Source organism: Kitasatospora sp. NPDC056181, assembly GCF_042266225.1.
Lineage (GTDB): Bacteria > Actinomycetota > Actinomycetes > Streptomycetales > Streptomycetaceae > Kitasatospora.
The window spans coordinates 1-56661 of the sequence record NZ_JBHJUK010000019.1; the positions used below are offsets into that span (position 1 = coordinate 1).

54 protein-coding genes and 1 tRNA gene (1 of these 55 only partly in view) are annotated in these 56661 nt (G+C 69.6%); 7 read left to right on the forward strand and 48 right to left on the reverse strand.

From position 1 onward, the window contains the following. From ACFC1F_RS10585 to ACFC1F_RS10725, 29 genes are all read right to left on the reverse strand, one after another. Nucleotides 1–1112 (reverse strand): acyl-CoA carboxylase subunit beta (locus ACFC1F_RS10585; RefSeq protein ID WP_376157090.1); only part of this gene is annotated, 1112 nt, incomplete at its 3' end. Between the two features lie 34 nt (nucleotides 1113–1146). Then, nucleotides 1147–2106 carry an ACP S-malonyltransferase gene (gene fabD / locus ACFC1F_RS10590; protein WP_376157092.1) on the reverse strand — a complete coding sequence of 320 codons (960 nt, stop codon included), beginning with the start codon at nucleotides 2104–2106 and terminating at the stop codon, nucleotides 1147–1149. A 22-nt stretch (nucleotides 2107–2128) separates the two neighbouring features. Then, nucleotides 2129–3721 (reverse strand): MFS transporter, encoded by a 1593-nt coding sequence (locus ACFC1F_RS10595; RefSeq protein ID WP_376157093.1) that lies wholly within the window; start codon nucleotides 3719–3721, stop codon nucleotides 2129–2131. A 61-nt stretch (nucleotides 3722–3782) separates the two neighbouring features. Further along, nucleotides 3783–4826 (reverse strand): beta-ketoacyl synthase N-terminal-like domain-containing protein, encoded by a 1044-nt coding sequence (locus ACFC1F_RS10600; protein WP_376157095.1) that lies wholly within the window; start codon nucleotides 4824–4826, stop codon nucleotides 3783–3785. After that, complete coding sequence (locus ACFC1F_RS10605; protein WP_376157096.1) at nucleotides 4823–6028, reverse strand: beta-ketoacyl-[acyl-carrier-protein] synthase family protein; 1206 nt, start codon at nucleotides 6026–6028, stop codon at nucleotides 4823–4825. The genes ACFC1F_RS10600 and ACFC1F_RS10605 overlap by 4 nt, the downstream gene beginning before the upstream one ends. A 2-nt stretch (nucleotides 6029–6030) precedes the next feature. Further along, entirely contained in the window at nucleotides 6031–6507 is a 477-nt protein-coding gene (locus tag ACFC1F_RS10610; protein ID WP_209416913.1) for a 3-hydroxyacyl-ACP dehydratase FabZ family protein, read from the reverse strand. After that, nucleotides 6500–6931: a 3-hydroxyacyl-ACP dehydratase FabZ family protein gene (locus ACFC1F_RS10615; protein WP_376157099.1), complete on the reverse strand. Its 432-nt coding sequence runs from the start codon at nucleotides 6929–6931 to the stop codon at nucleotides 6500–6502. The genes ACFC1F_RS10610 and ACFC1F_RS10615 overlap by 8 nt, the downstream gene beginning before the upstream one ends. Further along, complete coding sequence (fabG, locus tag ACFC1F_RS10620) at nucleotides 6928–7668, reverse strand: 3-oxoacyl-[acyl-carrier-protein] reductase (protein WP_376157100.1); 741 nt, start codon at nucleotides 7666–7668, stop codon at nucleotides 6928–6930. The genes ACFC1F_RS10615 and fabG overlap by 4 nt, the downstream gene beginning before the upstream one ends. 43 nt (nucleotides 7669–7711) lie before the next feature. Continuing rightward, nucleotides 7712–7846: a hypothetical protein gene (locus ACFC1F_RS10625; protein ID WP_256463611.1), complete on the reverse strand. Its 135-nt coding sequence runs from the start codon at nucleotides 7844–7846 to the stop codon at nucleotides 7712–7714. Nucleotides 7847–7873: 27 nt separating this feature from the next. Beyond that, the gene (locus ACFC1F_RS10630; protein ID WP_209416916.1) at nucleotides 7874–8512 is read right to left on the reverse strand and encodes a 2-hydroxychromene-2-carboxylate isomerase; all 639 of its coding nucleotides are present in this window, start codon (nucleotides 8510–8512) and stop codon (nucleotides 7874–7876) included. Next, on the reverse strand, nucleotides 8509–10356 hold the full coding sequence (locus tag ACFC1F_RS10635) for an alpha/beta fold hydrolase (RefSeq protein WP_376157102.1): 1848 nt from the start codon (nucleotides 10354–10356) through the stop codon (nucleotides 8509–8511). Before ACFC1F_RS10635 ends, ACFC1F_RS10630 begins: the two co-directional genes overlap by 4 nt. Then, nucleotides 10353–11207 (reverse strand): beta-ketoacyl synthase N-terminal-like domain-containing protein, encoded by an 855-nt coding sequence (locus ACFC1F_RS10640; protein ID WP_376157104.1) that lies wholly within the window; start codon nucleotides 11205–11207, stop codon nucleotides 10353–10355. Before ACFC1F_RS10640 ends, ACFC1F_RS10635 begins: the two co-directional genes overlap by 4 nt. Then, entirely contained in the window at nucleotides 11200–12330 is a 1131-nt protein-coding gene (locus ACFC1F_RS10645) for a beta-ketoacyl synthase N-terminal-like domain-containing protein (RefSeq protein WP_376157106.1), read from the reverse strand. Before ACFC1F_RS10645 ends, ACFC1F_RS10640 begins: the two co-directional genes overlap by 8 nt. Next, nucleotides 12317–13441, reverse strand: a complete 1125-nt coding sequence (locus ACFC1F_RS10650) for a beta-ketoacyl synthase N-terminal-like domain-containing protein (RefSeq protein WP_376157108.1) — start codon at nucleotides 13439–13441, stop codon at nucleotides 12317–12319. Before ACFC1F_RS10650 ends, ACFC1F_RS10645 begins: the two co-directional genes overlap by 14 nt. Beyond that, nucleotides 13438–14643 carry a beta-ketoacyl synthase gene (locus ACFC1F_RS10655; RefSeq protein ID WP_209416921.1) on the reverse strand — a complete coding sequence of 402 codons (1206 nt, stop codon included), beginning with the start codon at nucleotides 14641–14643 and terminating at the stop codon, nucleotides 13438–13440. The genes ACFC1F_RS10650 and ACFC1F_RS10655 overlap by 4 nt, the downstream gene beginning before the upstream one ends. A 3-nt stretch (nucleotides 14644–14646) precedes the next feature. Next, the gene (locus ACFC1F_RS10660) at nucleotides 14647–14907 is read right to left on the reverse strand and encodes an acyl carrier protein (protein ID WP_209416922.1); all 261 of its coding nucleotides are present in this window, start codon (nucleotides 14905–14907) and stop codon (nucleotides 14647–14649) included. 206 nt (nucleotides 14908–15113) lie between these two features. Continuing rightward, complete coding sequence (locus ACFC1F_RS10665) at nucleotides 15114–16067, reverse strand: hypothetical protein (protein WP_376157110.1); 954 nt, start codon at nucleotides 16065–16067, stop codon at nucleotides 15114–15116. Beyond that, complete coding sequence (locus tag ACFC1F_RS10670) at nucleotides 16064–16582, reverse strand: 3-hydroxyacyl-ACP dehydratase FabZ family protein (protein WP_376157112.1); 519 nt, start codon at nucleotides 16580–16582, stop codon at nucleotides 16064–16066. Before ACFC1F_RS10670 ends, ACFC1F_RS10665 begins: the two co-directional genes overlap by 4 nt. Then, on the reverse strand, nucleotides 16579–16971 hold the full coding sequence (locus tag ACFC1F_RS10675) for a hypothetical protein (protein WP_376157114.1): 393 nt from the start codon (nucleotides 16969–16971) through the stop codon (nucleotides 16579–16581). The genes ACFC1F_RS10670 and ACFC1F_RS10675 overlap by 4 nt, the downstream gene beginning before the upstream one ends. Then, on the reverse strand, nucleotides 16971–17393 hold the full coding sequence (locus tag ACFC1F_RS10680) for a hypothetical protein (protein ID WP_209416925.1): 423 nt from the start codon (nucleotides 17391–17393) through the stop codon (nucleotides 16971–16973). Before ACFC1F_RS10680 ends, ACFC1F_RS10675 begins: the two co-directional genes overlap by 1 nt. Then, nucleotides 17384–17719 carry a DsrE family protein gene (locus ACFC1F_RS10685; protein WP_209416926.1) on the reverse strand — a complete coding sequence of 112 codons (336 nt, stop codon included), beginning with the start codon at nucleotides 17717–17719 and terminating at the stop codon, nucleotides 17384–17386. The genes ACFC1F_RS10680 and ACFC1F_RS10685 overlap by 10 nt, the downstream gene beginning before the upstream one ends. Nucleotides 17720–17725: 6 nt before the next feature. Then, complete coding sequence (locus ACFC1F_RS10690; RefSeq protein ID WP_376157115.1) at nucleotides 17726–18118, reverse strand: 3-hydroxyacyl-ACP dehydratase FabZ family protein; 393 nt, start codon at nucleotides 18116–18118, stop codon at nucleotides 17726–17728. Beyond that, complete coding sequence (locus tag ACFC1F_RS10695; RefSeq protein WP_209416928.1) at nucleotides 18115–18366, reverse strand: acyl carrier protein; 252 nt, start codon at nucleotides 18364–18366, stop codon at nucleotides 18115–18117. The genes ACFC1F_RS10690 and ACFC1F_RS10695 overlap by 4 nt, the downstream gene beginning before the upstream one ends. Before the next feature lie 113 nt (nucleotides 18367–18479). Next, complete coding sequence (locus ACFC1F_RS10700) at nucleotides 18480–19313, reverse strand: recombinase family protein (protein WP_209416929.1); 834 nt, start codon at nucleotides 19311–19313, stop codon at nucleotides 18480–18482. 96 nt (nucleotides 19314–19409) lie between these two features. Next, nucleotides 19410–20387 carry a beta-ketoacyl synthase N-terminal-like domain-containing protein gene (locus ACFC1F_RS10705; protein ID WP_376157118.1) on the reverse strand — a complete coding sequence of 326 codons (978 nt, stop codon included), beginning with the start codon at nucleotides 20385–20387 and terminating at the stop codon, nucleotides 19410–19412. Then, a complete protein-coding gene (locus tag ACFC1F_RS10710; protein ID WP_376157120.1) occupies nucleotides 20384–21544 on the reverse strand; it encodes a beta-ketoacyl synthase N-terminal-like domain-containing protein in 1161 nt (386 codons plus the stop codon). The genes ACFC1F_RS10705 and ACFC1F_RS10710 overlap by 4 nt, the downstream gene beginning before the upstream one ends. A 530-nt stretch (nucleotides 21545–22074) precedes the next feature. Beyond that, nucleotides 22075–22824, reverse strand: a complete 750-nt coding sequence (locus ACFC1F_RS10715) for a LuxR C-terminal-related transcriptional regulator (RefSeq protein ID WP_376157121.1) — start codon at nucleotides 22822–22824, stop codon at nucleotides 22075–22077. Between the two features lie 1390 nt (nucleotides 22825–24214). After that, complete coding sequence (locus ACFC1F_RS10720; protein WP_376157122.1) at nucleotides 24215–25930, reverse strand: UvrD-helicase domain-containing protein; 1716 nt, start codon at nucleotides 25928–25930, stop codon at nucleotides 24215–24217. Continuing rightward, complete coding sequence (locus ACFC1F_RS10725) at nucleotides 25920–27752, reverse strand: ATP-dependent endonuclease (protein ID WP_376157124.1); 1833 nt, start codon at nucleotides 27750–27752, stop codon at nucleotides 25920–25922. Before ACFC1F_RS10725 ends, ACFC1F_RS10720 begins: the two co-directional genes overlap by 11 nt. Nucleotides 27753–28114: 362 nt before the next feature. Between ACFC1F_RS10725 and ACFC1F_RS10730 the strand changes: the two genes are divergently transcribed. Further along, nucleotides 28115–28528, forward strand: coding sequence for a hypothetical protein (locus ACFC1F_RS10730; protein WP_376157126.1), 414 nt, complete (start codon nucleotides 28115–28117; stop codon nucleotides 28526–28528). Between the two features lie 82 nt (nucleotides 28529–28610). Next, a complete protein-coding gene (locus ACFC1F_RS10735; protein WP_376157128.1) occupies nucleotides 28611–29558 on the forward strand; it encodes a hypothetical protein in 948 nt (315 codons plus the stop codon). 138 nt (nucleotides 29559–29696) lie between these two features. Here ACFC1F_RS10735 and ACFC1F_RS10740 read toward each other — a convergent pair whose 3' ends face one another. From ACFC1F_RS10740 to ACFC1F_RS10790, 11 genes are all read right to left on the reverse strand, one after another. Continuing rightward, entirely contained in the window at nucleotides 29697–32774 is a 3078-nt protein-coding gene (locus tag ACFC1F_RS10740) for a type I restriction endonuclease subunit R (protein ID WP_376157130.1), read from the reverse strand. A 3-nt stretch (nucleotides 32775–32777) separates the two neighbouring features. Then, on the reverse strand, nucleotides 32778–33926 hold the full coding sequence (locus ACFC1F_RS10745; RefSeq protein WP_376157132.1) for a hypothetical protein: 1149 nt from the start codon (nucleotides 33924–33926) through the stop codon (nucleotides 32778–32780). A 52-nt stretch (nucleotides 33927–33978) separates the two neighbouring features. Then, complete coding sequence (locus tag ACFC1F_RS10750) at nucleotides 33979–35544, reverse strand: N-6 DNA methylase (protein WP_376157133.1); 1566 nt, start codon at nucleotides 35542–35544, stop codon at nucleotides 33979–33981. A gap of 295 nt (nucleotides 35545–35839) precedes the next feature. Next, on the reverse strand, nucleotides 35840–36406 hold the full coding sequence (locus ACFC1F_RS10755) for an ATP-binding protein (protein ID WP_376157135.1): 567 nt from the start codon (nucleotides 36404–36406) through the stop codon (nucleotides 35840–35842). Between the two features lie 150 nt (nucleotides 36407–36556). After that, nucleotides 36557–37291, reverse strand: a complete 735-nt coding sequence (locus ACFC1F_RS10760) for a methyltransferase domain-containing protein (RefSeq protein ID WP_376157136.1) — start codon at nucleotides 37289–37291, stop codon at nucleotides 36557–36559. Nucleotides 37292–37326: 35 nt separating this feature from the next. After that, complete coding sequence (locus ACFC1F_RS10765) at nucleotides 37327–38013, reverse strand: class I SAM-dependent methyltransferase (protein WP_376157138.1); 687 nt, start codon at nucleotides 38011–38013, stop codon at nucleotides 37327–37329. A 41-nt stretch (nucleotides 38014–38054) separates the two neighbouring features. Beyond that, on the reverse strand, nucleotides 38055–39422 hold the full coding sequence (locus tag ACFC1F_RS10770) for a hypothetical protein (protein ID WP_376157140.1): 1368 nt from the start codon (nucleotides 39420–39422) through the stop codon (nucleotides 38055–38057). Between the two features lie 2 nt (nucleotides 39423–39424). Next, the gene (locus tag ACFC1F_RS10775; protein WP_376157142.1) at nucleotides 39425–40189 is read right to left on the reverse strand and encodes a hypothetical protein; all 765 of its coding nucleotides are present in this window, start codon (nucleotides 40187–40189) and stop codon (nucleotides 39425–39427) included. Between the two features lie 43 nt (nucleotides 40190–40232). After that, complete coding sequence (locus ACFC1F_RS10780) at nucleotides 40233–40817, reverse strand: hypothetical protein (RefSeq protein ID WP_376157144.1); 585 nt, start codon at nucleotides 40815–40817, stop codon at nucleotides 40233–40235. A 138-nt stretch (nucleotides 40818–40955) separates the two neighbouring features. Then, nucleotides 40956–41255: a hypothetical protein gene (locus ACFC1F_RS10785; protein WP_376157146.1), complete on the reverse strand. Its 300-nt coding sequence runs from the start codon at nucleotides 41253–41255 to the stop codon at nucleotides 40956–40958. A gap of 78 nt (nucleotides 41256–41333) precedes the next feature. Continuing rightward, the gene (locus ACFC1F_RS10790; RefSeq protein ID WP_033346890.1) at nucleotides 41334–41843 is read right to left on the reverse strand and encodes a nucleoside-diphosphate kinase; all 510 of its coding nucleotides are present in this window, start codon (nucleotides 41841–41843) and stop codon (nucleotides 41334–41336) included. 425 nt (nucleotides 41844–42268) lie between these two features. On the opposite strand from ACFC1F_RS10790, the gene ACFC1F_RS10795 reads away from it, so the two are divergent. Together ACFC1F_RS10795 and ACFC1F_RS10800 are read left to right on the forward strand one after the other, a co-directional pair. Beyond that, nucleotides 42269–42934 (forward strand): NUDIX hydrolase, encoded by a 666-nt coding sequence (locus tag ACFC1F_RS10795; RefSeq protein ID WP_376157148.1) that lies wholly within the window; start codon nucleotides 42269–42271, stop codon nucleotides 42932–42934. Next, the gene (locus tag ACFC1F_RS10800) at nucleotides 42931–43344 is read left to right on the forward strand and encodes an NUDIX hydrolase (protein WP_376157150.1); all 414 of its coding nucleotides are present in this window, start codon (nucleotides 42931–42933) and stop codon (nucleotides 43342–43344) included. The genes ACFC1F_RS10795 and ACFC1F_RS10800 overlap by 4 nt, the downstream gene beginning before the upstream one ends. A 169-nt stretch (nucleotides 43345–43513) precedes the next feature. On the opposite strand, the gene ACFC1F_RS10805 is transcribed toward ACFC1F_RS10800, so the two are convergent. The 6 genes from ACFC1F_RS10805 to ACFC1F_RS10830 form a co-directional block, all read right to left on the reverse strand. Then, nucleotides 43514–44266, reverse strand: coding sequence for a hypothetical protein (locus tag ACFC1F_RS10805; RefSeq protein WP_376157152.1), 753 nt, complete (start codon nucleotides 44264–44266; stop codon nucleotides 43514–43516). Between the two features lie 280 nt (nucleotides 44267–44546). Then, nucleotides 44547–46295, reverse strand: coding sequence for a relaxase/mobilization nuclease domain-containing protein (locus ACFC1F_RS10810; RefSeq protein WP_376157153.1), 1749 nt, complete (start codon nucleotides 46293–46295; stop codon nucleotides 44547–44549). Continuing rightward, a complete protein-coding gene (locus ACFC1F_RS10815; protein ID WP_376157155.1) occupies nucleotides 46285–47175 on the reverse strand; it encodes a hypothetical protein in 891 nt (296 codons plus the stop codon). The genes ACFC1F_RS10810 and ACFC1F_RS10815 overlap by 11 nt, the downstream gene beginning before the upstream one ends. A gap of 250 nt (nucleotides 47176–47425) precedes the next feature. Then, entirely contained in the window at nucleotides 47426–48220 is a 795-nt protein-coding gene (locus ACFC1F_RS10820) for a DUF2637 domain-containing protein (RefSeq protein WP_376157157.1), read from the reverse strand. A 467-nt stretch (nucleotides 48221–48687) separates the two neighbouring features. Then, on the reverse strand, nucleotides 48688–49995 hold the full coding sequence (locus ACFC1F_RS10825) for a DUF3631 domain-containing protein (protein WP_376157159.1): 1308 nt from the start codon (nucleotides 49993–49995) through the stop codon (nucleotides 48688–48690). A gap of 303 nt (nucleotides 49996–50298) precedes the next feature. Then, nucleotides 50299–50526, reverse strand: a complete 228-nt coding sequence (locus ACFC1F_RS10830; protein ID WP_376086973.1) for a hypothetical protein — start codon at nucleotides 50524–50526, stop codon at nucleotides 50299–50301. Between the two features lie 126 nt (nucleotides 50527–50652). Between ACFC1F_RS10830 and ACFC1F_RS10835 the strand changes: the two genes are divergently transcribed. The 3 genes from ACFC1F_RS10835 to ACFC1F_RS10845 all read left to right on the forward strand — a co-directional run bounded on the left by ACFC1F_RS10835 (nucleotide 50653) and on the right by ACFC1F_RS10845 (nucleotide 54676). Continuing rightward, entirely contained in the window at nucleotides 50653–51321 is a 669-nt protein-coding gene (locus tag ACFC1F_RS10835; protein ID WP_376157161.1) for a helix-turn-helix domain-containing protein, read from the forward strand. Further along, nucleotides 51318–52913, forward strand: coding sequence for a tyrosine-type recombinase/integrase (locus tag ACFC1F_RS10840; RefSeq protein WP_376157163.1), 1596 nt, complete (start codon nucleotides 51318–51320; stop codon nucleotides 52911–52913). Before ACFC1F_RS10835 ends, ACFC1F_RS10840 begins: the two co-directional genes overlap by 4 nt. Nucleotides 52914–53065: 152 nt before the next feature. Next, a complete protein-coding gene (locus tag ACFC1F_RS10845; protein WP_376157164.1) occupies nucleotides 53066–54676 on the forward strand; it encodes a restriction endonuclease in 1611 nt (536 codons plus the stop codon). Nucleotides 54677–55103: 427 nt separating this feature from the next. On the opposite strand, the gene ACFC1F_RS10850 is transcribed toward ACFC1F_RS10845, so the two are convergent. After that, nucleotides 55104–55177, reverse strand: a tRNA-Thr gene (locus ACFC1F_RS10850). Between the two features lie 120 nt (nucleotides 55178–55297). After that, a protein-coding gene (locus ACFC1F_RS10855; RefSeq protein ID WP_376157165.1) for an alpha/beta hydrolase crosses the window boundary here: on the reverse strand, nucleotides 55298–56661 show its 3' portion. It continues 286 nt past the right edge of the window; only the last 1364 of its 1650 coding nucleotides appear in the window; its start codon lies off the right edge, out of view; the stop codon is at nucleotides 55298–55300.

Genomic DNA, 56661 nt, shown 5'->3' on the forward strand with positions numbered 1-56661 from the left:
ACGTCGAGCATGGTGACCAGCGGGATGTTGAAGGCGTCGCACATCTGGACGAAGCGGGCGGCCTTCTCGCTGGCGTTGATGTCCAGGACGCCGGCCAGCGACTGGGGCTGGTTGGCGATGATGCCGGTGACGTGGCCGTCGATGCGGGCCAGCACGCACAGCACGTTGGTGGCCCAGCGCTCGTGGACCTCCAGGTACTCGCCGTGGTCGACGATCTCCTCGATGACCTTGCGCATGTCGTAGGGCCGGTTGCCGTCGGCGGGCACCAGGTCGAGGAGGGAGTCGTTGCGGCGCTCGACCGGGTCGTCGTTGACGGCGGTGGGCGGCATCTCGCGGTTGTTCTGGGGCAGCAGCGACAGGAGGTAGCGGACCTCCTCGATGCAGGACTGCTCGTCGTCGTAGGCGAAGTGCGAGACGCCGGAGACGCCGGAGTGGACGTCGGCGCCGCCCAGGCCGTTCTGGCTGATCTTCTCGCCGGTCACGGCCTGGACGACGTCGGGGCCGGTGATGAACATCTGCGAGGTCTCGCGGACCATGAAGATGAAGTCGGTCAGCGCCGGGCTGTAGGCCGCGCCGCCGGCACAGGGGCCGAGCATCACGGAGATCTGCGGGATGACGCCGGAGGCACGGGTGTTGCGCTGGAAGATGCCGCCGTAGCCGGCCAGCGCGGTGACGCCCTCCTGGATCCGGGCACCGGCACCGTCGTTGAGGGACACCAGCGGGGCACCGGCCGCGATGGCCATGTCCATGATCTTGTGGATCTTCTGCGCGTGGGCCTCGCCCAGCGCACCGCCGAAGATCCGGAAGTCGTGCGCGTAGGTGAACACCGTCCGCCCGTGCACCGTGCCCCAGCCGGTGACGACACCGTCGGTGTGCGGCTTCCTCGCCTCCAGGCCGAAACCGGTCGCCCGGTGCCGGCGCAGCGGCTCCACCTCACGGAACGAACCCTCGTCCAGCAACAGGTCGATCCGCTCACGGGCGGTCAGCTTGCCCTTGGCGTGCTGCGCCTCGGTGGCCTTCTCGCTGGGGCCGCGGCGGACCTCCTCCCTCAGGGCGTGCAGTTCCTCGACCGGCAGACGCCGCCGGCTGCCGCCGGACTCTTCCTCGTTCATCGCGTGATCCCCCCGTTGGAAACAGCTGAGCGGTTCAGGCCCGGACGGTGTCCGGTGCGATCTCCTCGATCGCCCGGGCGAGCCGGCCCTCGTCGTTCGTGGTGAATGCGGGCAGCTGCGGCTCGATCCGACGGCTGAGGGTGCTCAACACCCGGCCGGGCCCGACCTCCAGGAACCGCTGGGCCCCCTCCTCGGCCATCCGCCGCACGGCGGCGACCCAGCGGACCCGGCCGGCGAGCTGCCCGCGCAGAGCGGCCACCGCCTCCTCGGCACTGGTCACCCGCCCGGCCGTGCCCCCGGAGACGACCGGCAGCACCGGGTCCCGAAACTCCACCGCGGCCAACTCCCGCGCGAACTCGGCCTCGATGCCCGCCATCAGGCTGCAGTGGAAGGGCGCACCCACCTCCAGGGTGACCGCGCGGATCGCTCCCGCCTCCTTGGCCACCCCGGAGAGCACCGCCACCGCCTCACGCTGCCCGGACACGACGACCTGCCCCGGCGCGTTGTCGTTGGCCACCTCGACGATCTGGCCGGTCTCCTGGCGGACCTGCGCGCAGAGCGCCTCGACCTCGGCGATCTCCAGGCCCAGCACCGCGGCCATGGCGCCCGGCACCCGCTCGTTGACCGCCGCCATGAGCTCGCCCCGGCGCCGTACCAGCCGCAGCGCGTCGGTCCACTCCAGCACGCCCGCGCAGACCAGCGCGGTGTACTCGCCGAGGCTGTGGCCGGCCACCACCGCGGGACGCACGCCGTGCCCCCGCAGCACCTCCAGGGTCGCCAGACTGGTCAGGAAGACCGCCGGCTGGGTGATCGAGGTGTCCTGCAGCGCGTCGGCGGAGCCCGTCAGGCACAGTTCGGACAGCGGCAGCGAGAGGATCTCGTCGGCCGGGCGGTAGTAGCGCTCCAGCAGGTCGGGCCGGCGCTCCAGCAGGTGGGCTCCCATGCCCGGGCTCTGCGAGCCCTGTCCGGGGAAGAGGAATGCGGTCTGGTCCATGGCGGCGGTGTCTCCCTCGTACTCAGACGGTCGGGCGGTCGTGGACGGACAGCACGGGAGCGGTCTGCTCGGCCGGTGCGGTAGGGCTCGCGGGCGAGCGGGGATCGCGCACCAGCAGCAGGACGAACAGGGCCGCCGCGAGGGTCAGCCCCGCCGCGTACCAGGCGCCGTGCTGCAGGCCGTGGGTGACGGCGGCCCGCTGGAGCGCCTCGGCCTTCTCCGCGGTCAGCGTGCCCGCCTCCTTGAGCCGCGCCGCCTTGTCCCGGACCGCGTCGGTCTGGCTGCTCATCATCGCGCCCATGACCGCGATGCCCACCGCGTTGCCGACCTGGCGGAACATGGTGCCGGCGCTGGCGCCCACCCCGATCTGCTCCGGAGGCGCCGCGGCCACGGTCAGCTCGGAGGAGATGGGCATGACGACGCCCATGGTGAAACCGGTGATCAGCATCCCGGGCAGCAGCAGCGTCCAGGAGTCGGCACCGCCCTCGGGGTCCACCAACGTGAACAGCGCGATACCGATCGCCATCAGGACGAACGCACCCGCCAGCGCCTTGCGGACGCCCAGCTTCGCGGCCACCCGGCCGCCGAGCGGCGCGCCGAGCATCAGCACCAGGGTCAGCGGCAGCAGCCGGACACCGGTCGCCAGCGCGGACAGGCCGAGCCCGTTCTGCAGATAGATCGACAGGTAGAAGAGCACCGAGAACATGCCCGCGCCCATCAGGAATCCGGCCAGCACGCTGCCGCCGAAGTTCTGCCGCCGGAACCACGACAGGTCCATGATCGGATCCGTGGCCCGCGACTCCGCGAACAGGAAGAGCGCGAACAGCGCGATCGAGCCGCCCAGCAGGCCGAGCACCCGCCACGAGCTCCAGCCCCAGGCCGCGCCGTTGATCAACCCGAGGTTCAGGCAGAAGAGCGCCGCGCTGACGATCACCAGGCCGGGCAGGTCCAGCGATTCGCCGGACCTGCCGACGGCCCGGGGCGCCGGATCCCTCAGGCCCACCAGCGCCGCCACGATGACCACGGCGCCGATCGGCAGGTTGACCAGGAAGATCCACTCCCAGCCGATCCACTCCACCAGCAGACCGCCGACCAGCGGGCCGAGAGCGGTGGCGAGCCCTCCGACCGCGCCCCAGAGCATGATCCCGAGGGCGCGCTTGCGGCCCTCGAAGCAGGAGTAGACGATCGCCAGCGTCAGCGGCAGCACCACCGCACCGCCCAGGCCCTGGACCACCCGGCCCAGGTGCAGCGTGGTGATGTGGGCCCAGCCCAGGATGCTCAGCCGCCCGGAGAGTGCGCAGATCAGCGACCCGAGCAGGAAGACGATCGTGCCGAGGGTGTAGACCCGGCGCTGCCCGTAGAGGTCGCCGAGCCGCCCGGCGGTGACGATGAACACCGCGAGGGCCAGCATGTAGGCGTTGGCCACCCACTCCAGGCCGCGGAACGAGGCCTGGAGGTCGGTGCCGATCGTGGGCAGCGCCACGGTGACGACGGTGATGTCGAGCAGCGTGATGAACAGTCCCAGCAGGGCGGCCAGCAGCGTCAGGCCGGGTTTCCCGGCCCGGCGCCCGAGCAGCTCGGCCGCCTCGGCGGGCGGCGGCGTGGCGGACGACATAGGGGGCTCTCTTCCGGGTGTTGGGGAGATCTGACGGAGCGACACGGCGCTCGGTGGCGGTTCAGGAAACGGCCGGCGCCACCCGCAGCAGCACGAGCCGGCGCTGCGGCCCGAGCGCGGCGAACACGGCGTCGCCGGGTTCGCGCCGGGCCAGGTGACGGGCCAGTGCGAGCACGCTGGTGGCGCTGGCCTGCGGCGCGCCGCGGGTCACGGTGACCTCGGTCGCGCCGCTTCGGTGCGCGGCCCAGTCCCGGGCGCTCCGCTCGACGGACCAGCCGCCCGGCTCCTCCTCGCCCGCGGGCCCGCAGAGGTGGATCCGGGCCGGCGGCTCGGCGCCGAGCCGCTCCAGAGCCGACCCGAGCGCCCGCTCGGCCGGCTCCGGCGCCTCCGGAAGCAGCAGGCTGGTACCGGCGGTCAGCCAGCCCCGTACCTCGGCCCCGCGCCGCCGGGCCAGCTCCGGGCTTTCGAGGTGCAGGACGCAGGCGCCACCGGCATCGAGCAGCGCGCCGCCCACCTGGTGGGCGGCGGTCTGCGGCAGACCCTCGACCGCGCCGGCCAGCACCGAGTCCGCACGTCCGGCGCGCAGCGCCCAGCCGGCCACCAGCAGTGCCTCGTACCCGGCGGCGAGCAGGTCGACCAGGGTGATGTTGAAGGCCTTGAGGCCATGGGCGATCGACACCTGACTCGCCGGCACGTTGATCGAGAAGTTCGGGCACTCCACGGCGCTGATCCCGCTGATCCCGTCCTTGAGCAGGGCCCGGTCGATCCGGTCGACGACCTCGCTCACCGCGAAGTTGGTCCCCAGCACCACCCCGGTCCGCTCGGGGCCGCAGACCGCCTGCGCCCCGGCGTCGTCGAGCGCCAGCCGGACCGCGGCGAGTGCCAGCCGGGTGACCGGGGGCAGGAACTTCCAGCCCCGGCGGCCCAGGTACGTGGCCGGGTCGAAGTTGTCCAGCGGCCTGATCCGTGGGGCGGCGCCCACCGCCTCGGCCGCGTCGGCGCCCAGCGGATCGTGCTCCGCCGCCAGCTGCGCCGTCCCGATGGCCGCCCGGCTCACCGGACCGATCCCGGTGATCGCGGCCAGCGGCCTGCCGTTCCTGGTCATCGCGCCACCTCCGCGGCGGTCGTCGCGGGTCCGGCCGGTTCGCCGATCACCACCGTGATGTTGTTGCCACCGAACGCGTAGGCGTTGACCAGGGCGGCGCGCCCGGTCACCGGCTCGGCGGCGCCGCGGACCAGCCGCAGCGCGTTGCCGTCCTCGGGCCGGACCAGGGTGCCCACCGGCGGCACCAGACCGTGCCGGACCACCAGGGCGGCGGTGAGGCAGGAGAACGCCCCGGCCGCCCCGCCGCTGTGGCCCAGCGCGGACTTGATCGCCGCCACCGGAACCCGGGGGGTCCGGTCGCCCAGCAGCTGCGAGCTGCTCCCGCTCTCGGTGCTGTCGTTGGCGGGGGTTCCGGTGCCGTGGCTGATCACCGCGCCCAGCTCGGCCACGGCCACACCTCCGCGCTCCAACGCCTCCCGGGCCGCCCGGAGGGCCTGCGTCCCGGACGGGTCCGGCGCCGTCACGTGGTGCGCGTCGCAGCTCCAGCCGGCCCCGAGCACCGACGCGTACGCCTGCTTGCCGCGCGCCGCGGCATGCCCGGCGGACTCCAGGACCAGGAAGGCGGCGCCCTCCCCGTACACGGTGCCGGACCGCTCGGCGTCGAACGGGCGGCAGTGCACCGGATCGACCGCGCCGAGCCGCAGGAACGCTCCCATGGCCGGGCGGCAGACGGCCTCGGTACCGCCGACCAGCACCACCTCGGCCTCCCCGTCGCGGATCATCTCCGCCCCGAGGGAGACCGCGTAGGCACCCGCCGCGCAGGCCGTGGAGACGGTCAGCCCCGGCCCGTGCAGACCGAGTTCGCCGGCCAGCAGATCGGCGCTGCGGTAGCCGAACCACTGCAGCCCGGAGAGCTCGCGGCGTCCGTCGCGCTCGGCCTCCAGCAGGTCGCTGTCCCCGTTCCCGGTGCCGACGCAGACGCCGGCGGCCTCGCGGATCCACGCCGCGTCGGCGGTGTCCAGGCCGGCGTCGGCCAGCGCCGACCGGGCCGCCGCCAGCGCGAACCCGCTCGCCCGGCCGGCCTCCCCGTCGTCCGGCGCACCCGGCACCAGGTAGGTGGGCCGCTCGTGCACGGCGGTGCCCGGATAGTCCAGCGGGCGGATCGGCACTTCGCCGTTCAGCAGCCCGTGCCAGTAGCTCTCCAGGTCGTTGCCCAGTGGGGACACCAGGCCGAGACCGGTGATGACCGCATCGGATCCCATGGTCACGACTCCCAGCTCACGTGCTCGGCCGGGCGCATCACGGCGATCGCGTGACCCACGGTGGCCACCAGCCGGTCGCCGACCCAGGACTCCCCGCCGAGGATGACGTTGTCGCCCACGTACTGGTCCACCCGCACCTCGTGGCGCAGCGTGTCGCCCGGGAGCACCGGATGATGGAGCGTCACGTCCCGCGTAGCGGCCAGGATCAGGGCGCCTTCGCGCTCGCGCCCCTGGGCCCGGATCCGCTCCATCCACAGGATCGCGCCGCCCTGGCCCCAGGACTCCATCAGCAGCGAGGGCGGGTAGGCGAAGGCGCGCTCGCCGAGGCCCGGCGCCATCCCGGCGTAGCAGGGCTCGCTGCCGCTGACGGTCTTGGTGGTGACGATCCGGTCGTACGGCTCCATCTCCAGCACCCGGTCCACCAGCAGGATCGGGTGGGCGTGCGGGATCAGCCCTCGGACCTGCGCGTACTCACGCATCCGGCCCCCCTTCGGCAGCGGTGTCGACCAGCCGGAACTCGATGGTCATCTGTGCGGCCCGGGCCTGGCCGGTGGTGCAGACGGCCTTGGCGACCAGCCGGTCGGGCCGGTCGCCCGGCGTGCACTCGCAGTCGACTTCCAGCGGATCGCCGGGGCGCAGTGCGGTGGTGAAGCGCACCGACCTGAGCACGGCCGGCTCGGCGGCCGTGCCGGGGCCGTGGGTCCGCCGGACCAGCCGCGCCACCGCCTCGTAGACCGTCTCGATCAGGAAGACGCCCGGATAAACCGTCAGGTCCGGGTAGTGGCCGACGAGGTAGGGGTCGTCGGCGCGGACCGTGCGGCCGGCCCGGACCTGGGAGTCCGATCGCACGGACACCCAGTCGACCGGGTCGATCGGCACCGCCCTGGTCCGGGCCGTGGTCACAGCGCGACCCCGCCGTCGATCTGGATGACCTCGCCGGTGATGTACGCCGCGCGGTCCGACACCAGGAAGGAGACCAGGTCGGCCACCTCGGCGGCGCCGCCGTAGCGCTTCATCGGGATCTGCTTGAGCGCCGCCGCGCGCAGCTTCTCCGGCAGCGCCTCGGTCATGTCGGTCTCGATGAAGCCGGGCGCGACCACGTTGACCCGGATGCCGTAGGAGGCGACCTCCTTGGCGAGCGAGATGCTCATCGCCTGGATGCCGGCCTTGGACGCCGAGTAGTTGCTCTGGGTGGCGTGCCCGTAGACGCCGGCGATCGACGAGAGGTTGACGATCACGCCGGCCTTGCGCTTCATCAGGCCGAAGGTGACGGCGTGGCAGAAGTTGAAGGTGCCGTTGAGGTTGGTCTCGATGACGCTGTTCCAGTCGGCGACCGGCATCAGCACCATCGGGTTGTCGCGGACGATACCGGCCGAGTTCACCAGCACGTGCACGTCGCCGAGGGCCTCGGTGGCCCGGGCCACGAACTCCTTGACGGCACCGTGGTCCGCCACGTCGCAGGGCGCGTGGTAGACCTGTGCGCCCTGCTCGCGCACCAGCTTCTCGGTCTCGGCCGCGGCCTGCGCACCGCTGCGGTAGCAGTAGGCGATGTCGTAGCCGTCCGCCGCGAGCTGGACGGCCACGGCACGGCCGATGCCGCGGGACCCGCCGGTCACGATGGCCAAACGCCGTTCGGTCATTGCATTTCTCCTTGCCTGTCGGGGTTCGGCCGCTTCGCGGTGCTCAACCGCAGCCGCCGGCGGTGTCGTGGTCCAGCGCGCCCAGGCGCTCGATCAACTCCTGCGGGACGTCCGCCAGCCGGTCCTCGCCCCACTCGGCGTCGACCAGGGGGAGGTCCTGGGTATCGGACGGGTTCATCACGCCTCTCCTCTCCTGCCCCGGCCCTCAGGCCTTGGCGGCCGCCGCGGCCAGCGCCTGTTCGAGCACCGGCAGGAAGTCGTCCAGCCGGTCCAGGCCCCAGAAGCGGTGCCGGCCGACCTTGAAGTACGGCACGCCGAAGACGTCGTCCTCGTAGATGTCCATGAGCCCGCGCACCAGCTGCTCGCGGATGTGGGGTTCGTCCGGGGCGCCGACCAGCGCGTCGGCGTCGAGCCCGGCCGCCCCGCAGGTCGCCCGCAGCACCTCGGGGTCGCAGATGTCCTCGCCGCGCTCCCAGCGGGCCGCCATCACCGCGGCGTAGTACTCCCGGTGGACGCCGAGCTCGCGGGCCTTGAGCCAGGCGAGGTGCGGCAGGTCCCACCACTCGTCGCCCTTGTCGATCGGCCACTTCATCGGATAGCCGAACTTCGCGGCCAGCCGCTTCGTGTCGTTGAGGATGTAGAGGTGCTTGGCCTTGCTCATGGCCACGTAGTGGAAGGTGCCGCCCTGCGCCTCCAGCGCGGCCGCGCTCTGCGCGTCCGGCTCGGAGAACGGGATGTACTCGATCAGCTCCTGGGCGTTCGGCAGCCGCTCCTCCAGCTGCCGCACGGCCATCCAGCTGAACGGGCTGCGCAGCGAGAAGTACAGCCGCGGCGGCTTCCTCATGCCGCACCGCCCAGCAGCGCGGCCTGCACGTCCTGGTCGAGGACGGCGACGGTGCCGGCCTGCTCTCCGCGGCTGATCGCGTAGCCGTGCATGATGGTGCCGGTCGCCGCGCGCTCCAGCCGGTCGCCGCGCTGGACGTAGCAGTCCATCCGGGCGGTGTACATGGCGTCCCGCAGGATCTCCTCGACCCGGAAGACCGTGTGCACGGTCTCCTCCATGAAGATGTCGGACAGCAGTTGCACCCGGGCGCGGGAGACCACCGGGATCCACCCCCGCTCCTCCAGCAGCCGGCCGATCGCCAGGTCCTTGGAGTACAGGTAGCGGTCGACCACCTCCTCCAGGGTGCGGACGTAGGCGGAGTGCTGGAGCCGGTCGGAGAAGTGGCAGTAGTAGTACGGGGCCCGCCACGACCAGAGCAGCGCGCCCGAGCCCTCCGGTGTCAGGACCTCGGCAACGGTGCGGCCCTCGGGGATCTCCAGCGCGCCCGCCTCGGCGTGGGTGAGCGCGGCGACGTCGGGGACCACGTACGGCTCCAGGAAGGGCGGGACGGGCTCGGTGCCCGAACCGTCCTTGACGGTCACCAGGGCCACCCGGACCTTGCCCTTGAGCGCGGTGACGGTGCCGCCGCTGCGCTCCACCGTGAGCGAGACGTTGAACGGCGCGCCCTGGCCCGGCTTGGGCCGGCCCGAGACGACGGTGGCGTACACCTGCTCGTCGGCCTCCAACGCCACCGGCAGCTGGACCGAGGAGTCGACGATCTCCAGGCCCAGCCCGTAGCGGTGGTAGAGGTCCCGGGCACCGACGCCGCGATCCCGGAAGTACTGCAGGATCGCCTCCTCCACCAGGTACATGAAGTGCTTGAAGCCGATCCAGGTACGGATGTTGGCGCCCTCGTAGCGCGGCATCCCCACGTAGCTCGTGGGCTGGCCGTCGAGCAGCTCGGTCACGGTCGTCTCTCCTTGGGAGTGGTCGGGTTGCCGGGCGGTGACCCGGTGCAGGAAGTCGGCCGTGTCCCGGCTCATCCGGTCGGCCTGCGCGACGTGGCAGAAGTGGCCGTACTCGGGGTCCAGCCGCACCGTCGCCGCGGGCATCGCCCGGCCGAGGGCCGCCGCGCGCATCGGGGTGAGACCCTCGTCGCGGTAGCCGGCCAGGACCAGCGTCGGCACCGTGATCCGGGCCAGGTCCAACTGCCCGGAGTCGGTGAACTCCCTGAAGAACACCGGGAATCCGGACGGTACGGCGCGCTCCAGCAGCTTCTGCTCCATCAGGTTCCGGATCTCCGGGTCCATCCGGCTCGCCTTGTCACCGAGCGAGAGCCGCAGCCCGTCCGTCAGCACCCGCCGGAACGCCGCCTTCGAGCGCAGCCGCAACTGCTCGGAGAGGACGTAGTCGGCGGGGCGGTAGAACGGCGTGGCCAGCACCACGGCCGACAGCTGCGGGTCCTCGTCCAGGGTGGCGAGGTGCTGCAGGATGGCGTTGGCACCGAAGGAGTGGCCCAGCAGGAGCCGCGGCCGCTCCGGGACGAGCGCCAGCGCGCGGCGCAGCCACTGCGCCGGGCTGCCCTCGGCCCGCCAGGTGTAGCGGTTTCCCCCGTGCCAGGGCAGCTGGAGGGCGTACGGGGTCCAGCCCGGCAGCCGCTCGACGAGCGGACGCCAGTTGCGCCAGGAGTCCTCGATGCCGTGGGCCGCGACCAGGGCCGGGCCCTCACCGGGTCCGCGCCACACTTCGAGGCCGTCCTCGGCGGCCACCCTGGTCCAGCCGTCCCGGGTGGGGGTGGTCCCGGCCGGGGGGCGGGGGAAGTCCCCTCCGGCCGGGAGCTGGGAGCCGGTCCTCCTGCCGGTCACGCTGCGGCTCCTTCGGCTGCGGCGCGGGTGAGTCGGACGCTCGCCCAGCCGTCCTCGGGGTCGCCGCAGCCGACGTGTGCGGATTCGCCCGCCGCGAGACCGGCCGCCGTGACGGCGAGTCGGACCACGCCGGCGGCCCCGTAGAGCTCACCCGGCCGGATGTCGGCGGGGACGGCGTGGTCGGCCCGGCGGACCGGACCGAGGTGCAGGCCGGTGGTCCACGGCCAGGCGCCGGGACGGCCGAGCAGAAGACAACCGGCGCCGGCGAGCAGTTCGCCGGGCGGGTCCGGGCGCAGTTCGGCCAGCCGTCGGGCCACCGGATCGGCGGGCTCGACGCCCACCACCACCGCCCGCTCGGCACGGCCCGAGCGCAGCAGCAGCTGGGCCAGCCGGACCGCGTCGAGGCTGGCGGTCGCCCCGCTGCACACCATCAGGTTGGGCCCGGTGAACCCGTAGCGGATGGCGATGCTGCTGGCGATCACGTTGCTGGAGGCGTTGGGCGCGTCCAGCGGGCTCACGGCGGACACCGACCGCTCCCGCACGTCGGTGAGCACCTCGCACACGGTCTCGACGTTGCCGAGGTTGGAGGCGACCACGACCGCCGTGCCGGCCGCGCCGGGCAGCGGCTCGGCGAGCCGGCCCGGGGGCAGCCCGAGCGCCCGGTGCACCGCGCACAGCGCCATCCGGGTGCTCGGGTCCTTGCCCAACAGGCCCTTGCGGCCCAGTACTTCGAGGGCACGGTCGGGCGGGCAGGCCGGCTCGGCCGGCGATCCCGGCAGCTCCTCCGCACTCAGGCCGGGTACGTGCACGGCCCAGCCGGCCACGTTGATCAGGTCGGCGTGCTCAGTCATCGACGGCCTCCACGATCGCCACCGCGTTCACTCCGCCGAAGCCGAACGCGTTCACCTGGGCCACCCTCGGACGGGCCGGACGCGGTTGTCCGTAGACCAGGTCGAGCTTCTCCGCCGCCGCGATCGGCGCACGCAGTCCGACCACCGGGGGCACCTCGCCCCGGCGCATCGCGGCCAGCGCGACCAGCAGGCTCATCAGCGCGGCCCCGCCGGAGGTGTGTCCGATGGCACCCTTGATCGCCGTGACCGGCGGTCCACCGGTGCCGAAGACCTCCAGCAGCGCGGCCGCCTCGGTGGGGTCGTTGAGCGCGGTCGCCGTGCCGTGCGCGAGGACCAGGTCGACGCCCTCCGGGGTGACTCCGGCCCGACTGTGCGCGTCGCGCATGGTGGCGACGATGCCCGCCCGGTCGGGGGCGGTCTCGTGGTAGGCGTCACAGCCCACTCCGACCCCGCGCAGCACCCCTTGGGCGGCCGGCTGGTCGGGGCGCGAGCCCGCCCGCTCCAGGACGACCGCGGCGGCGCCCTCACCGAGCAGCACCCCGCCCCGGAACTCGTCGAACGGGCGGACCATGTCGGCCGTCGACGTGCCGACCCGGCCGATCATGGCGAGCATCGACTCGGTCATGGTGTCGCACCCGGCCGCCACCACCGCGTCGGCCTCGCCCAGTTCGAGCAGGTCGGCCGCGAGCGCCAGCGCGTAGCCGGAGGCCGCACAGGCGTTGGTCAGCGTGTGGATCTCAGTGGCCTGCGGCAGCACCGAGCGCACCGCGGTGCCGAAGTGAAGTTCGGCGAGCCGGAGCTCGGCTCCGTCGGCGTACCACTGCTCGACCCCGTGCAGCTCGCGCAGTCCGGTGCCGACCACCACCGCCACCCGGCGCCCGGCCGGGTCGATCCGGGCCTGGCGCAATGCGTCCAGCACGCACCGGGCGAGCCAACGGCCCGCCAGCCGCGGCGCGGCGGAGTGCGCCGCGCCCCGGTCCTCGATGCCGTAGGCGTTGCGGACGCCCAGCTTCTGCGGGTCGCCGACCCGCAGCGGGGCGACCCCGCTGCGGCCGGCGAGCAGTGCCCGGTAGGTCTCGTCGAGATCGCCGAGGCAGCTCAGCATCGAACTACCCGTGATCACCACCGACACGGCTCCACCCCCTGACCAGCGCGGCACCGACGGCGCCGTCCGCGGAACGGGTCGTGATGAGCGAGATCTCGCCGTCCCGGGCGGGATCCGCCCGGTGCCGGGCCAGCAGCGCGGCGAGCTGGAAGGCACCGGAGGCGCTGAACGCCTCGCCGGTCGCCTCCTTGACCCGCAGCCGCGGCGTCCCGGCCCCGAGGACGGCGTCGATCGCCGCTTCCTCCAGCTCGTCCAGAGAGGTCATGCCGTTGGCGGCGGTGGCCACCGTGACCACCCCGGCCGCCGGGATGCCGGCCGCCTCCAGCGCCCGCCGGATGCAGCGGGCCAGGCCCGCGCCGACGGCGCCCGGCTCGGCCGGGTCGAAGACGCCGACCTCGACCGCGAGCACCTCGGCGTCCATCCGGCGGTCGGCCGCGCGCACCGCGTCCGCGCTCTCCACCACGAAGACGGCGGCGCCCTCGCCGGGCGGCAGGTCACCGCCCCGGGCGGCCTGGCCGTACTGGACGGCCCAGGCCGACTGCGGGCTGAACTCCTCGACGGCGCCGGTGAGCAGGGCGTCGACGTAGCCGCAGCCGATCAGGTTCCGGCTGTAGCGCAGCACGTTCAGCATGGCCATCGGACCGCCCGCGATGGTGGCGTTGACCCCCTGCAGGCCGTACCGGATGGCGGCCTGCCCGGCCGCGCAGTTCATCACGGCGTTGGGGAAGAGCAGCGGGTTCACCAGGTAGGGCCGGTCCTGGGTGAAGGTGTCCCGGCTGTAGTCGCTGGTGGACTTGGCGCTGCCGGCCGTGGTGCCCAGGGTGATGCCGACCCGGGCGCGGTTGTCGTCGTCGACCGCGAGGTCGCTGTCGGCCAGCGCCTCCTTGCAGGCCACCATGGACAGCGCGGTGCTGCGGTCGAAGAAGGAGGTGCCCTTGCGACCGAGGTGCGCGCGCGGGTCGAAGTCGACCAGTGCGTGCGCCCGCGGGTGCGGCAGCGGATCCTCGAACATGCCGCTCACATCGGCGGGTTCGGGACGCTGGGCGTCGAGAGCGGCCGCCAGTGCGCGCGGCCCGATGCCGGCGCCGGACAGCACGCCGAAGCCGGTGATGGCGAGCGCCGTGCTCACTCGTGCCTCCCCAGGATGACGATGGCGTTGTTGCCACCGAAGGCGAACCCGTTGACCTGGGCGATCCGCACATCGGCCGCCCGTGCCACGTTGGGCACCGGGTCGATGTGCGGCATCTGCGGGTCCGGGGTGTGGAAGTTGATGGTGGGCGGCAGGAACGAGCCGGTGATGCCGAGCACCGACGCGATGGCGCCCAGACCGCTGGCCGCGCCCATGGTGTGGCCCAGCATCGACTTGGTGGAGCTGATCGGCGGCGGGTTGTCGCCGAAGACGTCGACCACCGCCCCGGCCTCGACCAGGTCGTTGGCCGGCGTTCCGGTCCCGTGGGCGCAGATGTAGTCCACGTCCGAGGCCTTGATCCGGGCGTTGCGGTGGGCCAGCCGCATGCACTCGGCGATGCTGGCCCGGTGCGGTGCCACCATGTGGTTGGCGTCGCAGTTCAGCCCGTACCCGAGGACCTCGGCATGGATCCGGGCGCCGCGGGCGAGCGCGGAGTCCAGACTCTCCAGGAACATCGCGGCACCGCCCTCGCCGGTGATGATCCCGGACCGGTCCTTGTCGAACGGCGAGCACGCCTTCTCGGTGAGCGCGCCGAGCCGGTAGAAGCCGGCGTGCGACCAGCGTCCGACCGAGTCCGCACCGCCGGCGATCATGTAGTCCGCCTCGCCGGTGCGGATCAGGTCGTAGGCGTAGCCGAGCGCGTAGTTGCTGGCGGAGCAGGCGGTGGAGAGCGTCACCGCGTCGCCGCTCAGCCGCAGTTCGCGGTTGACGGCCTGGGAGAGCCGGGCGCTGGAGACCTGGCGGACCAGGCCCGGGTCGAGGGCCCCGAACCCGACCTCCAGGGCGTCGCCGGTGAGCCGCTCGAGGACCTGGGACTCACCGCCGGTGGTCCCCATGCTCGATCCGGCCCTGGAGGCCGCGAGTTCGTCCTCGTCGATCCCGGCGTCCGCGACCGCGAGCCGGGCCGCGGACGCCGCGAACAGGCTGGTACGGCCCCACTCTTCGACGGACAGTCGCCGGACCATGCGCTCAGGCCGGAAGTCGTGCACCTCTCCGGCCATGAAGTACGGAAAACCACTGGAATCGAAGCAGGCGATCGGGGAGACCCCGTTCACGCCCGTCCGCAGCGCCTCGCCGTAGGCGGACGCGCCGATACCTATGCTCGACACAGGCCCCAGGCCGGTGATGACCACCCGTCGCATGGGTCAGGCCAGCCAGCCGGCGTGCTGCGCCAGCACGTTGTAGACCTCGGTGAGGTTGATCATCTTGGGCAGCTCCGACTGCGGGATCTCGACCTTGTACTTCTTCTCGAGCCGGGCGAGGATCTCGATGGCGCGCAGCGAGTCCGCCTCGTGCTCCTCGATGAAGTGGCTCGTCTCGGTGATCTCCTCGGGCTCGAGCTCCAGCACCTCGGCCACGATGTCGCGGATTTCCTCGATCAGATCTTCCCTGACGACAACAGTCATTTCCATCAACCTCTCAGGAATTACCCTGGAAGGGGCCGATCCCCCGTTCCGTGCTTCTCACAGTAGGCGAGTCCCCAGACCCCCGGCGAGCCGCTATGGGAGTTCACAGAAATAGCCGGAATCACCGATCAACAAACCCCCATGAAACAGCGAATGGCCCTGCCGGAATATGGCAGGGCCAGGAACTCGCAAGAGGTGTCGAAGGATCAGCGCCGGCTGCGCACCGCCGCCCCGGGCCGGTTGACCGCCACCAGGGAGTCCACCACGGCGATCCGGCGGTCCGCCGCCCAGATCTCCCCGGAGAGGAACGCCGTCCCGGAGACCAGCTGTTCGAGGCGCACGACGTGGCGCAGGACCATGCCCGGATGCACCGCCCCGGAGAACCGGCAGCCGCGGATCGCGGCGAGCATCAGCACCCCTTCGGGCAGGCCGGCCCCGGCACTGGCCAGCCAGAGCAGGGCGGCCGTCTGGCCGAAGGACTCGAACACCAGGGTGCGCGGATAGGCGTACCGGTCCCCGCCCAGCCCCTCGGGCAGGCCCTGGTAGCAGGGCTCGCTGCCGGAGACCGCCTTGACCGCGCAGATCTCCCGCCCGGGCACGACCGACACCACCTGGTCCACCAGCAGCATCGGGTGCCGGACCGGGAGCAGGTCGCGGATCGCGGCGTGGTCCAGCACCGGCCCGGCGGCTGCCGGCTCCGGCCACGGCGGCGCCGGTCCCGGGCTCGCCGCGGCCGGCGCGTCCTCGCCCAGCAGGACCTTGAGCCGAGCCACCGGGGTGCCGTCCCGGCGGGTGCACTCGGCCTGCACCTCCCACCCGCGCCCGTCCGGCCGGGGTTCGACGGCCGCGTCCACGTGGATCTCGTCCCCGCCGAGCATCGGCGCCAGCAGCCGGGCCGAGCGCACCTCCAGCAGCTGCGGCGGATCGTCCAGACCGAGCGCCTCCACCAGGGCCTGCCGCACGCCCTCCAGCAGGAAGACCGCGGGCAGCATCGGCAGGTCGGGGAAGTGCCCCGCCATGTACGGGTCGGCGGTGGTCACCACCTTGACGGAGTGCACCCGCGTGCCCGGCCCCCCGGTGCCCGAGCGCAACTCGACCCGGTCCACGGCCCGCAGCGGGGTGGCGAAGGCGAACGGACCCGCCCGCCCGGTGCCGCTCACACCGTCGTCCCGTCCGGCAGCAGCGCCGAGGCAGGACGCAGCGCGGTCATCACCGAGCCGACCTCCAGCACCGGTTCGCCGTCCACCAGGGTCCGGCCCTCGAAGAACCACACCCCGTCCAGCGCCCGGCTGATCCGCACCTCGTGCCGCAGCACGTCCCCGGGCAGCGCCGCACCGCGGACCACCACGTCGGACATCCCGCCGAAGACGGCGACCTGGCCGGCCACCTGCTCCGCGGGCTGGTCCCAGGCCGCGAGCAGCGCCGCGGACTGGCACCAGGACTCGATCAGCAGCGGCACCGGATAGCCGAGCTGCTCCTGGATGGCGTCGTCCGCCACCCCCTGGTACCAGGGCTCGTTGCAGGTCACCGCCTTGACGGTGACGATGCTCCGGCCCGCGGCCAGCTCCAGCACCCGGTCCACCAGAAGGATCGGGAAGCGGTGCGGAATCAGCGACTTGATGACCGGCACCCCGGCCGGGGCCGCCGGCAGGACCGGCGCGGACACCGCGGTCACACGAACCACACCCCGTCGTACTCGTCCCACGAGGCCGCCAGCCGGTTGGTGTCCAGGCAGGCCACCCCCGGCACCAGGTCCTCGGGCGTGAACCCCAGCCGGCGCAGGTCGGGCTCGTCGACCATGACCGGCACCCCTTCGGCCACCAGCGCCCGGACCGACCTGCGGTAGTCGGGCAGGGTGTCCATCCGGACCGCCCCCAGCTCCAGCACCGGCTGGTACTCCGTCTCGTCCACGGCCAGCGTGACCGCCGCACCGCGCAGCGCCAGCGCGACCGCGCCCAGCTGCTCCCGGAAGTCCAGGATCCCGTACAGGGCGTCGAAGAACTGCACCTCGACGGCACCGCGGTAGGCCCGGTCGATGACCCCGAGCACCCGGTAGTCCGACATCAGGCACCTCCGATGAAGACGGTCTTGTCGGCGCTCTCGATCGTGGAGACGAAGCGCATCGGCGAGCGGAACCGGACCTCGGCGATGTGGTCGGTGGCGCCCCGCTCGGCGCTGCACGCGGTGCAGGCGATCCACGCGAAGCGCGAGCCGTGCGCCGCCAGCATGCGGCGTACGACGGTCACGCTGGACGGGTAGTACCCCTGCGGGTCGCGGGTGTTGACCAGCTTGGTCTCGCCCTGCGACTGCTGGGTGAGCATGTTGGCGTAACCGCAGGCCCAGAGCCGGACGGTCCTGCCCTCGTCGAGGACGGCCTGGGCCAGCCGCAGCGCGGAGGTGATCACGTCGTTGGAGTGCGGCGCCGCGGTGACCACCAGCAGCAGGTCCCAGCGTCGCTGCACGATCCCGCCGGCCATCAGTGCCACACCGTCCTGCAGCCGTCGGCCATCAGCAGCCGCGCCACCGCGTCCATGCCGACCACCTCGACGTGCGGGGCCAGCGAACGGGCCGGGAGCGATCGCTGTGCGGCCGAGAAGTCGTCCGCCCAGACCGGTACCGCCAGTTCCGCCAGCCGGTCGACCGCCGGCACGGCGCCCGGCACGGCGGCGAACACGCCGTCCTGCACGAGGAAGACCGAGACCTCGCGGCCCGCGTCGGCCAGCGCCACGGCGTCGTCCAGGAACCGGCCGGCGTTCGGGCCCGCCCAGTTGCCCTGGCTCTCGATCAGTAGATAGCGCGGGTTCTCCCGCATGGCTCGTCAGCCCCTCTCTCGGTCGGCAGGCTTCGCGTACCGCAACCGCATGGTCGCCGTCTTGCCCCGCCCGGTCCGGCAGCCGGCCCGCACGGCCCAGCCCCCGTCCACGGCGGTGACCGTGCACTCGACGGTCAGGGTGTCGCCCGGCAGGACCGGTGCGGCGAACCGCACCGAGCCGACCTCGGCCAGCCGCGGCGCAGCCAGTCCCCGCTCCGCCGCGTGGCGCAGCACGGCCCGGTGGACGGCGTCCACCAGGAAGACCCCGGGCAGCAGCGGGAACCGCGGGTAGTGTCCGGCGAAGACCGGGTGGTCCGGATCGACGCACTGCCGGGTCTCGACCACGAACTCCTCGATCCGGACCGGCTCCTCCTCGGCCAGCAGCGGGGACGGGCTCATCCGCCCAGCTTCCGGGTCAGCAGCTCGCGCACGTCGGTGAGGCGGCGGATCGTCACGATCTCCGACTCGTCGATCTTCACCTGGTACCTGCGCTCCAGCGTCACCGCCAGTTCCAGCGCCACCAGCGAGTCCACGTTCAGGTCCTCGATGAAGAGTGCGTCGTCGGTGAGCGATTCCGGCTCGACATCGAGCGCGTCGGCCACCAGCTCACGCAGTTCTTCGCCGTCCACCATGTTCTGCACAGCCATCAGATATCTCCTCCGTCCCGGCGGCTTTCGTCGTGAACGCTATTCGTCCGCCGAAATACCGCAGGCTTTCCATGGGTGTTCGCAGAATTCCGGTCGCGCCGTCCGGTGCGGGATCACAGCACGACGCTGCCCCGGACCACCGGAATTCCGGGACCGAGCTCCGCCTTGATGTGCAGCGTGCGGTCGTGGTCGGCGAAGGTGAGGCCCAGCCCGAAGGACCGCAGGACCTCGGCCCGGCAGTCGCCCCCGGCCTCCCGGAGCTGCCGCAGCTTCACCGCGGTGGAGCGCAGCACCCGCTCGTGCCTCACCACCGAGCCGTCGAGGCTCAGCAGCCGGCTCGGCGAGCAGTTCTTCAGCACCCAGGAGTGCAGCGGTTCGAGCACCGTCTGCTCGCGCAGGTAGACGTTCCTCGGGTGGTCGATCTGGCTGGCGCTGGCGTACTCGGCCGGGAACCGGCACCGGTAGTAGGGCTCGCCGTTGTTCCAGGTGCCCTGCATCAGCCGCTGACAACGTCCGCAGCGAACCAGCCCCCGCAGCGCGTAAGGCCGTTGGGCATGCTCGTGGGACCTCGCCGGCGCGCTGCGCCGGGTCGCGAACCTGCTCTCCACCCGGTCGAAGATCTCGGCCGGCACGATCGGCCGGTGCCCCAGCGGACTGCCGGCGGAGCACCGGCCGCTGTAGCGGGTGTTCACCAGGATCGCCCGCACCGCGCTCTTGGACCAGGCCGCGGCACCGTCCGCGCCGCGCCCGCCCTCCGCGCCGGGATTCGGGATCCCGTCGGCCGTGAGCCGCTCGGCGATCAGCTGGAGTCCGCTCCCCTCGGCGTACTCGCCGAAGATCCGGCGCACCACGGCCGCCGTCCGCTCGTCGGGCGCGAGCGTGCGTTCGCGCCGCCCGGCCACCACGCGCTCGACGGCCAGATAGCCGTAGGGAGCGCGTCCTCTCATCCGGGCACCGGCCGTCGGGCGCGCACGGTGCCGTTGTTCCGCAGCATGGACCTGCATGGTGTTTCCCCCGTTGTGTTGCGGTGTGTCGAGAAGCGCTCAGTCGGCGCCCCGGGCCACCACGGCGCTGAGGTGGCCGTCGGCGGAGACCGCCACGGTGAGGCCCGGTTCGGGCCGGCCGAGCAGGGCCGCCAGTCGCAGCAGGCCCGAAGTGGTGCCGAAGCGCGCGTCGGCCCCCGTCGAAGGCACCGGTTCGGCCCTGGTGCCGGCGCTCTCCAGTGCGTGCCGGACCGCCTCGTCCAGCAGCCGGGTTCCGGGCGGGCCGCAGAACGCGTAGCCGATCCGCCCGGCGCCACCCGCCCGGGCGGCCAGCGCCGCCACCTGTGCGGCGGCGGCGCGGGCCGCGGCGGGATCGGGCCGTCCGTCCGCACCGGTCGGGACGAATCTGGACAGCCCGCCGAGGAGCTCCGGGCGCCCGGCCGCCGCACCGTGCCCCACCACGTCCAGGACCAGGGCGGCCGCGCCGTCGTACGGCGGGCCCCCGGCCGCCGGCGCGGCCTCGGTGGCCCCCGCGAGAACCCGGTCGGCCCGGCCCCGGCGCAGTGCGTCGGCGCCGAACACCACCGCCTCCAGGCCCGCGACGACCGGGTTGGTCAGGGTCACCGAGAAGGCCCGGCAGCCGAGCGAGATCGCCGCCTGACTGGCCGGCATGTTGACCGAGAAGCCCGGCAGTTCGGCCGGGCTCAGACCGGCCGCCCCGTCCCGGCGGACCTCTTCGTCCAGCCGCGCGTGCAGCGCGCCGATGGCGTGGTGGGTGCCCACCGAGATGCCGAACCGATCGGCGCGCCGGCCCTCGGCGGCCGGGTCGCCGTGGGTCCGGCCGAGGGCGGCGTTGGCCGCCGCGAGCAGGTAGCGGGTGGCCGGGCTGAGGTACTTCCAGCCGCGCCGCCCCAGGCGCGCGACCGGGTCGAACCAGTCCTGCGCGGGTGCCTCCGGCGCGGCGTCCGGCCGGGCGAGGTCGGCCGGCCCCCGGACGCCCGGCACCAGCAGTCCCTGACCACTGACGACGATGCTCACCGGGCCGCCTCCAGGACCAGCGCGGCGTTGTTGCCGCCGAAGCCGGTGGCGCTGACCAGCACCCGCGGGTGCACCAGCGGCAACACCGCTCCCACCGGCAGTTGCAGCGGGCAGTCCGGATCCGGCACCGAGACGTGCGCGTTCGGCGGGACGGTGCGATGACGGAGCATCAGAACCGCGGCCACACAGGCGAACAGGCCGGCCGCCCCGGCCGTGTGCCCGAGCACCGCCTTGATGCCGAACACCGGCGTGGTCGCCGCCGCGGCACCGAGCGCCCGCGCGATCGCCGCGGTCTCCACCGCGTCGTTCACAGCGATCCCGGCCCGGTGCGGCACCACCGCCCCGACCGGCCCGCCCGCACCGTCGAGGGCGTCAGCGATCGCCCGGCCCAGCTGGGCACCGCCGGGCTCCGGCGCGGTCGGGTGGTGGCCGTCGCAGCTCACCCCCGCGCGGCCCAGCACGGCATGGACCGGCGCACCGCGCCGGCGCGCGTGCGCGGCGGACTCCAGCACCACGGCGGCCGATCCTTCGCCGGTCACCATGCCCTGCCGGGCCGCGTCGAACGGGCGGCAGAGCTCCGGGTCGACCAGGCCGAACCGGTCCAGAGCGGCGAGCGCGACCCGCGAGTAGCTGTCCGTGCCGCAGGCGACGACCACCTCCGCCGCGCCGCTCCCGATCAGCTCCCAGGCCCGGATCACCGCGTAGAGGCCGGCCGAACAGGCGGTGCTCAGCGTCTGGTTGGGACCCCAGAGCCGATGCCGGGCGGCCACCGCGGCGGACACCCGGTAGGCGCCCCCGGGCGGCGCTGCGCCCGGCTCCGCGTTCTCCACCAAGTCGATGTCGCCCAGCGTGGTTCCCACGGTGAGCCCCAGCTCGGTCAGCTCGCCGGGGCGCAGTCCGGCATCCGCCAGGGCCTGCCCGACGGCGTCGACGGCCGCCTGCCCGGCCCGGCCGGGAGACCGGTCCGAAGCACGCTCGCGGCCCGCGGCCGACGGGTCCAGCAGATAGACCGGGGGGCGCTCCCCCGGCCCGTAGTCCCTGGGTGCCTGATCGGGCCGGCGGTCGGCGGCCAGGAGCCCGGCCCACAGCGCCCCGACCGAGCCGCCCAGGCTGCTCACCGCCCCGAGGCCGGTGACCACGACGTCGCCGTCAGCCATCCCCTTGGGAGTTTTCCACTCCATCGAATCCCCCGTTCACGGGGCGCCGCTCGCGTGATTCCGCCCCGGTGAAAACACCACGGAATTTCGCCGTGGGCCCCGTCAGGAGCAGGATCGACGCTAGGCCAGGCGGGCGGCCCACGACCATGGCGGAGTCCGGAAGTTGACACCGGACGGCCCCGGTTCCGGGTTTCGGCGTGGTTTTTGACAGCTTGCGGACTCGGGCGGCCCGCACCCCGTCGCCCGGGAGCCGGTCCCGGCGCGCTCGGGCGGAGCCCGGCAGGGCGGCGGCGCGCGCACCGCTCCCGGTCCGCCGAAGGCTTCCCCGGTTCCCCCGCAGGTATGCCTGGGATCGGATGGGATCGGATGGGGATGGCCTGCCCCGTCGCCCGGGCAAGGACTCCACACCGACCCGGCCGCTCTGCTGTACGGCGGGCGGGGACATCCGGATCAGCCGCAGCTCCACCGCTCCGGGCAACGGCAGGTGCCCGGGCCGCCGGCCCGGGCACCGTCAGTCAGTGCACCGTCGGTCAGGGCACCCTTCGGGTGACCACGCCGGTCGGCTGCAGTCCGAACTCGGCCGCGATGATGCCGGCCTGGAAGCGGGAGTTGGCGCCAAGCGCTCCCATCAGGTCCGCCACGTGCCTGCGGTAGGTACGGGTCGAGACGCACAGCTCCCGCGCGGCCGCCTCGTCGGTGTACCCCTCGCTGAGGCAGCGCAGCACCTCCTTGGCGAAGCCGTTGCGGAACCGCTCGCTCACCAGCGGTGTGGCCCGCCGCCAGGCGCCGGCGAACAGCGCGTTCAGCGTCCGCACCACGGCCGGGGAGCGGACCAGGGTCGCCTCCGTTCCCGCTCCGTCACCCGGCGACGACTGCATCAGCGCCACCTCCCCGTCGACCAGGACCGCCCCGTGCACGGGAGCATCGGTGACCCGGAAGTCGAACGCCGAACACGCGTCCTTGTACTCGCCGAACCGCTTCAGCTCGGCGACCTCCCGCGAGCAGAGGACCTGCAGCCGGACCCCGTCGGCCAGGCCGCCGCAGTCACGGACCGCCGATTCGATCAGCTCGATGGACTCGGGATCGGACGGCAGCAGAATGCCGATCAACTGTTTCGCCGCGGCCAGGCACTCCCGCAGCGCGCGACCCGCGCCGCCGAGATCCGCGGCCGGCACCAACTGTGAGCGGTTTTCGGCGGCACACTGCAACTGCCGCTGAGAAACGGCATATTCGAGCAATGCCTGCATTTCGGCGAAGACCTGCGACATTTCATCTGCCACTTCGAGGTCCTCTACGCGTGAAACACCTTTACGAGTTGACATGAGCAAAATTCCCCCACCGGCCCTGCAGACTCGCCATGAGCGGATCAAATCCCTTTACAGGGAAGGGGCTTGAGCAGCGCCGGAGTACACAATCCCCCACCAATGAGCTTCGCAGACACCGGGATTCGCCGTCAACCTCCACCGTTCCCCCATGATCATTTCAGTAAATGGCCCTCCGCCCCACCGGGACCGCCCCACCGAAGCCGCTCGACCCGCCCGCATACCGATTCCAGCCAGGCAGGCGCCCGACCTGGATTTGAGCGGAGGTCCGCAATCGGGGGCCGGCTCCGACCGGAAGAGAGGAGCCGATGCCGGTCTCCCGCATCAGCTCCGCGGCCTGGCGGCGGTGGATGAGCAGCGAGACCCGCGCACTCCGCGCGCCGACGTCATCGGCGTGCCCGGCGCGGAGGTTCTCCAGCCCCTGCAGGGCGGACTCGGAACGCAGAGCAGCCACACCTCGGCACCGGCTCGGGCCACAGCCGTGAGATCGCCCGCCGCCACCCGGGCCACCCCGGCCGGGTCCGCTGCGCTCGACCGTCCGCCCCGACCGGAAGGTCGGGAAACCTGTACGAGATATTCCACATTTCCCCCGTTTTTGCCGTGCACCCTGGATGCCGACCGGCATCGGGACAGGCGGACCGGGGGCGAATCCCATGAGAATGCCCTGAAATCCCCGGAACTGCCGACCCATTCCACCGGGGACCGCTCCTTCCGCCCCGACTGGCCCCGGCCGGCCCCCGACACCCAATCTGTTCCGAATTCAACCGACCTGAAGAACCATGAACACCCGGGGCTCCGATGATGCTCGCCAGTCACGCAGACCTCTTGAGCAGCCCGTCGAAACGCTACCCCGCGCCCCGTTCGAGCGTCAACGCGCTTCCAGCCGGAGAGTTCTCCTTGGAATTTGAACATCCGTTTACTAAAGAATTAAACGACCACGAGCCCGAAATCCCGCCCACTGTTTGTGGCAACCACCTGCACGGCCCCGGCTCCGCGTCGCGGCGCGGAGCGCCAGAGCTCCGGAGCACCACCCGCCACCCCGCCCCGGACACGCAAAAGCCCCAGGTCACGGCGAGTGAGTCCTGGGGCTTCTACAGAGCCGCCTGCGGGATTCGAACCCGCGACCTACGCATTACGAGCCGGAGGGCGATCATGCTGGCTGCTGCCACCGTCGATCACCTGATGACGAACCCGCAGGTCAGCGCGTTTCACGGTGATCCACGATCCCGCCCGAACCGGCACGTGCTGCCCCGTCCGCTCACGCACCGCTCACGCAGAGGCGCCCGCGCTCGAGGGCGCGCACCTGTGCCTTCATCGCGATCGGTGGCGGGTCGGCAGCCCTCGCCGGTCAGGGTGTACGGGTGCCGCAGAGGGCCTGGCCGTCCTGGGGTCGCACGAAGAGGACGAGTGAGCGCGCCCTGGTAATAGCAACACGGAGGAGGCGGCGTTGCGCCAGGATCCGTTCCGCATCCCAGGTGGGGTCGAGCAGTCGGCCCGCATATGGGCCTTCGTAGATGACGACTCCGTCGAACTCCTTGCCTTTTGATCGGTGCATGCTCATCAGGGATACGGGCTCGATGGGCTGCTGCGAGGCGGTGAGGGCTTCCGCGCCGAGGACTGCGCGTACGGCGGCGACAGCACCGTTGTAGGAGGCTGTTCCGTCCCAGGAGTCGGTCAGGGCCCAGGCGAGGGCGTCGGTGGCGTTCAGCAGGCGCAGAAGCCGGGCGTGCTTGAGGACCTCGGCAAGTTCGGCGGACCCGGTAAGGCGGGCGCGGGCGGTCTTCCAGTCGGTCACGGGCTGCCCGGTAAATGAGATCCCGGCGTCGTAGGCCGCGACGAGCGCATTGACGGTCTTGGACCGGATGGGCTTGCCTTCGACCAAGGCGGCCAAGCCGTTCTCCATCGTACTGATCTTGTTGCGGGCGCCAGCGGTGCCGTTGGCGAGCTTCTCGCGGTAGAAGTCGGCGATGCTCCGCGCGGTACTGACGACGGACTCGGTGCGCGTCAGGCCGGGCCACTCCATGATGGATGCGACTGTGTAGCCTGCGGCGGCGGACAGCTCGGGATCCCATTGGAGTGCGTGGTCGACGGCAGGGATCGTCCCGCTATCCGTCTGTCGCTCCGTCGACAGGGCCTCGGAGACGGACCAGAGGATGGAGTTGACGCTGGCGAGGATGGCGATGGTGGGTGTCCGGCCGAGCCGTTCGGTCAGGTGCTTGCGCATGGCGTCAACGCCTCGGTGGACGACCACAGGCCCGGGGACACCCCACCCCGGGTTATAGGTCGAGGTGAAGACGCCGTCGGCCTTGGGGCGTGGGACATTGCGCAGGACGGCATTGGCGAAGTCGAGCAGCCCTCCTGCCGGACTCCGGTGGTTGTCCTTGGACAGGTCGAACTGCCTCGGCTTCAGGTGCTCGATCGCCTCGTCGAGGCGTCCCTCCTCGACACCCTCCAGGTGGCCGAAGATCCGCTGGTCGGGGTCAGCGAGGCAGATCACGGTCGAGGTGGCACTCAGCGCCTTGACCACGCGCCACTGATCGGTGTTGGTGTCCTGGAACTCATCGACGATGATCAGTGGATAGATGTTGCTGTAGAGGGCCCTCAGGGAGGCACTGCGCTCCAGCAGGTCCGCAGTCGCGCCCGCTAGTAGATCGAAGACATGCCTGCCTTCCTCGGCGGCAAGCCTGCGCCGCTCGGCATCCCAGTCCCCGTCGAAGTCTGCTTTCAGCTGCCGCTCACGGTCGGGGGCGATGAACCTGGACGGCTGGCCGGTAAGCAGCCGGCCGTGGCTTCGGACGATCTCAAGGAATGAGGCGTGGAAGGTCTTGACCTCTAGCCGTTCGCGTGCGGTGCGATCGAACACTCCGGCCATACGGTCAGTGATCTGGCGAACCGCGGCTCTCGAAAAGCTCAGGAAGAGCACGCGCTGCTCGTCTTCAAGGGTGTCGAGTATCTTCCGGGCTTTGAGGAGCGCGATCGACGTCTTCCCGCAGCCGGGCCCGCCGACGATGACAAGATGGCCGGCAGAGTCGAGGATCTCCTGCCTGACCTCGTCAATCCTCATCGGGCGCGCCCGCCAGCGTTCCGTCCTCGCCACCCGTGGCTTCGGTGATGGCCCTGGAGCGGAGGTCGTTGTCGATGGCGAGCAGGAAGTCAGCCAGGACTGCCGGCAGGTCACTGCGGCTCTTGCACTCGGCGATGAGCAAGGCACCGTACCCGTCGCCCTTGCGGGCTGCGAGGACGGCAGCGGTCAGAGAGCTAACCTGCTCTTCGCTAGCCCCGGCCACCGGGCGTGCACACCCGCTGGGATAGTCGCCGCGCTGGGCGACCGCGTCGAGGAATCGCCGTTGGACATCCACGGGAACTTCCGCAACCAGGAGACTCTCGACCCCCTTGTACGCGAGTTCCTCATAGCGCGTGAAGTCAGTCGTTTTAGCAGCGAGCGCCGGTGTCAGCGGCTTGTTCGGCTGGTCGTGAATGCCGTAGACCGGCTTGTTCAACGCCTCGAAAACCGGCGCGAATAGCGGCACGTTGACGTCGCTCTGGGCGTCGAAGACGGTGATACCGGCGAGGTCGATGTGCACGTAGTCAGGCACCGCAGGGTCAGCCTCAAGGACGTCCGACACGGCAGGGAACAGCGCCGCCTCCGTGGCTCCCTCGACCACCAAGACCGCGCGGGCCAGGATTGCTTCGGCGAACTGGCGGCGATACAAGCGGTACTTGCTCGGCTTGAAGTCCGGCGGAAGCGCGATGCCCCGGCTGGTCAGTGCGCCCTGCCCGTCCCGGGTGATGACGACTGTTCGGGAAGGTTCGAACTTCTCGATGACGTAGGGCGAGTGGGAGGTGACGATGACCTGGCCCATGTTCTTCAGGACGAAGTCCACCAGTCGCCGCTGGGCGTGGGGCGGCAGAGCGATCTCCGGCTCCTCGATCGCGAAGATCACTGACTTGTCGCCCTTGAGCTCGGCGATGTAGGTGAGCAGAGCGAACACCAGGAGGTTCAAGGAGCCCGTGCTGAGTCGGTTGAACGGCACCGAGTGGGTGCTGGGCTGTGTCGCAATGAACAGACGCAGGACCTCGCGCAGATGCTCCCGGGTGATCTCCGAGGCGCGGAAGTCCACCGGGTCGGGAGCATCACCCAGGGCTACGAACCGGTTGATCCGCTCGTGGATCTCGGTCCGGATCTTGTCGAACCCGGAGTCCGCGGCAGCGATGGTGACCTGGTCCAGAGTGCGTAGAGTGCTTTCCCAGAGCGGTCCAGCCAGCTCGGCTTCCAGGCGGACGATGGTGTCCAGCAATGAACCGCGCTGGAATGTGAGTGCACGATTCCCGGTCCGGTTGGGCCGCAGGTAGAGGAAGCCGCAGTGCCTCTTGTCGGCGCGGGTGAACGGCTTCAGGCCGGCGCCGAGTGCCGCTGTGTCGTCGGCGGTTGGCTCGTCCGCCAGGTTCTCGGGGTGGGCGAAGAAGGTCCCCCCGACGAAGTCGTCCTCCTGCGGGTCGTAGCGGCCGCAGAAAACCACGGGCAGACACCACTCGCCCGTATCGGCCGCATCGAGGCCGTTCGGGCCAAGGTCGAGGAAGTCGTTGGCCTGGCGCGACCACTGACGCAGATGACTGCCGAACCGTCGTTGGGCAACCTCCGACAAGTCGGTGAGGACGACCTCGATCCGGACCTCGGGCAACTCTCCGTCGTGCTCCTGGTACTGCGCGCCATAGAAGTCGTACTCGTCGATCACCGGGCGCCGCGCCATCCGTTCGGGCCCCAGGACCAGATCCAGCGCTTCGCAGATGGTTGACTTGCCCGCGCTATTGGACCCGGCCAGCAGACAATGGCCGTTGAGGGAGACGGTCCCTTGCCTGATGCCACGGAAGTTCTGCAACTGCACCCGCCGGACCTGCACGCACCGCCCCGCTCTCCAGGGCGCGGACGGCCCTGAGCCGTGTTCCTATGCTACCGCCGCACGCGCAGTCGGGCAGCGATGCGCCGAAATTGTACGAAAGTGTACCCGGCGCAGCTACCAGGCGAGTGAGCTGCGCCTTGGGCAACTGACGCCAGTACGGGCCGGATCGAAAACCGTTGCCGGCAAACCGTCAGCGAGAGGGCAACCTCTCCGAGCTCGGCACGGAGGCGCGATGGCCTGGATGTCACCTCGCCGCCACGCCAATCTGGACATTTCGATCTTCAGGCCCTCGCTGGGCTGCTGCTGGCTAGCATCAGCACAGCCTGTCATTCTTCTAGGGAGTGCGAATGAGCGAGGAGCTGGGCCAGCTGGCCGCATCTGCCGCGAACACGGTTGTGACCCTCATGCTCACAGACGCTTGGAGCCGTTGCCGCTCGGGCGTCATCTCACTCTGGCAGCGTTTCCGTCCAGAGCAATCTGATGGTGTGGCTCACGACCTGGATGACTCCCAGGCTGAGCTTGAGCGTGCCCAGAACCTCGGCGACACAGAAACAGAGCAAGAACTCCTGGCCCAATGGAGTGGACGGTTCCGGCGCCTCCTCCGGGACTTCCCAGAAGCCGCGGATGCGCTCGATGCACTGAGGGGCGAAGACGGCAGTTCGAACGGAAGTGCGCGAGGTGCAGTGATCCAGCAGATGGCTGTTGCGAGCGGAAAGGGTTCTCGCGTCTATCAAGCCGGCGGCAGCCAGATCAACCACTGACGCGTTCCACGGGATGCAGCGAGAGGCCTGATCGATAATGCCGCCGCACGATCGGCAGGACCCTGTTACCAACGATGCAGGGGTGCAACAGACCGCCCGGGTCTCTGAGGGTGGGGAAGTAAACCAGCTCGGGCACGGCACACAGATCAACGGTCTGTCAGGTAGCGCAGCGATCGGGCTCGTAGTGGCGGCAATGTCCATCGCACTAGCCGCAGCCTTGGCATTCACGATGCTCAAGAGCCCGGGGAACTCCCGATCAGGATCACCTGCAGCCTATACTGGCAAGCAGTCTGCCCAAATGTCGTCCAGTGCATACCCGGGGAGTGGACAACTGGCGGGATCGGCAAACGGGGTAAAAGTGGTCCTCAGTATGCCGAGGGAAGGAGGGCTCGATGCCTCCAAATACCTGCCTACCGATGAGGAGGAGCGCGAGTACTTCAACAAAATTGGCGCGGCCGCTGAAAAGCCCGACTATTCCGCCTTCGCGGCCAGGCAGCACCTCGTCCCCGTTGGCAGCGACTCGTACAAGCTGACGATCACAAATGCCAGCGACTCGGAAATTCGAGTCGTTAATATCAGGCCGGTCCTCCTGCAGCGCGAGGCGCCCGTAAATGAGGTCCTATATTACCCTTGTTGCGGTGCGGGCGGCGAGGAGAGCGTAGTCGCCACCCTAAATCTCGATGATCCTCAGCCATATCTGGCACAAGGCATGGCAGACTACTTTGCAGGACACTCTGTCCCTATCAGCCCGGGCGATGCTTTCGACATCTTCATTCATGCCAAGACGCTGAAGTACTATTGCACTTACTCTCTTGACGTGCAGTACATTGATTCGGCTGGCAATCCGCAGCATCTGGAAGTTCTCCGCCCGGATTGGCGAACTGGCAACCGGGCGCCGTTTGAAGTGACTGCGATGCTTGCCGTCGGCGGAACGTACCAGCGCGAATATATGCCCAAGCTCCCAGGTCCAACTGCAAGTTGGCGAGATGGCTATTACGTGCGTTCCGACAACCAGCTGGTACGCGACTGAACGGGCTATGGCCCATCCCGATCTTCGAGATGGGCCTACCGGCGACCTCCCTCTGTGGGCTGGACAAGCTGGAGATCAGGGCTCGCCTGTGCGACGGGGCCCGGTAACCGTCACAAATTGCCAGGCCCCGTGCATTCATCAGTCGACGAGGTAGTGGGCTTCGATGTAGGCGACGGTGGAGTCGTACGGCTCCCCCACTGGCTTCAACATGTACCGGCGGAAGACCGCGGCGGTGGCACGGCGGACGCCTCGATTACGAGCGTCGGCGTTGTCCCACGACCGGGCGAGGGTTCGGGTGACCACCTGGTCGATCTCCTCAGCCAGATTCCTCTCAGTGACTGTGAGGCCGCCCGGTGCGTGGTCGTGGATGATCCGCGACAGGACACCCACGTGGTCGTCGTCCAGCACGACGACAGCCGTGTCCGGGTGCTTCTCGGCGTCAACGACGGCGCGGGCGACTCGGAGTGCTTCGGCCAGGAAGTCCAAGGCATCCTGAGCGTTCTGGATGATCCGATCCCGAAGCTGCCTTATCCGCTCCGCGAGGGCGGTGTACTTCGCGGACCCCGGTTCGACGCCCTTGTCCAGGGCGGCCTTGATGTGGTCCAGGATCTCTGCCGCGGACGGCGGAGTCCTGTCCTCGCTGTCGCCCTTATCGGGCTTGGGGCGGACAAGAGCCAGCAGTTCCTTGAGGATTGCAATGCCCTGGGCGTCCAGAACGAGGGCTTCCTCCTGGGAGGCGGCCACGGAGAACGAGTGGACGTGGGCGTTGATGATCTCCAGGACCATTGGCCCCAGCTCGCCCAGCCGTTCCTTCCGCTCCTCGTCGGAGGACTTCTTGAACAGGGTTGTGTAGACGGACCCGAACAGCCCGAAGCCGTCCCGGTACTTGGTGATTCGCTTGTCAGTGTTGACGAGCGGGTACAGGCGGGCCAGTAGCCGATAGTCCTTGGCGAATGCTTCGGCGGCGGCGGGATTGGTATCCAGGTAGACGTTGATGGCTCGTACGGACTCGTATCCGTGGACCGTCAGGTCTACGCCGTCCACGGCCACGAGGAGGTCTTCGATGCGCTCGAAAGTGCTGCGAAACTCCTTGACTAGCACGCCTAGGTTGGTTACGAACCCGCCGCCCTTGCTGGCGCCCTTTGACGTGGGGTCGACGACGGCCCGCTGGACCTCCTCGCCGAGGCCGATGTAGTCCACGACCACGCCGGAGGTCTTCACGAACCCGGTCGGGGACACCCAGGTCCGATTCGGACGGGTGATCGTCTGAAACAGGCTGTGGGCCTTCAGCGGCTTGTCCAGGTAGAGGACGCCCTCGTTGGGGGCGTCGAATCCCGTCATCAGCTTTGCGGTCACCACCAGGAAGCACAGGGGGTCGTCCGGGGTGAGGAACCGTCGCTTCTGATCTTCTTCGTCGGCCTCCGAGAGCTGGAACGGCTTCATCGCCGCGACTTCGTCCTTGGCGTCCGAGACGGAGATGTTCACCTCGGCGGTGATCCGGTCGTGCTTTCCCACCGCGGCAAGCGCTTGTGATGCCTCGAAGCCCGCCAGCAGCTCGTTGATTTTCTCCATGTAGGCCACGGCCAGCTCACGGTTGTAGGCGACGACCTGGGCCTTGAGGCCGTTGCGGTAGGCGCCGGCCAGGTAGTGGTCCACGACATGCTGGCAAACCGTGTGGATGCGGTCGGGGTTGGCGAATACCGAGGTGAGACGCCCAAACTTGCGGGAGAGGGTTTCACGGTCCGGGTCGTCGAGGTCGAACTCGTCGGCGAACTGGTCGAACTCGGCCTGCAACGCCTGGTCGTTCATCTCGAAGACGACCGGATGGGGGTGCAACATCACTGGGACCGTCGCCTCGTCCGTCAGGGACCGCGACACCGAGTAGCGGTGCAGCACCCTGCCTGGGTCGGTCTCCTCACCGAACAAGGCGAAGGTATCGGTGGCGAGGTTTCGGACGGGGGTGCCGGTCATGCCGAAGAACTTCGCGTTCGGCAGCGCTGCGCGCATCTGCCCGGCCAGAGACTTGTCCTTGTCGGACTGGGTGCGGTGCGCCTCGTCGACCAACACGATGATGTTGCTTCGGGTCGACAGGTTCTTGCCGGCGTCGGCGAACTTGTGGACAGTCGTGGAGATGACACCACGCACATCATCGGCGAGCAGAGAACGCAACGCCTGGCTGGTGGCGGGCTTGTGGAAGTAGGCATCCCCCATGGCAGAGGTGAACACGCCGGCGGCATGCCGAACGAGATAGTTCCGGTCCGCCAGCAGGATGATTGTGGGGGAGTCGGTCCGCGTGTCGGCCAGCAGCAGTGCCGCGGCAAACACCATCAGCAGCGTCTTTCCTGACCCCTGGTGGTGCCAGACCAGGCCCTTTGACCCACCTGCCAGGACCCGCTCATGGATCAGGTGGGCGGCCTCCATCTGTGGGTACCGGGGCAGGTACTTGATGTCCGCCCCACCCCCGGCAGTGTCGAAGAGGACAAAATTGGCGAGCATGTCCAAGATCGTCGCCGGGTTCATCAACAGCTCGACGGAGCGTTTCACGTCGGCCTGCCCGGACAGGTTCTCGTCGTCGTCAGTGGACCGGAACGGCTGCCACAGGTTCGTGGGTGCTCCGGCAGCACCGAACCTCAGCTTCAGCCCGTCTGAGGCGACGGCGAAGACGTTGGGGGTGAAGAACCAGGGGTACTCGGTGGCGTACACGTTGTTGATCTCGTTGGCGGCGTCGACCCATCCGGACTTCGCGGTCGGTGACTTCACCTCGGCCACGACCAGGGGCAGGCCGTTGACCCAGTACACGAGGTCGAACCGGCGAGAAGTCTTGCCGGGGACGGTGATGGTCACCTCGTCCGACACGACCAGCGTGTTGGCGGTCGGGTTCCCGAAGTCGATGACCTTCAGGGCCTGCCAAACGCCGTCTGCGTCTCGAAACTCCTTGTGTCCGCGTAGCAGGCGCACCACTTGCTCGTTGGCCCGCACCAGCCCGCCTTCGACGGCATTGACCGTCGCGACGATCTCCTCGACCACACCATCCACGTCGAACCCGCCGATTACCCCAGGGTTCAACCTGACGATGGCATCCCTCAGTTGGGAGACGATCACCGTCTGGGTCATCTCACGCAGCAACGCCCGCCCTGCGGTGAAGCCCCAGCCCATGGGGAGGGACCATTGGATCATTAAGTTCTGGAACTCGCGCTCTCGAATACCCTTCGCCACGGCTCAGACCTCCAACTCGGCGGACTCGATGTCGATGGTGCGATCCAACAACCCAGCCAGCAGCCCTGCCCGGACCGAACGGAGACGGTGCGCCTCGGCCCTGGTGGTGGCGACGACATCGCTCATCGTGTCCAGCTCCGAAGCAATCCGCTCCTGGGTTACTACGTCTGGAAGGCGCACCGGCATCCGTACAGCACGCATGGCAGTGATGTGCTTGATGTTGGTGCCTCCTGCAATGTCGAGGAACGTGCCCGACTCGTAGGCCCACAGGCACCAGTGGTGCACGAACGCCGGGACGCTGACGCCCCCGATGGCTCGATACCGCATGAGCGTCTTCTGGAAGCAGATTGGTTCCGCCAGCTCTCCACGCCACATCGCCGGCATACCGACTGCGGAATGGCTAGCGCTGCCTTCGGACACGAGGACATCGCCGGGCACCAGGCCAAACACCTCGCGTTCCTTCGGGTCGAAGTTCATCTCCAACACGTCGGTCAGGTCGAGGGTCCCGTACCCCACGTTGGCGGAACGCAAGTACGGCGTCATGTGAGGCCCTGTGGCGTACTTCGGCGCCCGCTGCCGCCCCATCGTGATCTCGAACGCCTCGTCAGCACGGACTGCCGGAGCGGCCTGGTCGTTGACCAGTTCAGCCCGAAGTCGGCGCAACACCAGATGCATTGCCTCGGCCTCAGCGTCGAGTGCGGTGATCTGGTCGTCTATCGCACCGATGACCTCGACGATCCGCTCTTGCATGGGTGCGGGCGGCAAGGTGACGGTTGCGGCGTAGAACTCCTTCAGACGGACGTTCAGCAGGCCATGGGAACGCGCGCCCTCCCGGAGAGTGCCAGCGAGCGAGCCGAAGAACTGATCCGAGTTAAGGGCAAGCCCCAGGTATTCGGGAAGCGCAGCCCCATCCTTGGCCTCGAACACGAAGTACAACGGGGAGACGATGCCCGGCTCGTCGCTGAGGTTTCGAGCCACTGTGCCGTAGGCAGCCGACTTCGACGTGCTCTTGTTGTAGACGAACTGCCCAGGTGCGACAACGTAGTAGCCCGAGGTGTCTTTGCTGGCGACCTTCTTCGTAAAGAACGACTCCTGCGCGATCAGCCCGTGCTCGGCGGAGACGGTCAGGACGTTTTCGTTGGCCCCGGCCACGTTCCTAGTCGTGACACGCGTGACGACATCCGATAGCGCGACCTGCCGCCAGTCACTCATCGAAGCCCTCGATCCCGGCGGCAGCGAGGACGGCGAGCATGCGCTCTTCGGCCTTCTGGCGCTCAGCACGGGCAATGTTGTAGGCATCGATGAGGGTGCCGAGGTCTTCCTGCTCAGCGGCGGCCTGCTTGATATAACGACCGATGTTGAGGTCGTACTCGTTCGCCACGATCTCCGTGGTGGGGACGAATCGTGCCGGAAGTGCGCCTTCTCCGCCGGGGTCCACGGGGTTGCCGTCTGCGTCGAATTTCGACTTGTAGGCGGCTACGACGTCGGCGATGTCGGCAACGGTGAGGATATTTCGATTCTTGGCCTTGGTGAACCGCTTGGAGGCATCGATGAACAGCACATCACCCTGGCGCTCCTTGGTGCCGGGTGCACGGAACACCAGGATCGCCGTGGGGATGCTGGTGTTGTAGAAGAGGTTTGCAGGCAGGCCAATGACGGCTTCGAGCAGGTCGTCGTCCAGGACACGCTGGCGGATGGCTGCCTCCTGGCCGCCGCGGAAGAGAACGCCGTGTGGCAAGACGACGCCGGCGCGCCCCTTCTTCGGGCCCATGCTGGCGATCATGTGTTGCACGAACGCCCAGTCCGCCGACCACTGCGGGGCGACCCCGCCAAGGGCACGCGGGTCCTTGCTCCAAGGCTTCCACTTCAGGCTGTAAGGCGGGTTGGCGACGATCACATCGAACTGTGCGACGGACCCGTCCGACTTCTTGAAGCGCGGGTCCTTCAGGGTGTCGCCAACCTCGACCTTGAAGTCGGTGAGGTTGTGCATGAAGAGGTTCATGCGTGCCACACCCGCAGTGTCCGGTACGGCCTCCTGCCCGTGCAGCTTGAGCGTGTAGCCACGCTTGTTGCGGGCCTTCAGGAGGTTCGCTGAGGCGATGAGCATGCCACCCGACCCACACGTCGGGTCGTACACCGATTCGCGGTTTTCGGGGTCCAGGACCTCGACGATCAGCTCGACGACCTCGCGCGGGGTGAAGAACTGGCCGGCGCGGGTACCGGACCCGTCAGAGAACCGCTTCAGCAGGTACTCGTACGCCCCGCCGAGCACGTCGTAGGACATATTGCCCTCGTGCATCTTCGGGACTCGGTCCATTGCCTGCATGACCGCCGCCAGGACCTCCCCCGACAGCACCTCTTCGGCCGTCCAAGTCATGGCCCCGAAGATGCGGGAGAACTTGTCTGGGTTGGCTGTTTCGATGGCCTGCAGGGAAGCGCGGACCCGCTGGCCGAGGCCCGGCCGGGTGATGGTGGCGAGGATGGACGCCCAAGAGGCACGACGCTCTTGGACGGTGCCAGGGTGGATGAACGGGATGTCGAACGACTGATAGTCGCGATACTCGATCTCGTGGGCTTCTTCGGCGGAGTAGTCCAGGCCCTGGTTCTCGGCCTGGAACTCCTGACGGCGGTACTCCCAGGTGTCCGACAGGTACTTCCAGAACATCAGCGGGAAGACGACCGACGAGTACTGCGCTTCGGGCATCGCCACGCGCAGCTCGTCGGCGGCGTCCCACAACCGGTTCTCGATCTCCTGCTGGGTCACTGCCATCAGTCGGTGGTGTCCTTGCTGGTAAAAGGGCGGCGACCCGAAGGCCGTAGTGTTCCTACTGGTCACCCGGGCGGGGCGTCGCGATCCCTACGCGGACGACTTGCCAACGATAGCCCTCCCCCAGGACAACCCCGTTTGTTGATCTTGCTTCCGCCTCGGCACGCTGCCGCCTGAGTCACGCCGTCGAATTCCTCCGCCCGACACGCGCCGTGGGACCGTCCGATCTGAGAACCTGCCCGACCTCAGCTCCACACACTCGGGTCAGGGGCACTCTCGTTCAGGCTTCCCTGTGTAGCTACAGCTCACGTAGTCCGACTAGCACTCTTCCGATCAATAACGGGTCGGAGATCGGGCCCGTGGCTGCGCTTGGCTGCCCATGCTTCTTGGCCTGCCCTGTGCGGCCCGGACCGGACCGCCCGGAAGCGTGAAGGAGAAGTTCCGCCCAGACGACCTTCCCGACCGCCGTGGCGGGGTAGTAGTAGCCCCAGCGGTTGGCCATCTCGCTCACCAGGAACAGCCCGCGTCCGCCAGTGGCCTCCACGCCCACCTCTCGCCGTACTGGCGGCCGGGGGTCGTGGTCTGCGACTTGGACGAGCAGGCCCGTTCCCGTCAACTGGAGGGTGAGGGTGAACGTGTTGACGGTGGACAGGCTCGAGTATCCGGTGCTCTGCGGCTCGTTGTCGGCCGGATGCCGGACCGCGTTGGTGGTGAGCTCGGAGACGATGAGGTTGGCCGTCTCGATGACAGCGCCCGGAATCTGCCACCGGCGCAGGATGTCGGCGGAGTGCCGGCGGGCCCAGGGCACGGCGTTCGGGGTATCGGCCAAGGTCAGGTGGCTGATGTACGGATGGCCTTGAGACATGAGGTGCCTCCCGCTCGGGGCTGCGTAGGCGTGCAGGTGCCTGCTGTTGGCGTTGATCAGTGGTCCCGCCGTCCCGTGGTGGCCGGGTTGCCGGCCACCACGGTCAGAGGTCCTGTGCGCTCCCGTGCGGATCGCTCGCGGGCTACGCGGCTACTTCGTGGCGACCACGTAGACGCTGGCCCACTGGCGCTTCGGGTTGGCCATCGTGGGGTCGAAGGTCCACGGCTCGACGGTGCGGAAGCCCGCCTCGGTGAAGAGCTGGGTGAGCTTCTCGTGGTCGTACGCCCAGTAGTGGGGGTTGTAGGTCGGGTCGTCGTCCTGGTCGCGGAAGACGTAGTTGATGAGGTCGAGGTAGGTGTTGATGTCGTCTCGGCACTGCCGCTTGGCGTACCACCGGTCGATCATCTCGGCGGCCCGGTCCGGTGGCGCCGGGTACTGGTTCAGAACGAAGGCGGCGTCGGGGACGCCGGTGATGAGCTGTCCGCCGGGCGCGAGGACGCGGTGGGCCTCGCGGGCGTAGGACTTGGCGGAGCGCGGGTAGTCGATGTGCTCCAGGAAGTGCTCGGAGAAGATCGTCTCGGCGCTGGCATCGGCGAGCGGGATGCCCTCGCGTATGTCCCACAGGAGGTCGGCCGGCGGGACGATGTCGATGTTGAAGAAGCCGTCGACGCGGTGTCCGCCGCCGCCGATCTGGACCTTGGCGGGGCTGGGCTTGAGGACGCAGTCGGGCAGGGCGGCGACGCTGGCCCGGTGGTGGCGGTGCAGTTCGACTTCCTTGACGGTCGCCCGGAGGGTTCGGGCGAGGCCGTGCGTGGTCGCGGGTGAGTCGAGGGCCTGGTCGAGTTGGGCGAGGAGGGCGGTTATCTGCTGGTCGTGCGGGCTCATCGAGGGTCTCCCTTCCTGGGGCGCCTGGGTGGTGGTCAGGTGGTTCGCGAGCTGAGCTGGTCGATCTTCCACAGGCCCAGCCCGTTGCCGGGGTGGTGCCGGCCGCCGTCCGTGAAGTCGGTGTCGAAGTGCTCGACGGGCTCGGACAGGTGGAACGGGGCCGCCTGAAGGTTGAGCGGGCGCCAGTGGGTGTCCGTGGTGTCGCGGTTCTCGGCTTCGCCGACGTAGGTGGTGGCGAGCAGGTAGGTCGAGCGGCTGGCCGTCACGCGGTCGAGGAACGTGAGCACCTCGTGGTGGGTGAGGTGGACGAGGCAGTCCCGTGCGATGACGAGGTCCGCTGCCGGGATGTCGTCCCTGCTCAGGTCGGCCTGCCGGAAGGAGATGCGCTCGCTGCCGTGCCGTTCCTGGTTGAGCTGGACGAGGTCGGGGACGACGTCGAGGCCGACGTAGCCGTCCAGTTGGTCGAACCCGTCGACCTGGCGGATCCAGTTGACGTCACCGCATCCGGCGTCCGTGACGGTGCGGATCGGGTAGCGTGCGAGAACCGAGGAGAGGGCGGATCGGACGGCCTCGGTCTGACGGATCTCCGAGCCGGGACCGGAGACCGACTCGGGGGATCCCCAGTGGTTGGTGCGGTAGATCTCGGTGAAGAGCATCTCGGCCGGTTGGGTGGGTACCGGCCAGGCAGTGGTGGACTGGGTGGCGGGGCCGTGGGTGGGCATGCGTCTCCTCTGCGAGCGGTCGTCGAGGGGCGGGGCAGCGGTCAGCGGCTGCTGTTGCGCATGAGCGTGTACTTGATGTCGACCAGGCGCGGCGCGATGCTCAGCGCCAGTTGCTCGGTCGGGTGGAGGTGCCCGGCGTCGTCCGGCTCGGCACGCCAGACGCGGTAGTCCAGGTTCGGGTAGGCCGGGTTGATGCCGATCTCGCCCTTGGGCATCGTGCCGTTGAACGGCACGACGATGTCCATGTGGTTCCAGTAGTTCCAGGCTTGCAGGGCCTTGTGCTGGTCGAAGTAGAAGTAGAAGTCGGGGTAGCGGCCGAAGCTGCGGAGCTCGCGGTGGATGAGGTGGCCGAGCAGCGGGCCGAGCTGGGTGGCGAGGCTGTCGAACTCCCAGCGCGTGCGGTGCCAGGCTTCGGGCACCTGCCCGCTGGTGAAGAGCCGGGCCGCAACGAGGTAGCTGATCCGCTCGACCATGTACGCGCGGGCGTGGTCAGCGTCGATGGTCGGGTCCACCAGCTGCAGCAGTGCCGCCAGTTGCTGCGGGCGGGGACGGAACCTGGCGAGGTTGAACTTGCCGGCCATGTCCGGGAAGGAGGCGAACAGCATCTCCTTGTAGAGCCAGTTGTTGAACTCCCCGAGGTCGGCCAGCTGCCGGGTTCGTGCAGAGGTGGAGTGGAGCATCAGGTACTCGGCGATGGCCTCGAAGTAGAGGTAACCGAGGATCGGCAGCCGGGGGATGGCCGCATCCAGTAGCTGCAGGAAGCCTTCCGTGGCCACGGTCGAGCCCTGGTAGACGATGCCGGCGGCCAGGGCCAGGAACGCGGCCGAGTTCTTGATCCGGCCGACGACGGTCTCGCGCAGGTGGTGTCGCTCGGTCTTGCTGAGCAGGTACTCCAGGTCGGTGTAGATCTGCAGGTGGATCGAGCCCAGCCGCAGGTAGTCCACGCCCGCCAATCCGCGGTACGCCTGGGGCGGCGCGGTGATCTCGAAGATCAGCGGTGTGGGTGCGCGTCCGCCCAGGCCGACCCTGGCGAGGGAGGCTGGGGCCTCCTTCGTGAGGACGTAGGCGGCCAAGTTGTGCATGCGGAAGCCGTGCTCGGTCGCTGTGAGCGGCGCGCAGTAGATGCTGCCGACGAGGCATCCGCCGGAGGGGTAGAGCACCCCCTCCTCGCTGATCTCTTCCAAGGCGTGGGTGACGTGGAGCAGGTGCAGCTTGCCGTCGCTGCCCAGGCTGTCGAAGAGCGCGTTCTTGCGGAGCAGGCTGCCGTTCGGTGTCTCGTCGGTCAGGCGCTTGTGCCAGGCGGCCGTCTGGTCCGCCAGCGGGCCGTGCTGCCCGGTGTCGGGTAGCAGCGCGGAGTCGAAGAAGGCGTGCGCGTCGGCCCACAGGTCGTAGGCGTCGCGGAGGCTCACGGCTACACCAGTCCCTTCTCGGCGAGCGCGTACAGGACGGATTCGGCGCTGCTGGCTCCGGCGAGGTGCGCGGTCTCGGAGACGGCGACGAGGTCGAAGGCCACGGCGCGGAACTGGTCGAAGGCGGGCTCACGAACGTGTCGCGCGTCGGGCCACCAGCTGAGCTTGGGCAGGCGGTAACGGTCGAGCGCGTCTGCCGCCTTGACCAAGTCGCAGATGAGCCCGGCGCGGTGGTAGTCGGCCTGGTCGTCCATGCAGAAGGCGCCGTACGGCACGTCGTGCAGGCGGGTGGCGGTTGCTGCCTGGATGATCCGCCGGGGCGTTGCCACCAAGCCGAAGTGGGTCCAGACGGTGTCGGCGTTGGCGGCCAACCAGACGGCGGCACGAGCACCGTGGCCACGGTCGTCCTGATCGTGCAGGCGCTGGCAGTCGTGGACGGCTGCTGCCAGGACGACCGTGGCGGTCTCGGTGTCGTCCAGCTCGTGGATCTCAGCGAGCAGAGCGGCCAGTGCGGCGGTCCGCATGCTGTGCCTGAGACCGTGGAGCGAGTCGTGGAGGCGAGGCTCCGCCAGCCACGTCGCCGGAAGAGCGGACCGGCTCAGGAGGTGCTTCGAGGCCGGCCGCAGGGGCGGCGGCCAGGCCGCGCCGAGGTCGGGCCGGTTGGCCTTGATCCACTCGACGGTGGCCGGGTCCATGTACTGGTGGTGCGGCAGCTGCCTTCGGGCAGCCAGGTCGACCAGACTGGTGGTCGTCGGGGTCGTGCTCATCTGTGCCCACCCCCTTCTGGTGGTCCACCACGGTGACGTGCTCCTACCGGATCGGCGCGGCCTGTGCCTCGCGGGCCTTGCGCTCCTGCTCGGCGGCCTCGAAGGTGGCGGCGAAGTCGGCCAGCTCCTGCTCGCTCATCAGCGTCACGCCGAGCTCGGCGGCGACGTCGACGATCTGGGCGGACGCCTCGTCGCGGGCGGCGTCCGAGGCACCGTCGTCGAGCAGCACCTCGAACTCGGCGTGATAGCCCCATGCCTCGCTCCACTTGAGGGCGATCTCCACACCCTGGAAGCGGAAGTTGTGGCGGAAGTTGAACGCCTCGTGCATCGCGGACTCGAAACCGAGCGCGTTGAACACCTTCACGGCCGCCCGGACGTCCTCTCGGGCGATCGCGAATTCGGTCTCGTGGAAGGCGGCGCCCTGGCCGATCTTGCTGCCCTTGAGGGTGATCTTGGCGGTGCCGGCAGCCGTGTTGTCCGTGACCTTCAGCAGCTGCTCGGGCAGCACGTAGAAGTAGATGTGCTTGGCGTCGTCGCCCAGGTCCTCGCCGTCCTTGCGCAGGCGGTCCATGAGCCGGGCGTGGGTCTCCTTGTCGAAGCGGGCGCGCATCTCGATCTCGACAGCCACGGTCGTGTCTCCTCGTTTCAGGCATGGCGGATCCAGCCGAACCAAGGCGGGGTGGTCCGGATGGGCGGTATGGAGTTGGTGGTGGAGCCGGGTGGTGCGGCGGGCCGTCACTTCACCGGCCGCACCACCCGAGATGGATCAGCCCAGGTCGCCGAAGCGCTCGCGGATCACGCCGGCGTGCAGGTAGTTCGGCAGCGGGACGCCGCCGACCGCCACGCGGGTGGTCGCCACCTGGTTCTCGGTCTCGTTCGGGAAGCCCTCCAGGAGCTGGAGGCACTGCTGGACCCACTCGCGGGACTTGGGCCAGTCCCCGGCGTCGCGGAGGCGGACCGCCAGCGCGTAGGCGGTCTCGGTGGCCGCCCAGCGGTCGGTCGCCAGCTCGCGCTGGAAGATCGACTCCAGCTCCTCGGCGGAGGCCAGGCGGGTCTGGTTGGTCATGGTGCCCTCTCAGATCGGACGGTGGTGCCCCGGTGGTGGTCAACGCAGCGGCGTCTCAGCGGTGACGCCGCGATCGGCCTAGTTGGTGAAGATCTCGGCCAGCGTGCGGTACTCGTGCAGCTCGTCCTTGTCGAACCACAGCTCGACTTCCTGCGCGGCCTCCTCCTTGTTGCCGGAGGCGTGGACCAGGTTGGCCACGGCCTTGCCGACTGCCACGCTGCCCGCGGAGCTCATGTGCGAGAGGTCACCGCGGATCGTGCCTGCCGGAGCCTGGTTCGGGTAGGTGCTGCCCACGATCTTCCGGACGGTGGCGATGGCGTCGTAGCCCTCCAGTACCAGGGCGATAACGGGCCCCTGCTGCATGAAGGTGGCGGTGAGGTTGTAGACCTCTGCCCCGAGCCGCTCTTCGAGGTCGAAGTAGTGCTTGCGGGTGAACTCCTCGTCCATCCACTTCATCTTGACGCCGACGATCTTCAGTGCGGCGTCCTCGAAGCGCGAGATGATCCGGCCTCCGAGGCCGCGCACCAGCGCGTCGGGCTTGAGCAGGACGAGCGTGCGCTCGACCGTGTGGACCTGGTCCTCGGCCATCAGTTCCCTTTCAGCTTGCTGGCATTCAGACATGACGAACGATCAGCCCGTCATGAACTGAGGTTACCGGCGCTGGCGAGCCACTTTCGGCGCTCCGACCTACCCCCCGAACGGGTGAACCCTGCGCGGTTCGGTGGCATTAGATCCGCCGCCCTGTCGGCACGGCGGTCTCGCGGGCGCAATCGCCCAACTCGCTGTCCTGCTTGGGGTACTCACCTAGAATCTCCGAGGGGGTCGGCGTGTGTGTCCTGTTTGCTCCCAGGCGCTTCCAGAGCTCAAGTTGCCTAGATGAGCCTGGCCTTGGGGTGCCGACCGCAAGTCTTCCGGTATCCACGCCGCGCAGCGATGAAGTGTCAGTGCAGTCGATGTGCATCTTCGACGCACGCCTCCTGCACTGCAGCGACCACGACGGAGAGGGAACGGCGTTGGACGTCATCGAGGTCTGGAGCGGTCGTTACGCCTGCCTGCTCCAGTCCGCCCTCCGCCTCACCAACGAGGCTTTCGCCAATCAGCTCGGGATCGCGGTGAGAACGGTGGCCGCGTGGCACGCTGACCCGTCCGTCGTACCGAGAACCGAGATGCAGCAGCTCCTCGACGCCGCGCACGAGAGAGCTACCGACGCCGCCCGTCAGCGCTTCGCCCTCCTGGCAGCGAAAGAACGCGGCGACGGAGCCTCCGTGTCCGGCACGCCAGCTGCGCAAGCCCTGCGGGTGGCCATCGCAGTTGTCCTCCGGCAGGGCGACGTGCTGCTGGTCTGCCGGCGCGACGACGACGCGTCCGGGATCAACTGGCAGTTTCCTGCTGGGGTGATCAAGCCCGGCGCGAAGCCGGAGACCGCGACTGTCCGGGAGACGCTGGACGAGACCGGGGTTCACTGTGCCGTCCGCAGGAGCCTCGGCAGCCGTGTCCACCCCGTGACCGGCGTGCTGTGCGAGTACTTCCTGTGCGAGTACCTGGCTGGCGAGGCAACCAACAGCGACGCCGTCGAGAACGTCGACGTGATGTGGGTTCCTCGAAACTCGGTGGCCCGCTTCATCGACGCCGATACGATCTTCCCACCCATCCTGGCCGCCCTGGAGGAGCAGACGTGACACAGCAGACTGCGGAGGAACGCCCGGGTATTGCCGCCGCGATTGTGGTCCATGAAGGCCGCGTCCTGATGGTGAGGCGGCGGGTGAGCGAGGGCCAGCTCTCCTGGCAGTTCCCGGCTGGTGAGATCGAGGCCGGCGAGTCGCCCGAGGAGGCGGCTGTCCGTGAGACGGCGGAGGAGACCGGACTGGGTGTGGCCGCCGTCAAGCTCCTGGGCGAGCGGGTGCATCCGAAGACCGGTCGGCTGATGTCGTACACGGCCTGCGAGGCCGTCAGCGGCACCGCCGAGGTGGTCGACACGGACGAGCTGGACCAGCTCGCGTGGGTGGCTCTCGCCGAGATCCCCGAGTATGTGCCGTACGGACTCTTCGAGCCGGTTCAGGCGTACCTGGACACCGCGCTAAAGAACTGACCAACATCGACCGGAAGGGTCCGGTGGCGACCACCAACTGCTGGCAGCCCACCGGACCCTTGGCATACATCACTCAGTCGACACGTTGGTGATAAGGCCTGTGGATAGTTGAGGACTCCCAGGCGCGCGGCAGGCCCGGCAGGCGAGGAGCGCTTGAGGGGGACGGACCCTAGAACGTGGGCGCATTCTTCCAAGTTGTCGACACCAAGCTTCCCGCCGAAGTGTTCTTCAGCAGACCCTCCCAGCCAGCTAGCGTCATCTTCTTGGACCAACGGAGCTGACCTGTTACGGAGATTCGGTCCGCCAGCCCGTGCGTCGTCAAGACGGCAAACTGGACCAGGACGCTCAGCGCGTTCGTAGCGTGATGCGAGTGGATGGCGATCTTGTTTCCCGGCGTCAGCGTCACGATCCCCGGGTAGGCCGGAGGCTTCTGAGCCTTGTCTTGGTGAGCGAAGCCGTGGCGGACCTTGACCATCGCGTCCAAGAAATCAGAAGCATCAGTGCCCTGGTACTGCGTGGCCCCGACACGCCAAGCACTGCCCTGTCCGAGCTCGGTGGGAGCAACCTGCACCAGCCAGTCCCAGTCAGTTGTCGGGTCGTACCGGAAGAAGGTCCAGAAGAGCTTGCGTAGGTTGTAAGGGCTCGGGGTCTGAACCATCCCTTGCTTGCCGTCGATCTTGTACCAGTTCAGCGGCGGGGTTGCCTGCGGATCGAGTGGCTGCGCCGTCAACGCGAGATCCTCACTGAACGCTTCGAGGGCTCCGACAGTCGCCACCACGACGGCACGGTTGAGGGAAGAGTGCTCCTTGCCGGGCTGCCCACCACCGGGCTTTCCCTGAGCCCGGCGATCTGCGGTTGTCTTCTGGAGCCGCTCCTGGATCACATCATGTATGAGCTGAGCGTCGCCCATGTAGTCGATCATGCGGTCCAGCGGGAGCTGGAGGGGGTGCAGTGCCATTCGGTGCCTTCCACGCAATGCCGAGAGCCTGCAGCGCATGCGATTCACCATGCAGGCTGCCTCGCACGCTAGTTGATGGAGAGTAGGCCTGACGATCTGGATCAAGCTACGGTCGACCCGCCGCGCGTTTGGTGCGTGGCCACCTGCGGCTCCTACGGAATGGCTGGCACGGAGTGAGGACCAGGGCCCCTGACTGGGGCGCGCGCTACGGGGTGGGGCTCGGGGCATTGGCCTCCGGTCGGGGTCAGCGTCGGCGGGTGGGGTCGTTGGCGGTCTTGGGACCGGTCGGGACGGCGGGTGCCGTGAGCGTGGGCTTCGCGATGGTGCTGGTGGTGCGAGCCTGGGCGGCCTGGGTGCGCTGGTCGATGCGGTCGCTGGTGGCGTTGCGCAGGCGCCAGAGGAGGACTTCGGCGGGTCGGTCGGCGGTGGTGAGTTCCCGTTGCTGGGCGGCCTCGATGAGGGCTCGGCGGGGTGGTTGGCCGGAGGATTCGGCCTGGGCGAGCGCGGTGGCGAGGGCGGGCCAGGACGGGTCGGCGAGGATGCGCTGGGCGTGGTCGGGGACGGCGGCCTGGACCTGGGCGGCGAGGCGGTCGGTGGTCTTGGGGGTGGGGGTGCGGCGGGTGAGGTCGGCGATGACCGGCTCGGCTGTCTGCCGGTAGGCGGTTCGCAGGTGGACGAGGGACTGCTGGGCGGCGTGGGCTTGCTGCTGGTTGCCTCGGGTCTGGTGCCAGCGGGCAATGGCGATCACGACGAAGACGGCGGTGGACAGCAGGGCAGCAGCGGTGGCGCCGTCCTCGCCGGAGCCAGCGGTGTGCAGGAGTTGCTTGGCGGCGGTGCGGAGGGCTGCGGCCTGCTGGTGTTCGGCACGGACCTTGGATCGGGTGGCGCGGTTGAACGCGTTTGCGGCGGCTCGTAGTTCGGCGCGGGTGTGGGCGGGTGCGGTGAGGGCTGCGGTGTGGAGGAGTTCGCCGAAAGCGGCGGCGTGGGCCTGGACGACGGTGTCGAACGCGTCGACGTCGGGCACGTCGGGGTGGTGTTGGTCCTGGAAGGCGAAGCGGGCGGTCTCCCGCAGGGTGGTCTCGGCCTGTCGCCAGCGGTCCGGTTGGACCGTGCCCCGTGCGGGCGTGGTGGGCTGCTGGGCGGCGAGGCGTTCGCGCAGGCGGTTGATGGACAGGTCGGGGGAGAGCTTGGAGCCGCCGAAGTAGACGGGTTCGCCTTGGGCGTTGATGTCGCCGGGTCGGGCGAGGCTGTAGCCGATGACGTCGCCGCTCTCGGGTCCGATGCGGTAGCGGACCTGGATGCCGAGGGCGGTGAGGGTGGAGAAGTACTCCTGCTCGTCGCGGACGGCGGCGGCGACGGCTTGGGCCTGTTCCTGCAGCCACTCCTTGGCGGTCTGCTGGTGGCCGGTGCGCTGGGCCTTGGCCTGCTCGGCGCTGGTGGGCATCGGGGCGGCGGTGTGGTCGCCGGAGTTGAGCTGGCGCAGGCCGAGTTCTTTCTCGATCTTGCGGCACTCGGCCTGGGCGCGTTGGCCGTCGCGCTTGTTGCGGGGGCGGCGGCCGTCCTCGCGGACGGTGGTGGCCATGATGTGGATGTGGTCGTCGGCGTGGCGTACGGCGATCCACCGGCAGCTCTTGTCGTCGCCATCGGGGGCGATGCCAGTGGCGTGGACGATCCGGCGGGCGACCTCGGCCCACTCGGCGTCGGTGAGGTAGCGGTCGCCCGGGGCGGTGCGCACAGGGCAGTGCCACACGTGCTGCGGGACGGTCGCGCCCAGGCGCCTCTCGCGGGCGCGGACGGGCTGGTCAAGGTAGTCGGCCAGTTGGTCGAGGAACTGATGGTGCTGGTCGAGGGTGGCTCGGCCGGGGTCGGGCAGGCCGGGCATGGCGAACGCGGCGACGATGTGCGGGTCGGTGTGCTCGTCGCGTCGGCCGGGGCCGAAGAGGTAGGAGAGCAGACCGCGGGTGCGCGAGCCGGTGGAGACGTCAGGCACCACGGCGGCCTCCCGGCAGGACGCGCTGGTAAGCGTGACGGGCCTGGGTCGCGCAGGCGTGCAGCTCGGTCAGGACTTCCATGGCGCGCTCGGGGATCGGGCCGCTGTAGACCTCGACCATGAGCTGGTTGAGGTTGTTGCCGGCCCGGTCGATTGCCCGCTGGTGGGTGCCGATCGCTTCGGTGAGGAGGGCGATGGCCTCGTAGTCGGGCATGGGAACGAACGCATCGAGGCGGCCGGTCCGCATGTACGCCTGGGCGACGCTCATGGCGGAATCCGCGAGGAACGCGGATCGAGAGCGCTTGAGCTTCGTGGCGACGAAGTCGAGCAGCTCCTTCTCGGCCGGCTCGACCGAGCAGGTGATCTGGTCGTCGCGCTTGGTTCCGGAACGCGGCCGGTACATGCGTTCGGCAAGCGGGGTGGTGTTGTCGTCCACCGGAAGTGCGGGGCGGTCGAGAACCGGAACGCGCTCGTGGATGAACTCGGCAGGGGTCACGGTCGGCGCTTCACGCACGACGCGGTCCTCGGCGTCGGCACGCTCGGCGTCGATGTCGCTGCACGGCTCGGCGTCGCGCGGGGGAAGTTCGTCCTGGTCATGGCCGCCCTCGGTCATGACCTCCTGGTCCGGCGCGCCCGCGCGCCGGTCCTGCCCCGCCACCCCTGGGGCGGGGTCAAGCGCAAAGTCCGCGGCGCCAACGGCGTTGTGGACTTTGCCCCAGCTTGCTCCGTCGTCGTCGTGACCCTGGCCGGTCCAGGGCAGGGCCTGCTTGACGCGGGCGAATATGCCACCACGTCCGGGCTTGTCGCTGCCGGTTCCGCGGGGCTGGGCTTCCTTCTCGGGCGTGGCGGAAGCAGGGGCGAGGTGGTGCTGCTGGTCGGGCACGGGGATCTTCCGGTTCTTCTGTGAGGGAAGGTGGTTGTCGGTTGGTGGGGTGTTCGCCGGATGCGGGGCGATGGTCCGGCGGAAGAGGGGTTTGGCGGTGCCGGAGTTCCGGTGTAGACGTCGCCGGTTCAGGACTTCCGGGGTCTCCGGATGGACGCTGGGGGAGTTCCGGTGAGCGTCGGTCGGCTTCGGTGAGGGGCCGCTCGCCCGGTCCGGAAGCGGGGCCGGTGCTCGGGCAAGCGGCGGGGCCTCAGGCCGCCGAGGCGCTGGCTTGCGCGTCGGCCTGCTGCCTGGCCTCTTCGTCCTTGAAGCGCTGGGTCAGCTTGCCGAGGCGGTCGCTGGCGATGGGTATGCCGGCCTCGCGCAGGACTGTCCTGATCACGGCCTGGGTGGGTCCGTGCTCCTGGACGGCAGGCCGGACGATCTCGGCCAGCTCGTCCATCGAGGCGGCGGGCTTGCGGCCGGTGCGCCTGTTGCCCGGCACCGGTTCCCGGCTGTCGGGCCGGACGTCGTCGTCGGGCTTGAGCACCGGTTCGTCGGCGGGCAGGTCATCCTGCTCCGCGTCCGCCACCGGTCCGGACTCGGTTGCCGGTGCAGGATCGGGGTGTTCGCGGAGCGGGAGTTCGCCCTCGGTGCTCTTCGAGTCGGTGGCGGTCGCCGTGGTGCTGTGGGCGAGGAGGGTGCCGCCGAAGAAGGCGAGGGCGGGCCATCCGGCGACCAGGATCCGCAGCCAGGCGGGGACGTGGGCGAGGTCGAGGAGTCCGGCGGTGGCGACGTTCGCGCCGAGGGAGGCGGTCAGGGCGATGGCGAACCAGGTCCAGGCGGTGCCGGCCGGGCGGCCGGTGGTGCGCAGGGTCCTCATGCGGTGCCAGGCGGCGACGAGCAGCAGGTCGACCGAGACGGGGTAGGCCCAGGCTTTCCAGCCGTGTTGTCCGGCGGCGTCGGCGATGTCGTGGAGGTGGGCGAAGGACAGGGCGCCCGCGATGGCGGCCTGTACGAGGACGGCGTCCGGGCGGGGCAGACGCGGTGAGGTGGTGGCGGTCATGCGGAAGGTGGTCCTCGCGGGTCGGGCGGTGGTGGTTTGTGAGATTGCCGTCTTTGCCGTCTTGCCGTCTTGGTGCTGCGGGACGGTCTCTGGGCCGGGGCGGGCTCGGCTGCCCGGGTGGTGCCGTGGACACGGCGGAGTTCGGGTTCGGGACAGTGCGGTATCCGTCTTGGGGCTCGCATCCGTCCCGGAGGCATAGCCTTTGACCTGCGGTTTTACGGCAGGGACGGCTGGGACGGCACAAGACGGATGTGTTTCCCGTCCCGGCCAGGGCCCGCCGCTCGCGCCCCGGACGGGGCGGCGGCGGGCCGCCGGTGGGAGTGGACGGCCGCCGTCTTGGCGTGGGCCTGATCCGTCTTGGTGCGGATCGAGTTGCAGTCTTGGGGTGCTGTTCCGTCCTGGCGGCAGGTGCGGTGACCTGCGGTGTTACGGCTGGGACGGCAGGGACGGCATTGCGGGGAGGGTGGTCAGTCTCTGCTGCCCGCTGCGGTGGCGGTCACGGGGTGGACGGCGGGGCAGTAGCGGCGCCAGGCGTCGAGGAACTTGTTGCGCAGGTAGCCCTTGCGCTGGGTGCCGTCGGGCATGCGGACGTTGCCGGAGGAGATGCCGAACTCGCGGAGCATCGCGCCGAGGCCGCGCGGGGTCAGCCCGCCTCGGCTGGTCTCGGCCCAGGGGGCCTCGGGGTCGCCGTTGAGGGTGAACAGCATTTGGTCGGTGGCGATGCTGTCCGGCTCCCCGGCGGCGTGGAAGATCCGCCGGATGTCGGCGAGGATCCGCGCGCCGCCGGGGTTGTCCTCCTCGGTCTGGACCTCGGCGTCGACCATGCGCTTGCACGCCTGGCGGGCCAGGCGAGGCCAGGGGCCTCCGGCGAGGTCGGCGATGATCACCAGCGGTTCCCAGGTGTCGGCGGCGCGGTCCTCGACCGGCATGGCGGGCTCCAGGCGCAGGGCCTGGTCGGCGAGCGGTGCCGCCCAACGGGCGATCTTGTCGCGGATCGCGTGCAGGGCGGGCCGGTCCCGCTGTGTGCGGTACGGGGCGACGCGCTCGCCCTCGGCTCGGCGGCGCATGCGGATCACGATCGAGCGGTCCATGATCGTGTCGGGGAGGTCGCCGATGCCGGCGATGGCCGCCATGGCGAAGGTGGGGAACTTGCGCGGGGTGTGGTCGTTGCCGACCACCCGCAGCACGTAGCGGTCGCGCTGGTGCCCGGCGTTGAGCAGGCCGCGCATCTCCTCATTCTTCTCCGCCGCCTTCGGGCTGCCGAAGATCGTGTCCGCCTCGTCCACCAGCAGGGTGGGCGGCTCCTCGCTGATCGTGCGGAAGATGGCGGCCGGAGAAGAGTTCACCGTCAGCATCGGCTGGTGGACCGTCTCGGCGAGCACGTCGAGCAGGCGGGACTTGCCGCAGCGCTTGGCCGGGCCGACCACGGCCAGGCGCGGGGCGTGCTGCCACGAGCCTTGCAGGTGGGTAGCGGCGACCCACAGCGTGGTGGCGTCCAGGGCCTGGTCGGAGGGAAGGATCACGAACTTCGCGATCTGGGCCCTCATCTGCGCGAGCAGGTCAGCGCCCTCGGTCGCCTCGGTGTCGGGCATCAGGTCGGTCCCGTCCGAGACGGCAGGCTCGGCAGGCGCCGCCTCGGCATCCTGCCCACAGGCTGTGGACACAGGCTCGGGCTGTTGGCCCTGCAGGAAGGATCCGGGCTCGCCCGGCTTGGCGACCGGCGGCCAACTCACGGTGGAAGCTGCCGGATCGGGCTGGTGGGACGTAGACTCCATGCTGAAGCTCCAGACTGGGACGCGGGACCTGATCCGTCGCGCGCCGCCGATGAAGGTCGTGGGTAAGGACTTCGCCTGGCCCTCGGTGTTCGCAGCACCGGGGGCCTTCGTGCGCCCTGGGGCGGTCGGGCCGGAGATCCTTGCCCTCTCAACTCGCAGGGACTGCTTGCACCTTGGCGGCGGCCCCTCAGCGGCCTCGGCCGCCGAGGGACCACGAACGTACGGTCATGCCGCTGGAAGATCCACTCCAATCGGGCAAGTACGCCCACGGCAGACAGGCTTGTGGATCGGGCTCTCACCACGTCAAGCTGCATCAGCCGCCGAACCTTCGCCGAGCGCCCCGTCGATGCCGAGCAGGCGCAGAAGGTCCGCTGTGATCACGCGGTACTTCTTGCCCAGCCGCAGGACCCGGCAGGGGTAGGCGCCGAGGCGGGCCAGCTCGTAGCCCTTGCTCCGCCCGAGGCCGATGGCCCGGTTGGCGGTGTCGAGGTCGATGGCCGCCGGCAGCCTGAGAAGTTCGGCCCGCCCCATCCCCTGCACCGTCGCCGATATGTCACCAGTTCGCACGTGAACTCCAAATCCGAGCTTCCCCCCGGACGGGGGGCTGCGGCGGAGTGCCGCAACGGAGAAGAGCTTTCCAGTGGCTACTGTGTCGATATGACACAACGCCGCGAGGAACACTGGTCCACCGACAACGAAGACTCGCCCGACTGGCCCGAACGGATCACCAAGGACGTGATCCGAGCAATCACCCGAAGGAGGCAAGACCTTGGACTGTCCGCGCAGGATGTGGCCGACGAAACAGGGGACTTGGGCTACGAAGTCCCCCGGAACGTCATCGCCAACTGGGAGTCCGGCAGGCGCAAGACGATCACGATTCCCGAGCTGATCGTCGTGGCCGAGGCCCTGGACATCGCACCGGTCGAGCTGCTCTTCTCCCCTGCCCTCGGCGGCCGGGTCGACTACCTGCCAGAGATGCCCAGCGACCGCTGGTCGGCGCTCACACACTTCACAGGAGAGGCCCGCCACTCGCTCGGGATGTACCGGCTCCGTCTCTACCGGGAGCACGAACGGATCTGGCAAGAGCTCCAGGAGGAACATCACGACGCGTTCCAGCTGGAATTCAAATTGTTCCGGGAGGAATGGCCTCCCGACTCACAGGAAAAACTCGACGCTTTCGTCGCAGCCGTCCGCGAGCAGCTTCAACCCGTCAGGGCACACCTGCGCGAGATCGGCCTGGAAGTCCCGTACCTCGCACCGAGTCTCGACTTCCTCGACGCCGAGCTTCCCCCACTGAACACCGATACCGATCTGAAGGACGAATGAAGGGTTCCACCTACCACCGCTGCTACTGCCGCGACGCCGAGACCGGAAAGCCGCTCGGCAAGGCGTGCCCGAAGGCCGGTAGCCGTAAGCACGGCTCCTACTCCATACGCCAGGAGCTGCCCAACTCCGAGGACGGCACTCGCCGTTCGTTCAACCGCGCCGGCTACGAGACGTTGAAGGAGGCTCAGGCCGACCTCGACCACGTTCGCGGCCTGCTCGCCCTCGGCAAGGAGGATCCCGACGACCTGGCCCTGGTCGCCGAGCTCCTGGTGAAGGTCGCCGACGAGAAGGCCCAGCTGCCCGACATCGAGGAGACCCGTAGCCGCCTGAAGGCCGGTCAGGACCTCTCCACCCGCGTCACCGTCGGCGAGTGGCTCGACACCTGGCTGGCCGGCAAGAAGATCCGCAAGTCCGGCATCACCCGCTACGAGTGTGACGTCCGGGTCCACCTCAAGCCCCGCATCGGGCACATCCGCGTCGACCGGCTGCGGGTGAGCACGCTCGCAGAGATGTTCACGGCCATCGCCGACGCCAACGAGGAGATCCTGGAGAACAACGCCCTGCGGCACGCGCTGAAGGCCGAGCTCGCCACGGTTCCGATCAAGGGCGTGGAGAATCGCGCCCGCCGCAAGGCTCTGCGCGCCGAGCTCGCCGAGATGCCGCCGTTCCGGCGTACGACCGGCGCGGCAACCCGCCAGCGCATCCGGGCCACGCTCCGGACCGCCCTGAACGACGCGATCCCCGAGGGCCTGATCACCCTCAACCCGGCCGCCCACGTCAAGCTCGACCCGGCCGCCAAGCCGAAGGCTCTGGTCTGGACGCCGGAGCGGGTCGCCCAGTGGCAGGCGACCGGCGTGAAGCCCTCCCCCGTGATGGTCTGGACGCCGCAGCAGACCGGCGCGTTCCTCGACTACGTGGCTGCCGACCGCCTGTACGCGATGTGGCACGTGATCGCCTTCCGCGGTCTTCGCCGGGGCGAGGCGTGCGGTCAGCTGTGGTCCGAGACCAACCTCGACAACAGCTCGCTGACCGTGACGGCTCAACTCGTCCAGGACGGCTGGGAGGTCGAGGAGTCCGACCCCAAGACCGACGGGAGCTTCCGGACCGTGGCGCTGGACGACGACACTGTGACTGTCCTGCGGCACCACCGCGAGCGCCAACAGAAGGAGCGGGACGACTGGGGGCCGGCCTGGAAGGACACCGGCCGGGTCTTCACCAACGAGGACGGTTCCTGGCTCCACCCCGGCAAGGTCACCGAGATGTTCGAGCGGCTTGTGACCGCCTCCGGTCTGCCGCCGATCCGCCTGCACGACCTCCGCCACGGCGCGGCCACCCTCGCGCTCGCGGGCGGGGTCGACATGAAGGTGGTGTCCGAGATGCTCGGCCACTCCTCCATCAAGATCACCTCGGACATCTACACCAGCGTCCTGCCCGAGATCGCCAAGGACGCCGCCGAGGCTGCCGCGAAGCTCGTCCCCCTCCAGCGGAAGACCGAAGCCGAGGCCCGCGCCAAGGCCGCCTCCGAGTCCGAGAAGGCCAAGCGGAAGGCGGCGAAGAAGGCGAAGTCCAGGGCCAAGAAGTCCAAAGGCTAGCCGCCAGCCGCCTCTCCAGCGCCGACGTCAGCGCGAAAGTCGCTGACGCCCAGACGGTGCCACGGGTCTGGGAAGTCCTTGAGACACCCAGCCCAAGGCCACGCAGACGGTCCATAGCACCGCTCGGGCCCAACCTATCGATTCAACGGCCCGTGAAGTACGAGTCTAGGATTCTCGCCGTCGCAGATCCGTTCAGGGGGGATGCCTTGTCCAGCACTAGCGATCAGCCAGACGACCAGTCAGCCAGCGATCCGCCGAGGCCCCCGAGCGTCGGTGCATCGGTTGGGTCCGCCTTCAACATCACCAAAGGTTTCGCCACGTCGGCCTCCGCACCAGGAGCCTGCACAGCCGAGAAGCCAGGCGCCGTTCGCCTGCTGTGGATAAGACACGTCGGCCGGGACGGCTCGATCGCAGAGCCGGATGCCGAAGCTGATATCTGGCGGAACGACGTGCCCGAGCGCTTCCACCTCCAGGCAGGCGACCTTCTGCTGTCGGAAGTAGTGACAGGCCGCCCCAAGGCAGCCCGCGTCGAGGAGTCCGACCTGCCCGCAGCTGCGGCGGGCAGCATTTACGTACTTCGCCCCACCGGATCGCTGTCGCCCGAACACGCGCGCCTGATCCTCGCTTTCCTCCGCTCCAACAGAGTGGGCCGCCTCGCCTGCGGAGCCTTCGGCCGAAACCGGCTCAGACGCCAGGACGTTCTTTCGCTGGTGCTGCCGGAAGCCGATGATGCGCTCTCAACTGCTCTCGGCGATTTGGACTCTGCCGCTGAGCGCATGATCCGTTGGAGCGCCGAGGCAACTGCCCTGGCTGGCTCCGTGTTTGAAACCGATCAGAGCCTTGACGAGGCCCGACGCTCCATCATCGCAGCGGGCCAACTCACTCGCCTCCGCGCCGAGGCTGCTGGCCAGCTGGACGATCCCAGTTACATGGTCCGCACGCGGCTTCCCTACCCTGTGGCGCTGCGCCTGCGAGAAGTTGAAGCAAGGAGGAGCACTAGCGACCTGGGGCCAGCCTACGACGCTGTGCTTGAGGCAGCGGAAGCCCTGCTGGCGTACACCGCCCTGGTCGCCGGAGCCCTCGCACGTGGTGCTTCCATCGAGCTGGCCTCCGTCGGGATGCTGCAACGCAAGCTTGCGGGCACAGCGGGAGGCCCGGGGCTCGGAGAGTGGACGGCCATTCTGCAGGAGATCGGCGGGGCGAAGAAGCGGCGCGGGCTGAACCCCGATCATCCTCTCCACGAGCTGGCAAACCTCGTCCCCGAGGGCGAGGCGCAGAAGGCACGTTCTCGCCTCTCCGAGCGACGGAACGCCAAGGCGCATGGGCGCGTGCTTGACGCCGTCGATCTTCCGGACGCCTTGGAGGAAGCCTCTCGCGACCTGTCGCTCTTGGTCACCCGCGCCCGGTTCCTCGCCGATCTGTCACTAATCCATGTGACGTCCGTGACCTGGGACGCCTTTCGATGCGAGGCCTCGATCAGCTACCGGCGCCTCATGGGCGACCACCCGGTGGTGCCAACGCTAACCATGCAGTACCCGAGCAACACAGTCGAGACGGGCAGCCTTTACCTGGTCGGGCGCGACCACCGCCTATACCTTCTTCGCCCCTTCCTGACCTGCGAAGTGTGCGAGACATGCCGCACCTGGTCGACCTTCCATGCAGACAACGTGAAGGGCAGCTTGGTGCAGAAGACTCTCGAACACGGCCATCACTACCCCTACAGGGCGGATGTCGAGGTTCTCCGACAGGCAGGCCTGATGTGACCGGAGCGCCTGGGGCCGGCAGGCGTCCGACCTGGGCGGCCGCCATTCGGATCATCTGATCACTGGTCGATGCGCGCACGGGCGCGGATAGAGCGACTGCCGACCGAACCGGACTCCGAAGTGAGACTGCGTGGCGGGATCGCCTACCGGCGATCCCGCCATCGCGCAGAAATAACCGGACCTGATGCCGTTGATTACCTCGCCCGCCGAGTTCGACTTCTGGAGGGGCACCACAGGACGCCAGCCGCACCCGCAGACATCCTCATCTGAGCCGCCCGTTGATCCAGAGGAACGGCCCAGAGCAAGATCAACAGCAGTGCTCACGCATCGCTCACGCAAGCGATCTTGAAGCGCGTCGCCGCCTGCCCACACGCCACGAAACAGCAAAAGGCCCAGGTCAGCGGCTATCTGACCTGGGCCTTCACTGAGCCGCCTGCGGGATTCGAACCCGCGACCTACGCATTACGAGTGCGTTGCTCTGGCCAACTGAGCTAAGGCGGCACCGCTGCAACACGTGGTTGCAACGCGGGCCAGTCTACACAGGTTCGCGGGTGATCCATAACGGGTTCCCGGGCGGGCGCGGAGCGGGGGCCGGACAGCGGTCGGACAGGGGCCGGGGGCCTACGCGCCGCAGCGCTTCCCCTGCTCCGGCGGCTCGCCGCCGAGCAGGTAGCGGTTGACCGCGCCGTCGACGCAGGCGTCGTGCCGGCCGTAGGCGGTGTGCCCGTCGCCCTCGTAGGTCAGCAGCCGGCCGGACTCCAGCTGCCCGGCCAGCGACTGCGCCCACGCGTACGGGGTGGCCGGGTCGCGGGTGGTGCCGACGACCACGATCGGCGCGGCGCCGGCCGCCCGGATGGTGTGTGCCGCTCCGGTGGCCTTCACCGGCCAGTAGGTGCAGGTCAGTGCCATCCACGCCATGTCGCGGCCGAACCGCGGCGAGGTCCGCTCGAAGTCCGCCACCGCCTGCTGGACGTCGCCGGGGCCGGTGAACGGCGCGGGCAGGTCCAGGCAGTTCACCGCCATGTTGGCGAACATCAGGTTGGGGTACGAGCCGTCCGAGCCGCGTTCGTAGTACGAGTCCGAGAGCTTGAGCAGGCCGCTGCCGTCGCCGGTCTTGGCGTCGGCGAGCGCGGTGCGCAGCCTGGGCCAGAGGAAGTCGGCGTACATGGCCTGGATGACGCCGGTGGTGGCCTGGGCCTCGGTGAGCCGGCGGCCGCCGTCGGCGGTGGTCAGCGGCTGGGCGTCGATCGCCTTGAACAGGGCGGTGAGCTGCTCGCCGGCCTGCTGCTCGGTCCGGCCGAGCGGGCAGTCCTCGCGCTTGGCGCAGTCCTGGGCGAAGGCCGCCCAGGCGGTCTCGAAGCCGCCGGCCTGGGTGCGGTTGCCGGTGATCGCGTCCAGGGACGGGTCCATGGCACCGTCCAGCACGATCCGGCCGGTGCGGGTCGGGAAGAGCCCGGCGTAGGTGGCGCCGAGGAAGGTGCCGTACGACTTGCCGACGTAGTTGAGCCTCTCGTCGCCGAGCAGCGCCCGCAGCACGTCGAGGTCGCGGGCGGTCTCGACGGTGCTCAGGTGACCGAGCCGGTCGCCGGCCCGCTGGCGGCAGCCCTCCGCGAACTCCTTGTCGGCGGCGACCAGGGCGTCGATCTCGGCCTGGTCGTCGGGGGTGATGTCGGCGGCGCTGTAGGCGTCCATCCGCTCGCCGCCGAGGCAGGTCACCGGGGCGCTGCGGCCGACGCCGCGCGGGTCGACGCCGACCAGGTCGTACCGGGCCCGCACGCCGCCGTCGTACGTCCGGGCGACGGCCTCCACGTAGTCGACCGCCGAGCCGCCGGGGCCGCCGGGGTTGAGCAGCAGCGAGCCGAGCCGGCCGGATCCGGCGCCCGTACCGGATCCGGCCGGGACGGCGGGGGCGCGGACCGCCGACAGGGTGAGGTCCCCGCCCGCCGGGTGGTCGTAGTCCAGCGGCACCGTGAAGGTGGTGCACT

Excerpts from the sequence above, each read along its gene's own strand:
- fabD (WP_376157092.1), bottom strand. The coding sequence starts at position 2,106 with ATGGACCAGACCGCATTCCTCTTCCCCGGACAGGGCTCGCAGAGCCCG.
- ACFC1F_RS10595 (WP_376157093.1), bottom strand. The coding sequence starts at position 3,721 with ATGTCGTCCGCCACGCCGCCGCCCGCCGAGGCGGCCGAGCTGCTCGGG.
- ACFC1F_RS10600 (WP_376157095.1), bottom strand. The coding sequence starts at position 4,826 with ATGACCAGGAACGGCAGGCCGCTGGCCGCGATCACCGGGATCGGTCCG.
- ACFC1F_RS10605 (WP_376157096.1), bottom strand. The coding sequence starts at position 6,028 with ATGGGATCCGATGCGGTCATCACCGGTCTCGGCCTGGTGTCCCCACTG.
- ACFC1F_RS10610 (WP_209416913.1), bottom strand. The coding sequence starts at position 6,507 with ATGCGTGAGTACGCGCAGGTCCGAGGGCTGATCCCGCACGCCCACCCG.
- fabG (WP_376157100.1), bottom strand. The coding sequence starts at position 7,668 with ATGACCGAACGGCGTTTGGCCATCGTGACCGGCGGGTCCCGCGGCATC.
- ACFC1F_RS10625 (WP_256463611.1), bottom strand. The coding sequence starts at position 7,846 with ATGAACCCGTCCGATACCCAGGACCTCCCCCTGGTCGACGCCGAGTGG.
- ACFC1F_RS10630 (WP_209416916.1), bottom strand. The coding sequence starts at position 8,512 with ATGAGGAAGCCGCCGCGGCTGTACTTCTCGCTGCGCAGCCCGTTCAGC.
- ACFC1F_RS10640 (WP_376157104.1), bottom strand. The coding sequence starts at position 11,207 with ATGACTGAGCACGCCGACCTGATCAACGTGGCCGGCTGGGCCGTGCAC.
- ACFC1F_RS10655 (WP_209416921.1), bottom strand. The coding sequence starts at position 14,643 with ATGCGACGGGTGGTCATCACCGGCCTGGGGCCTGTGTCGAGCATAGGT.
- ACFC1F_RS10660 (WP_209416922.1), bottom strand. The coding sequence starts at position 14,907 with ATGACTGTTGTCGTCAGGGAAGATCTGATCGAGGAAATCCGCGACATC.
- ACFC1F_RS10675 (WP_376157114.1), bottom strand. The coding sequence starts at position 16,971 with ATGTCGGACTACCGGGTGCTCGGGGTCATCGACCGGGCCTACCGCGGT.
- ACFC1F_RS10685 (WP_209416926.1), bottom strand. The coding sequence starts at position 17,719 with ATGCGGGAGAACCCGCGCTATCTACTGATCGAGAGCCAGGGCAACTGG.
- ACFC1F_RS10690 (WP_376157115.1), bottom strand. The coding sequence starts at position 18,118 with ATGAGCCCGTCCCCGCTGCTGGCCGAGGAGGAGCCGGTCCGGATCGAG.
- ACFC1F_RS10695 (WP_209416928.1), bottom strand. The coding sequence starts at position 18,366 with ATGGCTGTGCAGAACATGGTGGACGGCGAAGAACTGCGTGAGCTGGTG.
- ACFC1F_RS10700 (WP_209416929.1), bottom strand. The coding sequence starts at position 19,313 with ATGAGAGGACGCGCTCCCTACGGCTATCTGGCCGTCGAGCGCGTGGTG.
- ACFC1F_RS10710 (WP_376157120.1), bottom strand. The coding sequence starts at position 21,544 with ATGGCTGACGGCGACGTCGTGGTCACCGGCCTCGGGGCGGTGAGCAGC.
- ACFC1F_RS10720 (WP_376157122.1), bottom strand. The coding sequence starts at position 25,930 with ATGAGGATTGACGAGGTCAGGCAGGAGATCCTCGACTCTGCCGGCCAT.
- ACFC1F_RS10730 (WP_376157126.1), top strand. The coding sequence starts at position 28,115 with ATGAGCGAGGAGCTGGGCCAGCTGGCCGCATCTGCCGCGAACACGGTT.
- ACFC1F_RS10750 (WP_376157133.1), bottom strand. The coding sequence starts at position 35,544 with ATGGCAGTGACCCAGCAGGAGATCGAGAACCGGTTGTGGGACGCCGCC.
- ACFC1F_RS10755 (WP_376157135.1), bottom strand. The coding sequence starts at position 36,406 with ATGTCTCAAGGCCATCCGTACATCAGCCACCTGACCTTGGCCGATACC.
- ACFC1F_RS10760 (WP_376157136.1), bottom strand. The coding sequence starts at position 37,291 with ATGAGCCCGCACGACCAGCAGATAACCGCCCTCCTCGCCCAACTCGAC.
- ACFC1F_RS10765 (WP_376157138.1), bottom strand. The coding sequence starts at position 38,013 with ATGCCCACCCACGGCCCCGCCACCCAGTCCACCACTGCCTGGCCGGTA.
- ACFC1F_RS10775 (WP_376157142.1), bottom strand. The coding sequence starts at position 40,189 with ATGAGCACGACCCCGACGACCACCAGTCTGGTCGACCTGGCTGCCCGA.
- ACFC1F_RS10785 (WP_376157146.1), bottom strand. The coding sequence starts at position 41,255 with ATGACCAACCAGACCCGCCTGGCCTCCGCCGAGGAGCTGGAGTCGATC.
- ACFC1F_RS10790 (WP_033346890.1), bottom strand. The coding sequence starts at position 41,843 with ATGGCCGAGGACCAGGTCCACACGGTCGAGCGCACGCTCGTCCTGCTC.
- ACFC1F_RS10805 (WP_376157152.1), bottom strand. The coding sequence starts at position 44,266 with ATGATCGACTACATGGGCGACGCTCAGCTCATACATGATGTGATCCAG.
- ACFC1F_RS10820 (WP_376157157.1), bottom strand. The coding sequence starts at position 48,220 with ATGACCGCCACCACCTCACCGCGTCTGCCCCGCCCGGACGCCGTCCTC.
- ACFC1F_RS10825 (WP_376157159.1), bottom strand. The coding sequence starts at position 49,995 with ATGGAGTCTACGTCCCACCAGCCCGATCCGGCAGCTTCCACCGTGAGT.
- ACFC1F_RS10830 (WP_376086973.1), bottom strand. The coding sequence starts at position 50,526 with ATGGGGCGGGCCGAACTTCTCAGGCTGCCGGCGGCCATCGACCTCGAC.
- ACFC1F_RS10835 (WP_376157161.1), top strand. The coding sequence starts at position 50,653 with ATGACACAACGCCGCGAGGAACACTGGTCCACCGACAACGAAGACTCG.
- ACFC1F_RS10840 (WP_376157163.1), top strand. The coding sequence starts at position 51,318 with ATGAAGGGTTCCACCTACCACCGCTGCTACTGCCGCGACGCCGAGACC.